Raw genomic sequence first — 57,076 nt, 5'->3', positions numbered from 1 at the left:
GACCTTTCACTGCCTCTTGATGACAGCGATGAAACACTGAATGACAACGCGAAAAGCCGTATGGATAACGCTATTCCTTGGCGAAGCTATCTCGCGCTGACACTTGCAAACAAAGATAACTGAAACACGCATTCTATCCATATACCTATTTCGGCCAGGGTACGCTCTGACCAACGGAAGAGAAGAAGGAATTGACCATGACAAATTATCGCTACGAATACGACTCTCCACTTGGCGTGATTATTCTGACTGCATCCGAGAAAGGTCTAACGTCGCTCACGTTACCAAACTATAAATATGACATTCCAACATCAGAGGATGACGTTATTGCTCGCGAGCCCTTTGAAACCGTCATTGCCCAGCTCGATCGCTACTTTGCAGGAGAAGCGATTGAATTTGATGTGCCGCTTGATTTGTTAGGTACGGATTTCCAATGCACTGTGTGGGAAGCGCTACAAACCATCCCTGCTGGTGAAACATTGAGTTACGGCGAATTGGCACAACGTATTGAGCGCCCAACCGCTTCTCGCGCTGTTGGCGCTGCCAATGGACAAAACCCCGTGTCCATTATCGTGCCTTGTCATCGTGTGATTGGTAAAAATGGCACATTAACAGGGTATGCGAGCGGCCTAGATGCAAAGCAATGGTTGCTAAAACATGAGCAAAAAATGGCCGCCGATACCTTTAGCTTATCGCCACTAACGTCCGTTGAGCCAACAGCTTAATAAAACGCATGGGTGTAATGCGATAACCCAAGTGAAGATAAAAGCCATGTGCCTCTTCACGACTAATGTGGCTGGTGACTTCAACGCGCAGGCATTGTCTCGCGTTGAAGTAGGTTTCCGCGTAATCGAGTAATTGACGACCCACAGAAAGCGCCCGAAAATTCTCATCGACCACCAGCGCAGAAATCCGCCCCCATGGCATGTCATCATGCACCACATCGACGATGTGAACCGTAATAAAACCAACGACCACACCGCACAATTCAGCAACGAAGATATCGCCGTTTTCGCTGTCCAGCACTCGCGTTAGGCGCGCTTCCGTTTGAGAGAGCGACGCTGGGTAGCCCAGCGTCTCGCAGAGCGCGCACATGCGCTCTGCGTCGTGACGGGTTGCTTGTCGAATATCCATATCAAACCGCCCTGCTTAGTTGTTGGCTGTTTTGGTTGATTGCGGTGATGCTTTTAGGCTGACACGGCGGTCAAAGAAATAGCCTTCGCGGTCGCCTTCCGTTTCAATCGCCAACTGTGCGCCGAATGCTGTTTGAATCAACTGCTCTGGCTCGACACCTTGAGAAACGAGGTAGTTATAAACAGATTCAACACGTTTTTGAGAAAGCTGCAGGTTATAGTCTTGATTGCCGCGCACATCCGCATGTCCTTCAAGATCCCAGAACATGTCTGGTTGCTGGCGCATCAAAAATGCAATTTCATCAAGTTGGTACTGGAAGTGCGGTTCAATCTCCGCCGAGTTGGTGCGAAATTGAATGTCCATGGCCAACTCTAGCTCGATGTTTTTCTGATTTAACGCGGTTTTAAGATTGGCAATTTCAACTTGGTTTTGCGCATACAGTTCGCTCACTTCCTCTAACTCAAGGTTACGTTGGCTCATGTTAGCAATGACGTCATCTTGCTCTTTGCTGTAGTCCTCAAAGCTCACTAGCTGTCCAATTAAGCCACCGACAACTGCCCCAGCCACAGCGCCAACAGGGCCACCAACCACTGCGCCCAGTGCCGCACCACCACCGAAACCAATCGCGCCGATGTTTTCATCTCGGTCAGTCGAGGTTGTGTTACCAGACGCGAATGCCGTTGATGTTGCCATCGGAATAGTAAGCGCCAGTGCGATCAAAGTTTTGTTCATCTTTTTCATGGTGAATTCCTCATCCGTTTAGGTGTTAACGTTTTTTGCTTGGGTTCGGTATGAACCGGTTACTGCGTTAATGTGTGTTTCGATGAGTTCATTAAACCAAGGTAAAATGGCAAGCTTTGGGAACAAATCGGGCAATGTGCCGATCAAATGTGGCAAAAAAATGGCTTTTCACTTATGACGCATTTTCCCCCCTTTTTCATGGCATGATTTCGGGTATAGTCAAACCAACTACTGATTGATTACCAGAGAAAAAATGAAACGTATTGCTATCGTAGAAGATGAACCCGCTATCCGAGAAAACTATGCGGATGTGCTCCGCAAGCAAGGTTATGCGGTATCACCTTATGCCAACCGACAAGATGCGGAAGATGGCTTTAAGCAACGCATGCCCGATTTGGCGATCATTGATATTGGCCTTGCTGATGAAATCGATGGTGGGTTTCACCTCTGCCAATCTCTACGTGCAATGTCAGCCACCATTCCCATTATTTTCCTAACCGCGCGTGACAGTGATATTGATACCGTTGTGGGCCTTCGCATGGGCGCGGATGACTACTTAACGAAAGACATTAGCCTGCCACACTTGATGGCGCGTATTGCTGCACTCTTTCGTCGCAGTGAATTACTGAGCCAAGCCGCGACAGACACAGAGTCTCTGCTTGAACGAGAAAAACTGACACTCGATCTCAACCGTATGCAGGTTAAATGGGATGATCAGACGGTTGATCTCACCGTCACGGAGTTTTGGCTGGTGCATGCCTTAGCTAAACGGCCTGGTCACGTAAGAAGTCGTCAAGATTTGATGCAAGAGGCACATGTTGTTGTCGACGACAGCACCATCACTTCACACGTAAAACGTATTCGTAAAAAATTTATCGCATTGGATAGCAACTTTGACCATATCGATACGGTGTATGGCATGGGCTACCGCTGGGATAGCAACAAATGACATCGCTGATTGAGCGCGTGCTTCGCTGGGCATCAGGCATTCGCACCAAAGTCGTTTTGCTCTCAGGTTTACTGCTTTTGTTGCCGTTTATTGGTTACAAGTACGTGTGGGAACTTGAGAATGTGCTTCGCCAGGGCCAAGAACAAACCGTGATGGGGTCAGCGCGAGCATTCTCAATGGCGCTTAATCAGCAACCTCGCTTATTTGAACGCCAACGCTTTACGAAACCACGTTTAGACGATGGCAAAGACCTGTATGCCTTTGACCTCAATTCGCATATCGATATAGATGGCAGCCCCCTTGATTGGGAGCGCTACCGCGAGCATTTTAAACCCTACACATCAAAGCACGTGGTCTTCAGCAAGAACACCTACAGGCCTGACAACATTAAGTTTGATTTGGTCATGGGGAGTGACGGTGACGATGTGTATGCCCTACTTGATGTGACCGATGCGAACCCAGTATTAAAACGCAAAGGGACCAGTCGCATTGACAGAAACGACCACCTAATAGTGGCATTAACCACCCCAGAAGGCGACTTAAAACGTTACGCCGTCACCGCAACACAAAGCGGACGTGCACACGTTGATTTAATTGAAGATTCTATTCTTTCAGAGAACGGCGTTTTTCCTTCAAATGCAATAAACGCGTGGTGGCAGGAAACCTCGACAGGTCATGTCATTGAATTGGCGATTCCCAACTGGCTCGTGGGCGAGAAATTGGGGTTAGCGTTTTATAACGTTAACGACCCATTCAATCGAGAAATAGAAACCATCATTGCAACATCCAATCCCAAGAACGCCGAAACCCTAGGCACGTTACTCACGCCATCACCTGCACTGGAAAGCGTACTCAATACCATCAACGATGACGGTTCACGGGTGTGGGTGGTCGATCGTCATGCCCGCGTATTGGCCAAAAGTGGCGACCTGCAAACCGCCAATGGCGTATGGGAAACCACCGTTGAATATCAAGAGCCGCCGAACGGTATCATGGGCTGGCTGCAAACCCACATACTCAACCCACTTTACTACCAATGGCTTGAGCGCCCTCCAGAATCTATCGTTGATACGATGCAAAATGCAGCGGTGTTTCGCGGCATCGAAGTGCAACAAGCATTATTAGGTCGCCCTTACGCCAATTGGCGATTAACGCCAGACCAAGGGTCGCTGATCTTATCCGCCGCTTACCCCATCAAGATCAATAACCACGTGGTGGGTGCGGTGGTTGTTGAAGAGAACACCAAGGGCATCAAGACACTGCGCAACAAAGCTTTAGAGCAGTTGTTTAATGTGTTGCTGGCGGTAATTTGTATTGGGGTTGTGGTCTTGCTGTTGTTCGGTTCACACATTTCTCGCCGCGTGAGAAAACTCAGAGATGACGCAGAGAGTGCCATTGACCCTCAAGGCCGCGTTCGCCACCAGCTTTCTCCTGCGCAAAGTAAAGACGAAATTGGCGACCTCTCTCGTACGCTGTCTAACATGGTTAATCGACAATCCGAGTACAACAGCTACCTAGAAAAAATGTCGTCCAGCCTGTCTCACGAACTTCGAACGCCAGTTGCGGTTGTGCGCTCTTCTTTGGAGAACCTTTCCTTCGTCACCACGGATGATGATCAGCAACGCTATATTGATCGCGCTCAAGAAGGTGTTTCTCGATTGGCGACCATCTTATCCAGCATGACGGAAGCGACACGTTTAGAACAAAGCTTTAACCACGCAGATACGCAGGCGTTTCCGCTTGATGAAGTGATCAAAGGCTGCGTTCAGGGCTATGAATATGCGTATCCGGAACAAGTGTTCACGATTGAGGTTTCCTCACAATCAAACGGTTACGTAATGCTTGGTGTGCCTGAGTACATTGCTCAATTGCTCGATAAATTGGTTGCCAATGCCGCTGAATTTCGCACACCAGAGACAGCAATTACGGTTCAGCTCAACCGTGTTGATAGCCGCGCCTGCATCACAGTTTCAAATTTTGGGCCGACACTGCCTAAAAATATGGGAAATCAATTGCTCAATTCCATGGTCTCTGTTCGGGAGGAAAAACAAAAGTCCGATAAACCGCATTTAGGTTTAGGCCTTTATATCGCCCGTTTAGTGTCGGAGTTCCATGGTGGAGAGCTCTCTATCCAAAACTTGCAGACACAGAACGGTGTAAGCGTGTCGGTGTGGCTTCCTCTTTCACCCAAGTAACCAGAAATTCACCCAAATAGAGAAACCAGTCGCCCATGAAAACGGCAAGGAGAAACGATGAAGATCTACGAAAAAGGCCCTGCGCCCAGCGCTCGACGTGTCAGTCTGTTTCTTGCAGAGAAGAACATTGAAATTCCACGTGTCAATGTGGACATAGGTGGCGGTGAAAACCTTTCCGACGAATTTGCTGCGCTGAGCCTGAATAAAAAGATCCCGGTATTAGCATTGGATGACGGCACGAGCCTGTGTGAGTCCATGGCGATTTGCCGCTACATTGATGCCGCCTTCCCCACAGATAATCACCTTTTTGGTGATACGCCTATAGCGATCGGACAAGTCGAAATGTGGAACCGCATTGTAGAGCTGGATGGTTTGTTTCCCGCGTTTCAGGCATTTCGAAACATCACCGGCATTTACAACGACAGAGAGCGTTGCGTACCCGCGTGGGGCGAAGAGTCAAAACAACGTGTGATTGAGTTCCTGCCGCGGTTGGAAGCCCGTTTGCAGCACTCGACGTTTGTCGCCGGTGACACGTTTACCGTTGCAGATATCACTGCGTTTGTCATGTGTGGTTTTATAAAAAATCTCGACATACACATTGATGAAAACGTGCCGGCGCTTCAAAAGTGGCAACAAACTGTGGCTAACCGCCCTGCAATTGCCAACGCCTCATAGCCACGTTCACTGCCTCTTTCAGGACTGAAAACCCAAAAAGCCATCTAACGATGGCTTTCTTTATGGCAGCGTTTCAAATTCTATGAAGACTTGATTGCCTTGGTATTCCACTTTTGAAATGGTGCCATCAACGGTGAGTGATGTTCTTACTGTGACAGGACCAGAAGGTGCAGATACGTTTCGAAGGGCTTTTAAGCTTGGAAGAGATTGGTCTGGTTCAATGCCAATTTCCTTACAGAAACGGTAAACAAAGCCTTGCTCCAAAGGTACGTCACCTCGCAGCACGCGAGAAAAATCCAATTGATTGATCCCTAAGCGCTTTGCCATTTCAATTTGAGTGATTCTCAGTTTAGCTTTGTAAGACATCCAAGCATCGTAGAGTGTTTGTCTGTCTTGATAAGTGAATTCCATATATCCGCCTTCTTACTACTTAACGCGATGTAGCGCCAATAGTAATCAGGATCGGCCAAAACTGTGTCAGATTCCCGTAAGGGGACGGTAAGCGCTTGTCGTTAATGCGAGTCTCAGCTATGTTATGCACGTTTTTGAGGTTTAAATTCTACAGAGAGTCAGCATGAGCCAAAACTTAGCCCTATTGCCACCCGATGAAAAACAGATGATCGAGCTTGATAAGCAAGCCTCATACGCCGTATGGCAGGTAAAAAACGGGGTGGCAGAACGCGGTATTCTATTGCAGCAAGCACAGGCGCAAACTGAAGATAGCATGCGCGAACATTTTGAACACTGTGTGGAAAAATATTCAAAAATCATGGGGCTATAATTGCCCCACTTTTATTTATTTCATAAATATCTGACAGTTACACTGACACATTCACCACTCGTGAAATTGTGACAGTGTCACTCAATCAACGCTTTGTTAGTAACGCCACGTACTTGTTGCTGTCATCACAATAGACAATTCGGCAGTTAAAGTTCTTACTTTCCGCTACACGCCTTAGCGTTGACATACCAATGTCAAACCACGGCATTTCTTCACTCACCCTTCCATCAAACTCAAACGTCAAATGACGAGTACGGTAACCTTCATAGCGAAGGTTTTCTGAGCTTAGGATCAATCGCCCGCCCGGGTACAAATTACGATGGGCAAGATCCAGAAAATGGAAGAAATTGCGAATGTTCCCGAGTTGACCCACGACGCCACGTAAAGCGAGCCATGTGAAGGTGCGATCGAACATAGGATGTTGATCAAAAAGATGACCGCAGATAACGGACGGGACGCCTCGCTGATGCATGATGGCACACGCAATAGGAGAACTGTCTATTGACGTTACTTTTATACCTTTTGCCACGAGGTACAGCGAATGCTCTCCGCTGCTTGCTCCGATGTTCAGAACACTTCGTCGGCAGTAAGACAACGCGATGCGATCTGTCGCCACATCTTCTGGTCGTCGAAAGAAATCAGATGTTGGGATCACTGATGTACCATTGTTTTCCCTAACAATGAGTTTCCCTGATTTATTACCGTTGTAATAGCTGGCTAGCGCAGTACCGAAAACTTCCACAACACTCTGCATGGTAAATCCCTCTGTTATACAACTAAGAGAATACTCTGATGCAATACAAAGAACCGTCTCAATAAAAATACAACTGCACTATATCAGCAGAAAGTTCTAATACTCGCTTAGAGCAATAAGAGTCACTGTGTTTTTAGTTGCGATTTACGAGCACGTTTTCGTGCCCTTTTATTGTGATACATGGTTTTATCAGCGTCGTTAAGCCACTGTTCTGCCGTAATAACTTCGTCACTAAGATCATAAGCACCGAGACTCAAGGACACCTTCATGTCTCCGGGTAAACTTATGTCATGTATCTCACTGCACAATCGCTCAAGGATTTGCGCGACATCTTCTTGTGAAGTATGACGAAGCAAAACGATGAATTCGTCGCCGCCAATACGTCCCGCTACATCGGTGTCACGAATATGGCTGGTTAGGTGTTTTGCGATAGCACAGAGCACTTTGTCACCAACATCATGCCCCAATGTATCGTTGATACCTTTAAATCCATCCGCATCAATGTACACAAGAACCGAAGGATCATTGGTTTGTTTAAAGTGCTGAAAACTCTCTTGAATATCCGTCATGATCGCATGGCGTGACTTCAAGCCCGTGAGGGAATCATAATCAACAAGCTCTTTCAGCTTCTTCGCCATAACAACCATATTGTCGCGCTGGCTAATTTCAGCAGTGATGTCGGTTGATGTACCCACGCGGTAGATCAATTCGCCATTGCTATCAAAAACGCAATGGCCGCTGTCGCGCAAATGTTTGACGCGTCCGTCATCAAACAGCAAACGATAATTAATACTCCAGGAGTCACCGGATGTATTAAAACGAATGGATTCAGCAATTTCCCTGTCTGCAGGGTGTACTTTATCGAGAAAAGAACGCGCATCACTGTATAGTTTGTCGACCGATTCTTCCCACACACTGCGATAGCATTTATTCGCGTAAAGCACGCGTTGCGGATCAGCGCCCGACATCCACACAACAGAACTGATGTTTTCCGCGATGGCACGGAAACGACGTTCAGACGTGGCAATGACATTTTGCAATTGCTTTTCTTCGTGAATATCAATAACCGCAATGACATAACGAACGTTGTCATTGGCAGAATCACATTCTGAATCAGTGGTGAGCGAGACAAAAACGCGCACCCAGATCTGATGACCATCTTTGTGTATGTAACGCTTATCAACGCTATATTGTTTGTCTATGTGACACTTAAGGTTGTTACGAAGCGGTGTTTCACTGTTGGCGTCTGGCGCAAACGTCACATCCGCTTCCATGCGATCCACTAGCGACGCTTCGTCGTAACCCAATAAATCACAGAAAGCACGGTTAGCCCCAACAAAGATTCCGTATTCGTCCAGCATTGCCATGCTGACTGGCAGCTGCTCAAGGAACGCTTTCCCTTGTTCGAGTGCTCGACGTTTAGGCTCCGCTGTATTTTGCGATAGCGGTGAAAGCACAACGACAAAACTGGGGGATGGAAATGTGGTGGCAACATTTGCTTTGAAACGATACCGCCTCTTTGTTTGATGCAATGTAATGTCAAATGAAAAGGGTTCATTAGGGATCGAGCTAGGAAGCTCTGAAAAATACGCGTTCAATGCAGACCAAACATCTTCAGCCACATAGTCGTTAAACACGGGTCGTGATGGATGGATATTAAAAAGCAGGTCGCACTCTGCATTTCGATGAACAATTTCACCGAAATCGTTGAGAAGGATCATGGGAACCGGTGCTATATCGAAATACGGCTGGTACGGCTGATTAGTTATCTGAAACATCCTCGTCCATCGCGTCCTATAAGTTTTGAGCCAAAAAAACTGAGCCATTGTCAAGAAACGACCGAATTCTCAAGCTATTCACTCAACCACCATACTAGCGGTGAAACGTATAGACATTTGTCTCTGTTTTGCGTCGAACGCATACTTTTCAAAGAGGCTTAGGATAAGGGAGGTGCCCTACTTTTACCCAAAGCAAGGTATCTTCCTCGGCATAAGGGTTATATTCAAACATGTGCGGGTTTCTGATCCAGGTGCCAGGTCGGTAATGACCAAACTCATCGCGATACTCCCCACTCAGCACGAATACCTCTTCACCACAAAAGTGTGAGATAGAAAAAAAGTGCTGACCAGCAGGCCAACGTATCAGCGCAACCTGCTCTCCATTGAATTCATGGAGCAACAGCATTTTCAATTTGCCCTGCCCGTCTACCCATTCCGCATCACGTGTATTTATTTGTACTTGATGCGTATCATTCGGAGAGAACTGATGAAGTTTTACCAATAAGGTGCACCCCAAACGGCTAAAAGGCGCGTGAGATGTTCCAGGCGGATTACGAAGATAGGTGCCCGTTGGATAGTCACCAAACTCGTCAGAAAATACGCCATCGAGCACAAATATCTCTTCACCCATGGGGTGCTGATGAAGGGAAAAGGCGCTGTTGGGGACGTACTTCACAATACTGGTGGCGTGTCCCCGCTCAGCATCTTCTCGTGCCAACGGTTTTCTAAACACACCTTCGGCGGGGGATGGTTGCCAACCGAGTGATTGGGTATCAATAATGACGCGTCTATCAAACTGCATGTTCAGCATAAGACAGTCCTCAAACTGAAGGAAACATGAACGTTTATTTGACACATTCCCACTCGCGAGCAGCGGATAGATGAAATATAGCAAGGAAGTGCATACGACTACGTAGCAAAAGTGGGAGAAACGTATGACCTGTGGATCAACATTCAAAAGCAGATTTGGGTTGTTCGCTGTGCCGCGTCGCCGTTGTACGCAAAAAATCACGGATGTGGATGGGGGTAAGCAGAAGCAGAAGCAGAAGCAGAAGCAGAAGCAGAAGCAGAAGTAGCTTAAGCATTTTTTGCACAAATAGGACTATCGATACATACAAAAAGAGCCAGCATAAGCTGGCTCTTTTTTATAACGAGGGTTCGTTATTATGCGTCAGCGTGACGACGCTCACCACGGAATGATGAACGGCTGTCGCTACCACGGTCACGGTTAAAGCGACGTTGTTCGCCTTCACCACGTGGAGCACGGTCACCGCGAGGAGCACGATCACCACGGTTGTTACCACCGCGTGGGCCATTGTTGTCAAAACGACGGCCGCCGTTACCACCATTGCTGTTGCGATCACGGTCACCACCGGTACGACGGCGTGGTGGATCCATGTTCACTGAACCTTCAACCAACTGAGCTTCAGTTGCTTTTTGGCGAATACGCAGTTGCTTAAGTTGACCCAATACTTCTTTTGGCATCTTCTTAGGAAGTTGCACGTAAGTGTGGCCAGTTGCTAGTTTGATAGAACCGATTGAGTTCTTATCAAGACCTAGTTCATTCGCAATTGCACCAACGATGTCTTTAACTTGAACGCCTTGGTCACGACCAACTTGAAGTTGGTAGATATCCCAATCTTCAGCGTTGTAGCTACGACGCTCGCCACGCTCAGGACGGCTACCGTCACGAGGGCGCTCATCACGACGTGATTCACGACGTTTGTTTTCACGCTCAATAGCTGCAACCATTGGGTCTGGACCGGTGTAGAACAACGGACGCTTACCTTGTTGGCGCTGAAGAAGCATTGCAGCAAGAGTTGCTGCATCAACGTCGATCTGCTCTTGAAGCTTCTCAATCAGACCAACGAATGCTTCGATGCTTTCTGATTCTTTTTGCTCTGCAAGGTCAGTAGCCAGTGCCGCTAGGCGACAAGCAGCAACTTTATCACGTGCAGGAAGCTCAAGCTCATCCATACGCGTTGAAGTTACACGTTCAATGGTGCGCAGCATGCGGATTTGGTTGGTACGAACCAACAGAATCGCTTTACCAGCACGACCAGCACGGCCAGTACGACCAATACGGTGAATGTATGACTCAACATCGAATGGGATGTCGTAGTTGAATACGTGTGTAATACGTGGAACGTCAAGACCACGAGCAACAACGTCAGTTGCTACTAGGATATCGATTACGCCACGTTTGATGTGGTCAACAGTGCGCTCACGCAGTGACTGTGGAATGTCACCGTGAAGTGCCGCAGCTTTAAAGCCACGTGCTTGCAACCAATCAGCCAGACGCTCGGTATCTTGACGAGTACGAACGAACACGATTGATGCGTCAGTTTCTTCAGTTTCAAGAAGACGAGCCATTGCTTCATCTTTCTCTACGCCTTTAACAACCCAGAATTGTTGCTCAACTTTCTCAACAGTACGGTTGCTACCTGCAACGTCAATGCGCGCTGGGTTACGTAGGAAACGATCAACGATTTCTTTAACGATTGGAGGCATGGTTGCAGAGAAAAGTACGCGCTGCGCAGTTTCTGGTGCTTGTTCCATGATCCAAGTTACGTCGTCAACGAAACCCATTTTCAGCATTTCATCGGCTTCATCTAGTACGAAAGTTTTCACTTCGTCTAGCTGTAGGCGTTCGCGGTTGATAAGGTCTTTAACACGACCAGGAGTACCAACAACAACGTGAGCGCCTGAACGCAGAGCACGCATTTGATCGACGATAGATGCACCACCGTAGATCTCTAGCACTTTCAAGCCAGCGATGTTTTTACCCAGAAGTTTAACTTCTGCAGCAACCTGAATAGCCAATTCACGAGTAGGCGCCATAACAATAGCTTGTGGCTTGTGTTGGTTCAGATCGATTTTGTTCAGAACTGGCAGTGAAAACGCTGCGGTTTTACCCGTACCGGTTTGTGCCTTGCCCAGTGCATCAGCACCAGTCAATAGAAGAGGAATCGAAGCCGCTTGAATTGGCGTTGGTGATACGAAGCCAATTGAATCTAAAGCGGAAAGAAGGTTTTCAGACAGATCTAACTGACGAAATTCAGTAACAGTATCTTGCATTGGGATCCCAATATATAGACTAAAGTAACGGGGCCCCTGTTAGCGGTTTTGCACTGTTATCCTTACTGATGCAGGGTCAATATGAATTAAATCAAATGACTTCCTACTCACTGCAACAGCATCCAACGCTACGGGCCTCGACAAATGAGGCGAGAATTCTGCGCTAATAAACCAAAAAAAGCCAGAAAAAATTGAACAAGTTCACAATTCTTTCTACGACTGATGGCTTTTTGACTGCAAACGTCTAATTACGTAGCAATTTGCTGTTAAATCAGGCAATCAAACTTCTAGGCACCGTTTTTTCTAGTCTACGCAATAGCGATTTTTCCCTAACTTCTCCGCCATCAAACACGCTTTTTCTGCTTTCTTTAACACTTTGCTTTGCAAACTGAACAAAGAAACACAATTTGTCGACAGCCCAACACTCAGTGTCACGCGTTGATAAAAGGGTGACGCCTTGTTTTCAATATTTAGCGTATACGCTGTTTTTACAATTTTATCTGCAATCTCTTTCAACAGGACTTCATCATTGCAATGAACCAATAGAGAGAGCTTTCCTGGTTGGGTTGTGAAGAGCATGTTCAGTCCCACCGGTTTAATGATGGATTTCACTTCCCTTGCAATGGTTTGGAAAACCCGAATGGTTGCTTCTTCCCCATAGGCTTTCTGAAATGCTTTATAGAAGTCCATGCAAATAGAGAAGCTGGCAATATTCCGTCGCCTGTCTCTGGCACATGCAACAAAAGAGGCGAAACTCAAGTCGAAGTAACGCGTCCCCAATAATCCCGTTGACGCATCATGAATACCTAGCCATTGATTTTGTGCATTGACCACGTCCACACGAGACTGCAGATACTCTAGGTCTTGAGTCTGACGACGGCAGTGTTCTTGTAACTGATAGAAGCGCTCATCCGCTTCTTCTGTTTCTCTGAGCTTTATGATTTTTTGACACACAGACGCCGCAAGCAATTTGATGGCTTCTTTTTTAGGCTCATCCAATGGCGATTTATAGATAAGGTTATCTGCCGCAATCCACCCTATGCATTCATCATTGTTCCACATCGCCATCATGATATTCCAACCGATCCCGACTTGTTCCTGACCGAAGTACAATGGCACGTTCTCTTTCACGATGAGCTCATTCTTTCGAGCCAAGGCTTCTTCCATGAACGGGTTGTTGGGTAAATCTTGGTTTACATCCGATCTGTCTATCGTATTACCGTATTTATCGGTGCCCCATGTCCCCCACATCATGCAGGTTTCCATGTCACAAAGAAAAATCGCCATACGGTCAATTTGAAGCCGGCTCTTTCCTAGCTCTACTGCAATACGGCATAACGAACTGATGGATGTTGCCTTAGTAAAGCGAAGGGAAATCTCATGCAGACTTTTTAAATGAGAGAGCTGAGAAGCAAGCGTATGGTTATTCAATGCCAGATCGAGTTCATTTTTCTTACTGGATAAATGGAATTGATTAAGGTTGTGAGAAAGGATTCGACATTTTAATTGTCGTTCAGCGCGATCTTTTAGCCACAGTAAGCTGGATTCGGAAAATTTCTTCTCTTCATTAAACAATTCCACTTCCAGTAGCATGTAGCCAAGAATTTCTTCATTTTCATAAAGAGGAATAACTGCATGTTCCCACTGCATTGAACTTTGTCGCCATGCCGCATTGATAGGAAGTTCTGAAATGTATGAGCCGTCGTTTTCCTTAACGCTTTCAGCGAGCTTTTCCCAATCAATACGATAACCGCTGTATTCTTCTGCAGGGCGAAATTGTTGAAAGAAGCAAAACTCGCGCTGGGTTTGACTGGCAACGAGTTTCAAACCTTCTTCATGCCAAATGAACAGAGCGATATTTTGCGCTTCGTTCCTCTGTCTAAGGCGATCAAAGACTTCTTCACACCATCCTTCTAACGAGTCGGCTTTCTTAACAATTCTTGTAGGGCTGCTTAACTGCGCATTTTCCATCTATGCCTTCTCATACTTGGGACATTTCTCAAGTCATTCTGTCATTTCAAGAACATTAGGCATACTGATTACATCCAGTTTGGGAGGCTCCACTAAGTTTTTGCACTATTCATCGTCGGAAATTCTAACGTGGTACACCTTGGTTTTAGCGTCCCGAATACGTATAGTGTGGCGGTTCACATTCTGAGACCAGGCTAATGTTTCAAGACAATCCGCTACTTGCACAACTAAAACAACAAATCAAAGAAAGCATTCCAAAGAAAGAAGGCACGATCAAAGCCACAGAAAAAGGTTTTGGCTTTTTGGAAGCTGACGATAAAAACAGCTACTTCATCCCACCTCCGTACATGAAAAAAGTCATGCACGGTGACAAGGTTGTGGCTCTAATTCGTACTGAAAAAGACAAAGAAGTCGCTGAACCCGATGAGTTGCTTGAGCAATCAGTGGAGCGTTTTATCGGTCGCGTTAAGCTTATTCGCGACAAATTGAACGTTGTTCCAGATCATCCTCAGTTAAAAGATGCTATTCGCGCGAAAACACGCAAAGGCATTAGCCACAGTGAATTGGCAGAAGGCGATTGGGTTGTTGCTAATTTAACGCAGCACCCTCTTAAAGGCGGTAACGGTTTCTTCTGTGAAATCAGCGAAAAAATCACCGACGCCAATGACAAAATCGCACCTTGGTGGGTAACGTTAGCAAAGCATAACTTGCCGAACCAAGAACCTGCGCCACAAGCGCAATGGGACATGTTGGATGAATCACTCGTACGCGAAGATCTCACCCACGTTCCTTTTATTACGATTGACAGTGAATCAACCAAAGACATGGATGATGCACTCCACACCGTAGCGAACAACGATGGCACGTTTACACTGACCATCGCAATTGCAGACCCAACCGGTTACGTTGCTGAAAACACCGATCTAGATCGTCAAGCACGCGAGCGTGGCTATACCATCTATTTGCCTGGTCGCAATATCCCAATGCTTCCGCGTGAACTAAGCGATGACTTGTGTTCACTGCGTGAAAATGAAGTACGTCCATCTCTTTGCTGCCGAGTCACCGTCGATACTGACGGCACCATCAAAGACGACGCACAGTTCTTCTCAGCGTGGGTTAAATCACAGGGCCGTCTGGCTTACGACAATGTGTCGGATTTCATCGAAACAGGTCACTGCGAGAAATGGCAGCCATCTGAAGTCATTGCAGAACAAGTCACTGCCCTTCATGCACTTGCAAAAGCACGTATGAACTGGCGTGAAACTAACGCAGTCACCTTCCCTGACCGTCCAGACTACCGTTTCGAACTGAGCGAAGATAACGATGTTGTTGCTATCCATGTGGATGCACGACGCATTGCTAACCGCATGGTTGAAGAATCCATGATCACCGCCAACATCTGTGCGGGTCGTGCGCTTCGCGAACACTTTGGTTTCGGCGTGTTTAATACACACGCGGGCTTCAACCCTGAGAAAATCGCAGAGGCGGTTGAACTACTCAATAGCCATGGCGGCGAAACAGACGTAGAAACCCTAGCAACGCTAGAAGGCTTCAGCGCGCTACGCCGTTGGTTGAATGAACAAGACACGAGCTTCTTGGACAACCGCATTCGTAAGTTCCAATCTTACAGTGAAGTAGGCAACACCCCAGCGCCGCACTTCGCAATGGGCCTCGATGTTTACGCGACATGGACTTCTCCAATCCGTAAATACGGTGACATGCTGAACCACCGCTTATTGAAAGCGATTGTGCGCGGTGAAACTGCTGCACAAACACCAGATGAGCTCATTGGTGATGAATTGGCTTTGCATCGTAAGCACCACCGCATGGCGGAACGTGATGTTGCTGATTGGTTGTACGTTCGCCTGTTGAAAGACAGCGTGGCAGCCAAAACAACCTTCACCGCTGAGATTTTCGACATCAACCGTGCTGGCATGCGTACCCGCCTACTTGAAAATGGCGCAATGGCCTTCATTCCAGGCTCATTGATTGTTGATAACAAGAAGCGTGTTGAATGTAATGGCGATCAAGGCACCATCTCTGTAGATGGCAACAAAGCATTCCAACTGGGTGACCAAATAGAAATCGTATTGGCAGACATCAAAGAAACTACGCGTTCTATCGTAGGTAAGCCAACACGTGAATTTGCTGTCGTTGCTGAGAAGCTAGAAACAGAAGAAGCCGCTAAAAGCGAATAAGCGTTAGTGCATTAACTTCGCGGTTAAATTCAGAAAGCCAGACAACAGTCTGGCTTTTTTGTATCTGTCGTTTGAGAAACGAGAAGCGAGAAGCGAGAAGCGAGAAGCGAGAAAATATCGAACGAATGCGAGTGAATCACAAACGTCAGGCAATAAAAAACCCGGTCCATGTGCCGGGTTGGTTACTCATTTTAACTTTTCAATGCCGAAGCAACGTAAAGTCCAGCTATGCAGTAACGCCAAAATTGGACCAATCACTAGGCAGTCGGCGACCAAACCAAAACCTGATGACTGTATGTGTCCATAAATGATCCACTCAAGGCAGATCTTTTTGTTATTAACTTGTTCTCAATGGGACAAACTATCTGGGCAGCAATAACAGCGTGTGAAGATTCGCGTTCTAACCTTTATTGCTGACCTAAATCTCTTTTTACAGACCAACTTACTGTATCGACTCAATCTCTATGCGACCAGCATCTCACATTTGAATCATCATTGCAAAAGCCATGTGCCCTGTCGCACATTAATGCTGGGCTAAACAATATCTTTAAACTCAGTGTCTTAATAAAAGAATAGTCAGGATTCTTTCCTTAAGCAAAACACAACAAAAGAAATTTTTACACATTGATGTGTCTGCGTTATTTAACGAGAAGGAACCAATCACACCGAATATCAATGGCATGTATATTAACTAAACAGAGGCCACGCCGCTGTCTCATTGCCTAGAATTTAGTGCGAGAAATGATTCATACACTGATGTAAAGCGTGTTTGTAGACGTCAGTTAAAGCGCTTTGGGTAAATAAAAGAAAACCGCAAATGACAAATCATTGCGGTTATATGTGCAGAAATCACCTGCTAATGGACTCGAACTCGGTAGTATTGAACCTAAACTAAAATGGCTTCTGCGCTCTCAGTTTCTCGATCTCTCGCTCAACATCCTTTTGCGTTAAGCCAATATCATTCAAAAAATGCGGATCGTTTTTTCTTCGCTCAAGAGAAGAAATTAACTCGTGCTTTCGCCATAACAACCAAGCGGCATGAACCATACGTGCTAACACATTGCGCTTGAATTGCTCAAACGGTGTTTTGCTCTCAGACTCAGTTGCATGTGAATTTTTTGCGCTATTGATTTTCATGCTTCACCCCGCTTAATCGCTTTTAGACCTCTTGCTTGACAGATGCAGTTTTAACCAATTTAATAATTCAGAAAAGCCAATAGTTTTTGCCCAATACTTCAAAGGAGTTGAAGTAATGACAAATTTCGATTTAGACCAACTCAGAACCCTCGTTGCCATTGTTGATTGCGGAAACTTCGCCGCGGCCGCCAATAGCGTTCACCGAACACAGTCTGCGGTAAGTATGCAGATGAAAAAATTAGAAGAAGTTTCCGGTGTGTCACTTTTTCAAAAAAAGGGAAGACGACATGAGCTCACCACACACGGTTTAACCTTGGTGAGTTATGCCCGACAAATGCTCCAACTCAATGACGAAGCACTGGCCCACTTTCACTGTCCGGACATGAATGGCTTGGTTAAACTAGGGGTCTGTGACGACTACGTAAACCTCGTATTTCGACGTATTCTTAACGGATTTACCGAGAGATACCCAAACCTTCAACTTTCGGTTCAAAGCAACAGCAGCCAACGTTTACTGAGACAAGTCGTGGATGGCAGGTTGGACTTGGCATTGATCAATATTCACGACAACACATACCCAGCGACGCCTTTGTTCACAGAAAAACTGGTGTGGGCAAAAAGTAAGCATGTCACTTTCTGTAAAGATCGCCCTATTCCTATCGCGATTGAAAGTGATTGCCGTTGGGGAAGGCTTGCATTGGAGTTACTTGATCGTGCAGGTGTGCCCTACCAGGTTGTGCTGTCTGCTGCTGATTTCCATGGGCTGAATGCCGCAATTGAGTCAGGCATGGTGGTTTCTCTTATTGCTGCTTGCTCTGTGACAGACAAGATGGATCTACTCGACTGGCTAAATAACGATAACCTTGAAACATCTATAGCCAGTGGATTGTGCCTCAAGCCTGGCGCGAGTGAGCCCGCCGTTTTAGCGCTTTCAGACTATATTACTGAGTGGTATCTGCGTAGAAATCAGACCGCGGCATAAAAAGTTGTAAAAACACGGTTCAAGGGTGAGACATTGAGCCTACCGCTGAATGCAGGCTCTTGCGCATCGTCATTTGCACTTTTAGACTTTTCACATCATTTGGACTAGCCAGTCGATATTTCTATGCGTTTCTCACCGAATTATCAACGCCGATTGTTCACTGCCATTATCGCAATGGCAGGCTTGGCGCTTTCTGGCTGTGAATCAACACCATCGAATGAGCAAGCTTCCGCTTCCCACCATTACACAACGCCACGGCCCGACACGCTTGCAGCGTTCGGAAACATGGAATCCCCTACAAATGTGGCACTCAGTGCTTACTATGAGGAGTGGCAAGGCACGCCTTACCAATGGGGTGGCGCAAATAAGAAAGGCATTGATTGTTCCGCTTTCACACAGATTGCGTATCGAACCGTTTTTCAACATGCATTGCCAAGAACCACACGTCAGCAAGTCAAATTAGGTGACAAAATAACGTTGAATGCGGCGAAGCACGGCGATTTGGTGTTTTTCAAAACAGGCGCTCAACGCTTTCATGTGGGAATATATGTAGGTGAGAAACAGTTCATGCATGCCTCGTCGTCAAAGGGCGTCATTATCTCGCGACTCGACAACCCGTATTGGGCGTCTAAATTCTGGCAAGTAAGAAGGTACTCAACACCCTCGCTGCTCGTTAAGAACTAAACACGCTGACAGCAACCTCATGCTATAGCACACCCCCTACCAAGGGATTGATGAATGATCATGGTGGTATAGCTGTCCACTGTCAGTGGGGGTCATGGATGTAACCATACTGACAATGCGCGACGCCGTCATCTCTGGAGAATACAGCTTTTCTTTGGGCCAGTTTTTCGTGAACGGTTCAGATAAATCACTGGAGGTTGTTCCAGGGTGCATGGCAATAACACTGCTTTCCGGTGACTTTCGCCCCCACTCAATGGCTAGATTTTTGATAAACATATTCAACGCCGCTTTTGACATTCGATAGCTGTACCAACCACCCAGCCCATTGTCTTCGATGCTCCCTACTTTTGCGCTTAATGATATCCAACGTACCGAGGACTTACGATTTAGCAAAGGTGACAACGCTTGAGCAAGAACCACTGACGGAAGCACATTGATACGCATGGATTCATGCAGCCACGCTTCATTCAACTGCATAAGATTCTTCTCAGGTTGATACGTCTGATTGTGGAGCACGCCTGCACATTGAATAACCCCGTGTAATGTCGAGATATGCGGCGTGAGAAAGCGGGTAATCCTCTCAACGTTGCCTTGGTCTGTCATATCAACACAAAGGTGCTCGTCCGATGGATCACCATGACGGCTTATGCTGATGACGTGATAACCCTGACACCTAAGTGTATCAATAATTGCACGACCAATCGTTCCATGTGAGCCAGCCACCAATACTGTTTTCTGCATCCTCACCCCTTAATTCGTTCTGCTAATATCTTCTAAACGTATGATTTTCATTCAAACACAGCAAGAAAATGATCTTTCTCCACGCCCATGCGTATTTTTTCCTGCTGTTTATCATCGGAATTCTTTTATATGGCTCAAGAGACCATTTTGATCACAGGTGCAGGACAACGCGTCGGCTTAGCCCTTGCCCAACATTTTTCAGAACGCAATTATCACGTTATTGTGTCCTACCGTACGGAACACAAAGCAATTTCTGATTTAAGAGAACGTGGCGTGGAGTGCATCCATGCGGACTTCTCCACCAATGAAGGCATCACATCTTTTGCAAATCACATTGCCGGTTTAGGCGTTCAAGTCCGTGCATTGATACACAACGCATCAGACTGGAATGCGGAAAGCCAAACCGATGACTACCCCGCGTTGCTTGATCAAATGATGCAAATTCATGTTAAAACACCTTATTTACTCAATTTAGCGTTACATCCGTTCTTAAAAGGATCAACCACAGGCAATGAAACTGGGAGCGCCGACATCATTCACTTTACGGACTACGTAGTGCGCAAAGGAAGTGCCAAGCACATTGCCTATGCAGCAAGTAAAGCTGCGCTGGAAAACCTCACCCTTTCATTTGCCCAGAAGCTGGCGCCTAGAGTGAAAGTGAATAGCATCGCCCCTGCCCTTATCATGTTTAATGCGGGCGATTCTGAGAGCTATAAAAAGAAAGCCCTTTCTAAGTCATTGATGGGTATAGCACCTGGCGAACGTGAAGCAGTAAACGCCGTAGACTTCATATTAAAAAGCGCATACATGACGGGTCAAAGTGTCAACTTAGACGGCGGTCGCGCGCTCAAGTAATTCACCAAAATAACGGATACCGACTATGCAAAACGCCATCATTACTATCACGAACCTACGTCTTCGCACCTATATTGGTTTCAATGATGAAGAGCAACAGAAGAAGCAAGACGTCGTCCTCAACATAGAAATTCATTACCCCGGCGAAAAAGCCTGTATGAACGACAACGTTGAGGACGCACTGAATTACAAGGTGATCACAAAAACCATAATCGATCACGTGGAAAATGGACGATTCCTGTTGCTCGAAAAATTAGTTTCTAGTGTTCTAGACATTACGACGGAGCATCATTGGGTAACTTACTCGCGCGTAACCATAGACAAGCCCCATGCTTTAAGGTTTGCGGACTCTGTATCACTCAGCCTGAGTTGGCAGAAAACGTAATAGAACTCTGGTTTGTTCGGCATAATTGGACAACTGGCGGTGAGTTCCTTCTATTTTTTCGAACAAGTTGTTCAATCGTGGCTGGTTAAACTCTGGCCACGATTAATTATAATTCTCATTAACAACAATACATCGGAAACAAAAAGGAATGGATAACCCTTCACACTACAATTTGACGCTACGCGTCATTCATTGGTTAACAGCACTTGTCGTTGTCGGACTTTTTGCCGTAGGTTGGTGGATGGTTGATCTGACGTATTACAGCAGTTGGTATAAAACAGCCCCTTTCTGGCATAAATCTATCGGTATTTGCCTCGCTGCTTTAACGGTATTCAGATTGGTTTGGCGCGTCGTTAAAGGCACGCCAGCAATCGAAGGAAAACCGTTGGAAAGAAAAGCAGCACACGCTGCACACCATACGATTTATCTTCTGCTGTTCGTGATTTTTGTTTCAGGTTATCTCATCTCTACCTCTGATGGTCGAGCAATTGAAGTCTTCAATGTCTTCTCTGTGCCATCAATGGGTGAGTTATTTCCAAATCAATCTGACATCGCGGGTGCAGTTCACTATTACGCTGCATTCACGCTAATTGGCTTAGCCATTTTACATGCTGCCGCTGCCATAAAGCACCATGTCATCAATAAAGACAATACATTACGGAAAATGATCGGAGACAAAACATCATGAAAAAAACACTTCTAGCTCTAGGACTTGCAGCTGCAACTTTGTCACCAACTTTTGCGATGGCTGCTGACTACGTTATCGATACAAAAGGTGCGCATGCGTCGGTAAACTTCAAAGTTCCGCATTTGGGGTACAGCTTTATCAAAGGTCGTTTTAATGACTTTGGTGGCGAATTTTCATACGACCCTGCCAATGTATCAGCCTCAGAAATCCTAGTGACTATCGATACAACAAGCCTTGATTCTAACCACGCTGAGCGTGACAAGCACTTGCGCAGTGACGATTTCATCAACGCATCGAAGTTTTCTTCAGCAACCTTTAAGAGCTCTTCTGTTGCAGAAAATGCAGACGGTACGCTCACAATCAATGGCGATTTGACACTGCACGGCAAAACAAAGCCGATTGTTATCGCGGCTAACTTCATTGGCGCAGGCGATGACCCATGGGGCGGCTACCGTGCAGGCTTTGAAGGCACAACACGCGTAGAGCTGGCAGATTTTGATATTCCAGTTGTTGGCGCATCAAGCTTTGTCGATCTTGAGCTTCACGTTGAAGGTGTGCGTAAATAATCACAACGTAACCTGCTCACTTTATTAGTTTTATTTAAGGCGGATATGACATCCGCCTTTTTTCTTTTCCTTTTTCATCCGTCAATTTCCTTCTAAAATCACACCCTAAAATGCCCTCTCCCCGCCACAACTGTTACAGTTTTTAAACCCTCTACGCTTTCACGTTTTAGATAAGATCTATGTCACAAAATCTCATTAACTGCGCGCGTATGGTAGTGGGCTAATTTTCATAATCACGAGGGTTGCTATGTTTAATCCGATTCTATTTCGCCACCAACTTCATCGCTCCCCCGAACTTTCTGGTTCTGAAAAAAGAACGCATGAGCTCCTTGTGAAAACCTTACGAACATTTGGTTATTCACCCATTGAAGATGTAGGTGGGCACGGTGTCGTGGTAAAAATAGACAGCGGATTACCGGGACCACACTTACTTTTTCGAGCAGACACGGATGCGCTTCCCATTAACGAAGTCGCTGTTCACCAGCATAGTTCAGAACATGACGGCATCATGCATGCATGCGGCCATGACGGGCACTCTGCGAGCCTCATGGCGTTGGCATATCGATTGTCATTGTTCACCTTGCAGCGTGGCACCGTGACGATGATTTTCCAGCCATCAGAAGAAAATGGCCAGGGTGCACTCGCGATGCTAAGTGATGAGAAATGGGATAAGGGTAAAATTGACTATGCCTTTGGATACCACAACGTTCCAGGTTATCCATTAGGGCAAATACTGTGTCGAGAAAATACATTTGCTTGCGCTTCTACGGGGCTGTCCATCACCTTTAAAGGCAAGACAGCACATGCGGCATACCCAGAAAGTGCAATTAACCCAACATTTGCTATTCGGGAGCTCATGCAAGACATCGAAGCTCTCCCTATCACATTGGGTAGTCTAACGATGGCAACCCTTGTCCACGTAAACCTAGGACAACCTGCATTTGGCACAACACCAGAATCTGGGCAACTCATGGTTACACTGCGAAGTGATAGTAATAAATGCTTCCAACAGTTGTGTGACGGACTTGAGGAAAAAGCAAAGGCATATGCAGATCGCGATGGATTAACACTTGATATTGATTGGGACGATAATTTCAACGCAACCATCAATCACAGTGAAGCCAACATGTTGCTCAAGCAAGCCTGTAAGGACATTGGTTTTCATTTTGCCGATCTCAATGAACCCATGCGTTGGTCAGAAGACTTTTCAGCTTACTCCGCACAATGGCCATCGGCTTTCTTTGGCCTAGGTAGTGGCACAGAGCACCCACCATTGCATGACCCACATTATGATTTCCCTGATACCCTCATCGATATCTCTAGCAAAATATTCGAGCAAATCATCAGAGACATGAACGGACTTAGATAGCGTTTATTCTCTCGTTCTCCTTTGTATCGCTTGTTTTTTCTGAAGACCTTTATGCTTAACACCTTTTGTTTAGTGCAAAAAAAACGGCTCACCGAAGTGAACCGTTTTCTCGCTTAGTCCTGTGTTAGGACTCATCGATACTCGTGCTTACAACTCACCACGAAGTGAAACCAGCTTCGCTTTAATCGCGCGGGCTTTCTCTTCCGTAAGGTCGTAGTTCCACATAACGAGGATAGCGAGTGCAGCCGTTGATGCTGGAATGATGATGTCTGCAAGACGCAAATTAATCATCGTTTCAGCAGATTGACTTGCTGCGCCAGGATCAAAGCCGACCAGCTTAATCACTAGACCACCTAGGATTAGAGCAAGCGCCTGACCGAGTTTAACCATCAACCAGTAGATCGCGCCGAATGTACCTTCGCGACGTGGCATACCGTTATCCAGCTCATCCATGTCACACACATCCGCCGTCATACTCATCATCAATGTGAACAGACCACCAATACCAAATGACATCAGCGGGATAGGCATGAAGATCATCCAAGGGTTTGAAGGATCGAAACCCCACCATTTCAGCGCATAACCGACAATAGAGATCATGGTTGAGATGACGAAAGCGTTACGTTTGCCCCACTTGTTTGCCATCCAAGTAATGATCGGGATAACCAAAAACGCGGTCGTGATTGCACTGATGGTAGAGAACCATGCTGGCCAGCTACCTGTTGCACCATAATCGCCGTCAAACATGTGGAATACGATGATAAAGAAGCTAAACGAAGCAACAAGCTGGAAGCCATTAAAGACAAGGAACGTCGCGCCACACAATCTAACGAATGGACCGTTTTTGAACACTTTCTTAATGCCAGAGAATACCGCGGCTAAGTTTGTCCAAATGGTTGCAAACGAAATTTCAGCACGGTTTTCCATTTTGTTCGAATCAATACCCTTACAGAACAAGCCCGGAAGAATACCCAATACGATACAGGCACCAGCCACATACAACGAGAGCGTGCGAACACCTTCAGCTTGGGAGTCAAACAGCTCAGGGTCTGCAATCATAACCCAGAACCAAGGTACGATCATCCAAGCGATTTGACCCATGGTTTGAGCAAACGCCATCAGACGCGTACGTTCGTTGTAATCAGAAGTCATCTCGTAACCCAAGGCAACAAACGGTGTTGCGAACATGGTGTTACCAATGGTGAAGATCAGCGAGAAAATGAGGAAATACCAAAAGTTATACGCTTGAGATGCTTCAGGGTCGAGTTGCCAAAGTAACGCAAAGAATACGCCACTCAAGATTGCACCAACCACGATATAAGGTCTTCTGCGCCCCCATCGTGATTTGGTGTTATCCGTGATAAAGCCCATGATTGGATCGGTCAAGGCATCGAATAATCGAGGAAGACCACCCAGTAGACCGGCTAAAAACGGGTCAATACCAAACGCGGTGATCAAAAAGAACGAAAATACACCAAGCGCTCCAGGCAGGAGGTTTAGTGTGAGTGTACCAGCACCGTATGCTCCTTTTTGCTTTATAGGAACATCGGCTCTGACTACGTTGCTAGGATTGGCTGTTGCTTCAGTTTGCGACATAACTCATTTGTTAACCATATGTGAATACGTGTACTGATAGTAACGGTCTAGTGCGAGTGACTTCAAACCGGAACCAAACAACAGATACCTCTAAAAACACAAAAAGAAAGCGCTTTCTTTGGCCTCTTCATTTGAGAACAAACAAATATCCCAACATGGCCACCCAGAATGGGCAAGTTACATAACAATCCACCAAATATTAAGATATTTTCGGCATCTTTCATTTCAGTGACACAGGTTACACTTATTTTTACGGGTTATTGGCGCTCCCGTCATTTTATTGTCACTCGTGTTAATCAAGCTTTTCTATCATGTGTTAATTTATCGTTAACCAATCACCGTATTTCATGCGCTAACGTGTCTGAGAAACCCAAACTCTGACCCTGAAAATTTGACTAATACGTACTTATACCGCTTTCCCTACCCTCTTCGTAAAGAAAGGGCTTTCATTGAATTTCACGCATAAAAAAAGCCCGCAGCATCATGCTGCGGGCCTCGAATTCAATCTATTGTCTGTTGCGCATTATTTAGCAGCGCGACGCTCTTCTACAGCATCAGCGAGACGTTGAAGAACCTGCTCAGTCATTTCCCAGCCAATACAAGCATCAGTGATACTCTGGCCGTATACTGCAGCTTTGCCATCAACCAGATCCTGACGACCTTCAACGAGATGGCTTTCAATCATCACACCGAAGATAGCATCATTGCCACCAGCCACTTGGTTTGCTACGTCATCAGCAACAACCGCTTGACGTTTGTAGTCTTTGCTGCTGTTTGCATGGCTGAAATCAATCATCAGTTTGTTACGTAGTTTTGCAGAATCAAGCTGCTCTTGAATCGCAGAAACATGCTCCGCGGAATAGTTAGGCTCTTTACCGCCACGCAAAATGATGTGGCAATCTTCATTACCTGCAGTTTCTACAATCGCCGAATGGCCGTATTTGGTCACAGACAAGAAGTGGTGCGGTGACTCTGCTGAGCGAATCGCGTCTGTTGCGATCTTGATGTTGCCGTCGGTACCGTTTTTGAAGCCGACAGGACAAGAAAGGCCTGACGCCAGTTCACGGTGAACCTGAGATTCGGTCGTACGCGCGCCGATTGCACCCCAGCTGATCAAATCACCCATGTACTGAGGTGTGATCATATCGAGGAACTCACCTGCCGTTGGAAGGCCCATATCAGTAATGTCCAACAACAGTTTACGACCAATACGAAGACCATCGTTCAATTTGAAGCTGTTATCCATGTATGGGTCGTTGATAAGACCTTTCCAACCTACTGTTGTACGCGGCTTTTCAAAATACACACGCATAACAATTTCAAGCTGACCTTTCAGTTTTTCGCGCAAAGGTTTTAGTTTCTTTGCGTACTCAACAGCCGCTTCTGGATCATGGATTGAACATGGGCCGATAACAATCAGCAAACGATCATCTTGGTCGTTAAGAATGTTATGGATGGATTGGCGAGCATTAAACACGGTTTCTGACGCGTTATCTGTTGCCGGGAATTTTTCTAGGATCGCTACTGGCGGCAAAAGTTCTTTGATTTTGCTGATGCGAACGTCGTCTGTTTGATAAATGCTCATATTTCACCCTTTTTCATTTCTTGCCGTCATTTTGTTTGTTCAAAACAACGTATGCTTCCTTCATATGTCGTTAACTTATCGCCAATCCAACGTGAGTGCAAACCTATTTTTACAGGATTTTAAAAATATTTATTACCACGCGGTATTGACTGGCGATAATTATGTGCTAGCAATAAATAAAAGGCATGAATTCCGATACTTTTATTCTCACACTATCAGACAGTTAATCGCCGTTTATCGCTCTTCCTTTGAAAGCAGTTTCAGCTTAGGAAAAAGCAAATCAAGATCTAAATTCGCCTCCAAAGCATCAGCCAACACATCAATACTCTTCTCTCGAAGCGCATCTAGGTTTGATTGTTTCGCTTTTTCCAACCCCGCCCACTGAAGGATCAATGCACAAGCATCTGGCGAATCAAACACACCATGCCAATAGGTTCCTAACACCACATCATCCTCACTCACCAAACCATCGAACAAGACGTTGTCACTGTCTTCGTTTTTATATGATATGGGTGATTTACCATGGACTGTCGACACACCCATGTGGATCTCATAGCCTTTGACGGGTGCTTCACGCCCCAGCAGTGCCAATGTGCCTGTTTTCTGTGTAAGTACCTTTTCTTTTTCTATTGTGGTTTCACACTGCAAGTAGCCCAACCCCTCTACCGATGCAGGTTCACCTTCAATGCCATACGGATCGGCAATACGTCGTCCCAGCATTTGATACCCACCACAAATACCCGCAATCTTGCCCCCATAGCGAAGGTGTTTGGCGATTTGCTTGTCCCAGCCATACGCACGTAACGATGCCAAATCGCTGATCACACTCTTACTTCCAGGAAGCACGATCAAATCTGCAGCAGGCAATGGGTCTCCCGGACGGACAAATTGAAGATTCACCTGAGGGTGCATTCTTAGTGCATCGAGATCAGTATGGTTACTGACACGTGGATACACAGGAACAACAATATTGAATAACTCCGATTCTTTATCGTCTGACTGTGCAGTATCAATGGCATCTTCCGCATCCAGCATCAAACCTTGCAGATAAGGAATAACCCCAATCACAGGCTTGCCCGTCTTTTCTTCCAGCCAATCTAAACCGGGCTCTAGTAACTTAATGTCGCCGCGAAATCGGTTGATCACAAAGCCAATAACGCGGTCTTGTTCTGATTGAGACAAGCAATTCAACGTGCCTGTTAGGTGTGCAAACACCCCTCCACGATCGATATCAGCAACGATGATAACGGGCACATCGGCTTCTTCAGCAAACCCCATGTTTGCAATATCATTTGCGCGCAAATTCACTTCTGCGGGGCTACCCGCACCTTCAATCAAGATGGTATCGAACTGGCTTTTAAGAATCTCGAACGACGCCATCACAGGCGGCATCGCAAATGTTTTATAGGATTGAAAACCAATTGCGTCCATCGACGCCGTCGCTTTGCCTTGTACGATGACTTGTGCTGCACAATCAGAGTTTGGTTTAAGCAAAATGGGATTCATATGAACCGTCGGCTCAACACCACAAGCGAAGGCTTGAAAAGCTTGTGCCCGCCCTATCTCGCCACCGTCTTTTGTCACAGCACTGTTTAACGCCATATTTTGAGATTTAAACGGGGCAACAGAAATGCCTCGACGCGCGAGTACACGCCCCAAACCAGCGACCAAAACACTTTTACCAGCGTCTGACGTTGTACCTTGAACCATGAGGGCTTTGTGAGTAGAAAGCATGTAATAAACCTGAATATTCTGAGGGGTGTGCGTGTCTGTGAGGTTCAGTGAAGTACTGAGATCGTCAACGTAATGCGTGAACCCCTTGTCCGCAAAGCGAAATCCCGCTTCTTTGACCTAGTGATTAAATGCAAAGATACCACACCGTTTGCATAAAAATGTTACCGAAATCCTCGCACAAGAAATTGTTTGTAATCTTCATCAAATTTATGTGCTTCACACCTGCAAATTTCGTCCAGCTACCCATACACTCAAACGGTTGTAATACTTTATAGATAAGGCATGGAAAGCTGTGAATACTAGAAAAAGAACACGCGTTATTCGAACTATTGCACTCTCACTTGGCCTGTTTTCCGCTGCTGCCTCGGCAACAAATTTTAATTACACCAACCTTGAGGTTGGTTTTACCTCTAATCCGTCAGGGTTAGCAGCGAAAGCAAGATTGGCCTTTATGGACGGTGCGCATTTCATTGTGAATGGCAGTAGCCAATTCGAGGGAGATTGGATTGCGTCTGGTGGCGCGGGATTTCACGCACCGATCAATGGTTTTGTCGATGTGCATGGTGACGCGCAAGTCTATTCGGTCAAATTCCCTCAAGATGATAAGCATGACTGGGGCGAACTTGCCTACGGCGTCAATGTCGGCGTCCGCGCTTGGGTGCTTCCGCAAATGGAGGCAAACATTTTGGTTGGCCAAGTGGCGTTTGATTCAGATGACACACGAAGTGTGGTTGAAATTGGTGGGCGCTTTCACTCCACTGACGCACTCTCTCTTGGCGGGGTTTATCGTTTCAATGGCTTGTACAAAGAGCAGTTCTATCTCAATGTGAGATTCGAACTCTAGTCTTCCATAGTAAGGTTCGAGACGAAAACTCGAACCTCGTTTCCTGTTTTTATCTGCCTATCTTCTAGCCAATCGCAATCACCGCAGACTTGGCTTCACTCGGCGTAATCCCAAAATACCGTTTAAATTCACGACTGAATTGGGACGGACTGCTATAACCCACGGCATAACACACCTCCGCGACTTGAGAACCCAAAGACAACATCGAACGCGCTTTATGCAATCGCAACGATTTCACATATTGCATCGGCGATACCGAGGTCACTTGTTTAAAGTGTTCGTGCAATGTTGACGCGCTCATCCCCGCCACATCGGATATTTCATCAATCCCCAGATTTCGCTCAAAGTGCTGCTCGATATAATGCACAACAGGTGTAATTCGGTTTGCACCCGCATGGTTGTTCACACTGTTGCGCAATAGCCCACCTGATGGCCCTTTCAATACCTGATAGTAAAGTTCGCGGCACAAGGATGCAGACAATACCTGCCTGTCCATTGGATCATCCGCAGTGCGAATCAGCCGCGCGAGATTTCCCATTATCTCTGGCGTGATTGCTGTGGATTGCGTGAGTTCCATTTGCTGTTCAAGCGCATCATCACTTTGCCATTGACTCATTTCCATCATCAACTGGCCGACCATCTGCCGATCAATGCGTAAACTCGCACCTACATATGGCCTATTGGGGTCAACACGCGACACGCTGGCATCCACAGGTCGTGTGACAGAGTTGATCAAGTAGGTGGATGGGTCATATTGATAAACACTTTTCCCCGAGCTCAATTGCTTGCTGCCTTGCAGCACAAAACAAATAGAAGGCTGCAGAACAATCGGCATCACAGGAATATTTTGTGTCGAGGAAAACAGTGTCAGCCCTTCAATGTCAGTGGGGTGAACACAATCGCCGCCCACATGTTGGAAGACATGTTCAGCCAATACAGAATTGAATTCCATGCAAACTCTCTTTCAAATTAGATCGTAGGATTATGACACCAATCGCGCACCCAAGCCTGTTAATGACATTAACTTCGGAGTAATAGGCAAGAATACAGGAACATCTCGATAACATGTCCCCAAAATTCTAGCCATAGTTACTAGGAGAATACCCCGTAGACCACTATTGCCTGAAATCAGCACCCAACACCTTGCAGTGCTTCCTATCAACTACGCTAAAAGTGAATGCGTGGCTTGTAGCAAGTGCGGTTTGGGATTGAATGCGTTGTGCATTCTCAAGGGGTGATATCGCCACCCTGCTGAACACCGAGCAACCTCGTCATTCGGGAATAATAAAAGCCCTATCGAAGGAGAAAAACATGACCGTTTCTATCAATATTAACGGGCAAGATCATGAGCTGGATGTCCCACCTGAAACGCCACTTTTGTGGGTGCTTCGAGACAATGTCAAACTCACGGGCACTAAGTTCGGCTGTGGTCTTGCTCAGTGCGGCGCGTGCACCGTCCACATGGCAGGTCAACCGATTCGATCTTGTGTCACCCCTGTCTCTGCAGTCATTGGGCAACATATCACCACCATTGAGGGCATTGAAACAAAAGCCGCCAAAGCCATTCAAACTGCGTGGGAAGAACTTGCGGTACCGCAATGCGGGTATTGCCAGTCAGGCCAAATCATGGCGGCGAGCGCACTCCTTGCTAACAATCCTTCGCCCACAGATGACGATATCGACGCTGCAATGAACGGGAATATTTGCCGCTGTGCAACGTACGTTCGAATCCGTGAGGCCATTAAACAAGCCGCGAAAGAATCAGCACAGGGGTAATGACATGCAAGAGTTTATTCGTGCGTTTCAAGCGAAACGCAACGCCGATCTAGCGACACAATCCTCTGGCACATCACGTCGAAGCTTCATTAAACTCATGACCACGGCGGGTGCAGGTTTAACGTTGAGCGTTCATCTTCCTGCTTTTGCTACATCAGCAGCAGACGCCGAAGGAACACAGTTTGAGCCGAACGCGTTTATTCGCATTGGCAATGACAACACCGTCACCATTTTGATTAAGCACCTTGAAATGGGACAAGGCGTCACAACAGGGCTCGCGACCATTGCCGCTGACGAGCTAGATGCGGATTGGGCATTGGTTTCAACCGAAGCGGCCCCCGCGAATGCAAACCTCTACAACAACCTCTTGTTTGGCCCAGTGCAAGGTACAGGCGGCAGTACAGCCATCGCTAACTCCTTCATGCAGCTTCGTGTAGCAGGCGCAAAAGCCCGCACCATGCTGGTGAGCGCAGCAGCCAAGCTGTGGAAAGTACCAGCAAGTGATATTTATGTTAGCAAGAACATGGTTTCTCACCAAGCCTCAGGCAAATCTGCCTCTTTTGGTGAACTGGCTGAATTGGCCACAATGGAAGCTTTACCTGCTGATGATGCTGTCACGTTGAAAAAGCCTGATCAGTTTTCGCTGATTGGTAAGACGGGCACCACGCGCAAAGATCATGGAAAAAGCAACGGCACGGCAACCTTCACACAAGATGTCCAAATCGAGGGCATGTTGACGGCCGTTGTGGCTCACCCGCCTTCCTTCGGTGCCAAGCTCATCAGTGTCGATGCTACGGACGCTAAAAAATCCCCTGGTGTGGTCGATGTGGTTCAAATACCCGCAGGTGTCGCCGTAGTTGCGAAGGATTTTTGGAGTGCCAAAGTGGGACGCGACAAACTAAAACTGGTGTGGGATCGTTCCGCATTCACCAAAAGCACGGATGACCTCCTAAAAGAATACAAAACACTGGCCGATCAAAAAGGCTTACCCGCACGGGTTGAAGGCGACGCCAGTGGAAAACTTGCCACCGCTGATAAAGTGCTTGAAGCCACCTATTACTTCCCTTTTCTCGCCCATGCCGCCATGGAGCCGATGAACTGTGTGGTGTTGGCCGAAGATGACAAATGTGAGATGTGGTATGGCGCACAGCTACCGACCATCGATCAATTTGTTGCGGCGTCTATCTTGAACATCAAGCCAGAAAACATCGCCATCAACACCGTGTTTGCCGGCGGTAGCTTTGGTCGACGCGCCAACCCACAATCAGACTATGTTGCTGAAACTGTGATGATCGCGAACACACAACGCGGTGTGCCGATCAAACTGGTGTGGACGCGAGAAGATGACATGCATGCTGGTTATTATCGCCCTATGTATGTTCAAAAAATCCGAGCATCATTGGATAACCAAGGTAATGTCGATGCATGGGAACAGCGCGTTGTGGGCCAATCCATCGCAGCGGGCACCTCGTTTGAAGATTTCATGGTGAAAGATGGCATCGACAGCACGTCTGTTGAAGGCTCTTCGACACTGCCTTACCGCATTCCACACTTTGCTGTTGAACTGCACACTACACAAAGCCCGGTTCCCGTGCTGTGGTGGCGTTCGGTTGGCCATACTCATAACGCGTTTTCGACCGAAACCTTCATCGATCAACTCGCGCATACCGCAGGAAAAGACCCCGTGGCTTACAGGTTAAACATGCTAGAAGGCCACCCACGTCTTAAAGGCGTGTTAAAGCTTGCTGCAGAAAAAGCCGGTTGGGATAAGCCCTTACCTGAAGGGAAAGCGCGAGGCATCGCCGTGCATGAATCCTTCCGTACTTTCGTTGCGCAAGTGGCCGAAGTGTCGGTGAAAAACGGAGAGATCGTTGTCGAGCGCGTCGTGTGTGCCGTTGACTGTGGCGTTGCTATCAACCCCAGCAACATCGAAGCACAAATGCAAGGCGGCATAGGTTTTGGTCTTTCGCAGACACTGGAAAGCGAAATCACCCTCAAAGATGGCGCTGTCGTGCAATCTAACTTTCACGACTACAAGGTACTGCGATTTGCTCAGATGCCCACCGTAGACGTGCACATTATGCCTTCAGCCGAGCCGCCAACAGGCGTTGGTGAACCTGGTACGCCACCGATTGCACCTGCTGTCGCGAACGCGGTGTTTGCGTTGACGGGTCAGCGTTTAACCGACTTGCCGTTACGCTTGGCCAAAAGCTAACCGGTGAAACAAACGGAACGGATGTAAAGGACAGTCATGTCGAATCATTTACTCCATTTGCTTAGCCAATGGTACCCAGAAAAAGACAATGCCGAGTGGGTGCTCGGCACTGTCTTCAACACGCATGGCCCCTGCTATCGAAAAGCAGGTGCCATGATGTTCTTTAATGGCTTTGGTCAACAACTGGGCATGCTTAGCGGCGGATGTTTGGAATCAGATATCCAGCGCCATGCAAAGAAAGTGATGGCCACAGGTGACAGTGTCACGCTGATTTATGATAGTCAGGATGAAGATGATCTCTCTTTTCAACTTGGCATCGGGTGTGGCGGCACGGTTGAAGTCATGCTGCAATCTTTGTCGGCTGCTAACAATTATCTCGCATTAGAGGCGGTGTATACCCACCTAATGCAACGACAATCCGGCCACTTCTATCAGCGTATTCCAACTAAAAATGCTCACCGTTCTGGCTCGCTATCAGACGCGGCATCATTCATTCCGTCAGAGCAGGCGCACCACTATGTTAGTGACGGCGTCACGTTTGGGAAGCGCTTTAAAGAAGGTGAACAAGACTGGCTACGTACCTATGTTCAACCGCCTATCCATCTCTTGATTGCAGGCGGAGGGTTAGACGCAAAACCGCTCGTAACGTTAGCAAGTCAATTAGGTTGGCACGTTTCACTTTGGGATCCACGCCCTGCCAATGCAAGGCGTGAATATTTCCACACCGCAAATACCATTCTTAGAGGTTCTGCCGAATCACTCGCCACATATTGCCTCAACCACCGTGTCGATGCTGCCGTCACGATGACCCACAACGTGACCTTGGATGCACAGGTATTGTCATCCCTCCAGCATGCTGAATTACGCTACCTCGCGTTACTTGGGCCGACACATCGCCGTGATGACGTATTAACGGCTGCGGAAATTAAGATCGACGATCTTCCCTGTCACTTATCAGGCCCCGCGGGTTTACATCTCGGCGCAGCGTTACCAGAAGGCATTGCCATGTCGATATTGGCAGAATGTATGGCCAGATTAAATGATGCGTCTGGGGTATCGTTCAGTGGTTCTCTGTCATGATGACAAAAACCACGGTCGTCATTCTCGCGGCGGGAAAAGCATCTCGATTTGGATCGTGTAAGACGCTCGCTATCGCCAATGGAGAACCCCTCGTTGCACGCGCTATTAAGGCTGCAAAAGCCATCAGTGACGACATCTACCTTGTGACAGGATGTTGGCATAACGACATAAGCAAAGCCGCAAAACAACATGCGTGGCCAGTGCAATTATTGTATGCCAAAGAGTGGGAATCAGGCATTGGACGTGTGATTGCCAGTGTCACCGAACAGTTGGAACAGACATGTTCAAAAATGATGATTCTATTGGCTGACCAACCTGATGTTTCAGGGGCGGATACGAACGCGCTATTGACCGCCTTTCACGTCGAAGACGTGGATATTGCGTGTAGCCAATATGCGGATACCTTAGGTGTGCCTGCTGTTTTCAATCAAACGACGTTTGACCGCCTTAAATCACTTGAAGGAGACAAAGGCGCAAAGGTGTTGTTTTATGAAGATGGGTACACGATAACAGCGGTATCGCTTATACATGCCAGCGTTGACATCGATACGCCACAAGCGCTAACGGCGTGGGAAACCAAATAACAAAAAGGAGAACAATGACTGTTCTCCTTTTTTGTATATTTCGCTTATCTTGTTCAACTCGTAGTGACGAGCTTCCAACGCTTTTCTTGCTTCGATTGTTTGATCATCCAAAAAATCGTCACAGGCGCAGATATCAAGGTCGTCGCGATGAGAATCGACACAGGAACGGCAGTGATCACGATAAAGGATTGAAGCGCACTCAATCCGCCCTCACCCGCCGCCAGCAATACAGCGGCAACGACACCCAGCATGATCGCCCAAAACAGACGATGGTACTTTGAAGGCGTTGTATTTTCTGACGTGACGACTGCAATGGAATACGCCATTGAATCACCCGTGGTCGCCACGAATGTCGTCGTCAGTAACAAGAACGCAGGAACGAGAATGGCTTGAAGCGGTAACTGTTGAAGCATGGCAATCAAAACAGCGGGTAAACCAGCGTCTGATAACGGCCCAGAGATACTGCCAGGGTTCGTCATCTCAAAGAAGATACCCGTCCCGCCCAACGCACTGAACCAGAAATTGGTCGCGATAGGTGCGCAAACACTGATAGCCAGAATCAGCATTCTCACGCTTCGTCCTTCAGAGATCTTGGCAATGAAGATCGCCATCATCGGCGCAAAACCAATGAACCAGCCCCAAAAGAACCACGTCCACCCGCTCTGCCAGCCTTCATTTGCAGCATCAAGCCCCAATGAAGAAAAATGGCTGATATAGGTGCCGAAACCTGCGGCAAATTCACCGAAAATAAACTGTGTCGGCCCAAGGAAAAGTACAGCAACCAGCAATGCAAACGCCCCAATGACATTCATCTTACTCAACCACTGCAACCCTTTGTCCAATCCAGAAAATGCTGAAATTGAGTAGACCGCGACAACACCCAAAAGAATCGAGATCTGAAGCGTCAGCGTATTCTCCATACCCGTCAGAGACTCCACACTATAGCCGAGTTGGCTCGCCAAGAAGCCGATTGGGCCAATCGTGCCCGCAGCAACACCAATGATTGCACACGTATCGACAACCGCGCCTAACCAGTGGTTCTCTAAGCGATCACCACACAATGGGTACAGCAATGCGCGAGGACGCAGGCTCAAGCCTTTATGATGATGTGCATGCATCAGAACAATGGTCGCCAGTGTGCCAAGCACAGCCCATGCAAGAAAGCCCCAATGGAAGAAGCTTTGCCCCAATGCTGCAGAGGCTGCTGCTTCTGTGTAAGGTTCTGCCCCAGAAAAAACAGGCGGCGCTGACATGAAGTGATAGACGGGCTCAGCAGCAGACCAGAAGACACCGCCCCCTGCTAGCAAAGTACACATGATCATAGAAAGCCAGCGAAACGTGCTCATTTCAGGCTTGAGCTTCTTACCCAGCGTCATTCTACCCGCAGGTGAGATGGCGATGATCAATGCAATAGCAAAGTTAAGCACCATTAGCCACTGCCAAGCGTAGCCAAATATATTGGCTGACATCGCGTACAGAGAATTGATCGTGTTAGTAAAAGACTGCAGGTCAAACAATGCAGCAAAGAGGAAGCAAGAGAAAAACCCGATAGTCAGTGTTGAAACGAGTTTGTCGCTAGCAATTAGAGATTTAAAAGTCATTGTGCTCTCACATTATGCGTGAGGGACGGGACTTTATCAGCTTGTTGGAGTGATCGCCATCACTTTTATTTGAACACTAAACATTATCACTTCAAGATTTTGCGAACCAAGTTACTACACATGCTCTTATACACTACACGATTGGCAGCATATCGTGATAAATCCCCTTCTCTGAATTCGGAATTTCAAAGAGCTCTAAATATTGGGCGTAGTATGCGTGGCTATTGGTTGGTATCACTGCGTATCCATAGCCCGCGTCCTGCATAGCCCTTAACGTGACACAAAGGAGTGATTGACCGACACCGCAACCTCGCCACTCAGGACTCACACCCATTGGGCCAAAATAGCCTTTAGCAGTGCCGTCAAAACTCGCAAAACCACAAATGCGACCGCCTTTTAAGGCGATATAAAGGCCATTGCTATGGCAATACGCAGTCTCCGCTTCACATCGCCATCCCATTGAAAACGTCGCTTCAATCCATGACAACACGGTATCTTTTTCGGGACCAATCGGTTTTCGAATCGTGATCTCATTCGCGATGTATTCCTGAGAAATAAACGCGGTGTTATATAGCGGCACTAAATAATCCATCTCTAATCATTCCTGTTGTTTGTTGCGTATTTTTACCCAACGAAAATCAGCGAAACACTGTCGGAAAATCATTCCTAAACGAATGAATATCAGCATTAAAAACACATCCAAACAAACCGTTTCACATGGATATAGTCTCTTTATTTTCAGACAGTTATCCATAAAAAATCGCACTGTAAACTTTACTCAGAAAAACGCGAATTGGTACGCTGTTTTGTAATGACAGTTTCATCAAATCTGATACGCTGATGCGAAAATCATCCGATAAGAAAGGTGTTGTAAATGGCGTTTTGGAACAACAAAAAAGTCGCTCTTGATTTTGAACGTAGACTACGTGAACTAGAAGAAAATCACGCAGAAGAACGTTTAAATTTCGACCGACAATTGGAAGAAAGCAAGGCTGAGATAAATGAACTCGAAAACATCATTAGCAATCTTACAGAAACGAGCCAGTGTCAGCTAAAAGGGGCTGAAATGCTCACGTCCATTCGTGAAGGGCTCGTCACGAATGCAGAGAAACTCCTTTCTGAAAAACATGAACTTTCCGAACTCGATGGCATGTTTGCGCAGACACTCACTGCAATTGAGAACCTTTCGATTCGAGCAACGCGAATTTCTAAGGATGTGGAGCGCAATCAAAGCGCTGTTGCTGAACTCACAGAAACCACCACATCAATCAACCGCTTCGTTGCTGCCGTCAAAGAGATCTCTGAGCAAACGAACCTTCTCGCATTAAACGCCGCCATAGAAGCAGCCCGTGCAGGTGAAGCTGGCCGTGGCTTTGCTGTCGTCGCCGATGAGGTTCGTCAACTGGCACGAAAAGCCGGTGAAGCCAGCCAACAAATCGAAAGCCTAGTAAAGAAAGTGATCCTTCAAAATGCTGAGATCCAAGAGTTCGTAGAAGAAAGCCAACGCGGCGCAGAGGAAGTTGCAACCTCCTCCACGCAAATTGGTAGCGTCGTACATGATGTTATCGACAAATCCAAAGTCATGCAGAAAGTGATTCAAGACGCGGCAACCACAGCATTCTTAAACACGGTTAAGCTCGATCACGCTGTATGGAAATCCGTTGTTTATGGCTACATCAGCAACAGCGATTTTGGAAAGACAGTAAACAGCCATACCGAATGCCGATTGGGAGAATGGTACTTCAAAGGTGATGGTGCGAAATACTTCAGTCAGTTTTCGTCATTCAACAAGCTAGACAGGCCTCACAAGCTGGTTCACGAATCAGGAAAATTGGCATTAGAATCTGGCGCACGCGGTGACTATACATCGATGGTGAATCATCTAAATACGATGGAAAATGGCAGCTTAGAAGTGACGGAATCTCTCGATCACCTGATTCACGAAAGCTGTAGATCTCACTGAACGTCATTTTAGGTTCGACAGTACTTCTCGCTAACTCGCCCTATCATCCAACTTTTACGTCGAACATAAAAAAAGCCTGATTCATCAGGCTTTTTCTTTTCGCTTCTTCATTTTCGAATTCGCGTGTGTTTCGATAATTTGCTTATGCAGCGCGGTTGCAGCTCGCATCAAACGTGGGTGGATTTGAAGCTGCTTACTGTCGAGTAATCTTCTATTAAAGTTAATCACTGACGCTGTTACACATGCAGCCACTTTGATTTGCCCTAGCTTATGCGCATACATCGCGGTTTTAATCGCTAGAAATGCACGCTGATCATTCTTCTTATAAGTTTGATTCGCAAAGCGCTCAAATCGAACAAAGTCTGCGTGATACGTTTTGTGAATACGCACAACGTGTTTATCGTAGTATTCCTTGTACTTGCTGTAACTGCCCGTTTTATTGGCCTGCATGAGTTTTTTGACCCAATCTGTCGACTTGAGTTTTTCCTTGCCAAACAAGCCGGTTAGCCAACCAAACATTTAGTCCCCCTGTACTCACCTCGAGTAAGTTCTCTAAATAGAGTATCTAATTCGCTCACGATAATACTTCTTATACATATATTTCTAGGACGTTTGCGGCACACTACACACAGTGTACGGTAACGGGGATTCTACTGAAAACTCACGAAAAGTATGCAAGTAATTTGTTAGAAATTACTATGATGCTGTGCCAGATCGCTTTTCGCGATACTGATGCCTTTTAATTGAGCAAACACCTTGTCACCCGTCGATAATGCAAGTTCATCAGCTGCCCACTCAGTGATATTTGCAATCAATACCTCGTTACCCATTCTTAACATCACTTGGCAGTAACCTGTCGACATCTCACCCTGCTTCGCTCTCACCACTGACTCAATAAAACAAGGCAGCACGTTACGAATACTGGTGTCTGATGCAGGTGTTTTCACTATCGAAATGTCATTAGCAAAGACACGCAATCTCAGGCGAGAATCTAGCGCTGCCTCAACACTCGGAACCCACAATGTTTCACCTTCAAGATCGAGTTTCGACATTGCATAGCGCGGATGCGTCCCTACCACTGTGGCGGTGACCAAGGCACTTTGTTCTTTTACCGACAGCCACGGCTGCATGTGCTCTGAACTCCACACGTCATGCAGTGAACCATTGGCGATCACCCTGCCTTTGTTTAGCAGCAACATATGATCAGCCAATTGCAGGATTTCATCCAAACTGTGACTGACGTAAATCATTGGAATGGAGAGCGACTCCGTCAGGCGAAGCAAATAGGAAATCAGCTCCTGTCGGCGTGGACCATCGAGAGAAGCGGTGGGTTCATCCATGATCAACAGCTCAGGCTCAGAAAGCAATGCGCGCCCTATCGCTACACGTTGTTTTTCGCCCCCCGACAAATCACGAGGGTAGCGAGCAAGTAATTCTCCAATGCCAAGCAACTGGGTGATTTCTTCAAACATTGAAGGATTCGCACGTGATTGCCCGTACCGCAGGTTCTTCTCAACAGACATATGAGGAAACAAACGTGCATCTTGAAACACATACCCGATACGTCGTTTTTCGGGTGGCAGTTTGATGTTTTTTTCTGCATCAAACAGTGTTGATTCACCCACCGAAATCTTGCCTGTGTCTGGCACTGATAGCCCGCTGATCGCATTTATTAGCGATGTTTTTCCCGCGCCAGAACGGCCAAAGATCGCAGTAATCCCCGACGATGGAATAGTTTCGTCTAATGACAATGAAAAATTGTCGAGTGCTAACGAAAAATTCAAGGTGATCATGACAAGCCCATCCTTTTCTTCATTCGGCGACTCAGCCATTCCGAACCAAACAAGGAGAGCAATGCGATAACTATCGAAAGAATACAGAGTCTCGCGACACTTTCTTCAGCGCCTGGGGTTTCGAGAAATGCGAACATGGCCAATGGGATGGTTTGCGTTTCCCCGGGAATGTTCGAAACAAACGTAATGGTTGCGCCGAACTCGCCCAAACTTCGGGCAAACGCCAACACCAAACCTGACAAAATACCCGGGGCGATTAAGGGCAATGTTATCGAATAGAAAACGCGCCATGGCGGTGCACCTAAGGTTCTTGCTGCATCCTCAAGACGCTGATCAACCAACTCTAGCGACAAGCGAATCGCCCTTACCAGCAAAGGAAAAGCCACCACGGCAGACGCCAATGCTGCGCCTTTCCAGCTGAATGAAAATGACACACCAAACGTATTGTATAACCACTCCCCGACGGCACCACGACGTCCCATGACCACCAGCAATAGATAACCAATGACCACAGGTGGCAGCACCAAGGGCAAATGAATCACACCATCGAGAACAGATTTACCTGGGAATTGTTTACGCGCCAACAGCCAAGCGACAGCAATACCAAGTGGCAAACTTGCAGCAACGGCAACCGTGGATATTTTCAAGCTCAGCCCGAGGGCTTGCCATTCAAGAGGAGTTAACAACATGCGTTAAACATTACTCCATAGAAGGTTCATTTCGAGAGTTCCTGATCGGATGGCGAGGATGACACCACGTTGAAACCCTGCTCTGCCAGAATGCGGTGTGCGTCATCTGAAGACAGAAAATCAAAAAACTGCGCCGCAGCTTCAGACGCATCTTTAGTCATCGCTTTCGGAAAGATAATAGGTGCATGGGATGAATCAGGCACATCGGCAACAACATGTACTGCCTTTGATGCAATCGCATCTGAACGATAAACAATGCCAATGGGCGCTTCTTTACGCTCTACCAACGCCAACGCAGCGCGCACACTGTTTGAGTAAGCCAATTTATTCGCTAACACCGGCCATAGCTGAAGGTTTTCGAGCGACTCTTTTGCGTAAATACCTGCAGGCACGTGCGTTGGGTCTGCGATAGCCATACGCGCATTACCAATAGCATGAAGGAAAGACGCATCATCGAGGTTGACCTGAGAAATATCATCACGGGCACTGACAACAACCAATGCATTGCTGACCCACGGAGATAATGTATTGGTGTCAACCACCGCTTGGTCGACGGCGTAGTTCATCCACTTTTCGTTTGCGGAGACATAGATGTCTGCTGGTGCGCCATAAGCGAGTTGCCGAGCAAGTGCAGAAGAGGATGCATAAGACAAAACAACAGTACGTTCAGTTTGTTTCTGGTAGGCCTGAGCAATCTGGTCTAACGCCGTTGTCATCGAGGAAGCAGCAAAAACGAGCACCCTTTCTCTATCACTGGCATGAGAGAAAGGCGAAAGCAACAGTGAAAACAACAAGAAGAGTGTGCTGACAATGACGCGAAACGTGCGTTGCATGAATTCCCTATAAAAAGCGCGATTGAGAAGCACATCATACCAACGATCGATGCGACAAAGGTATCGAATCAAGCCTTTATTGATGTGTCTGATGATAATGCGAGCAGATAACCAGATAAATTCTTCTGTCACAGTTACACCGTTAACCTGACCATTTCCCAATCAGTTAAGCGAGACCAGAACTTAGCCCAAGACGCTCACGATACTGGGTGTAGCGACAAGGTAGCGAGGTGCTTATGCTTCCGTGTTCATCGTAATGGTGTAGTGATTGTTCTTTGCAGGGATCATGTACAAGATTTGCTGGCCCATGGAATGGTGAGAGATGAGATAGTTGCCTTGAGGAAACTCTGCATCCTCAGGACCAACGAGTACAATGGTGTAATGTTCGACGAGACGATCATCAATGGTGGTACCGTTCCCTTCCTCTTCGTTGACGGATTCAACAAGCACTTCGTACTCATTTTCTGCGCCATCGATCAGCTGGACAGATTGGCCCTCTAGTTTTGAAATATTCTCCCACGACAATACGTTCATCGACTATCTCCTGCGTCTTACTTTTTACGTCCACGCTCAACGAGCTGTATAGACTAAATTGTAGCCACTTTGTGCAGGATAATACGGATTTATAACGGTTTTTCTGACAGTTACCCCAATTTTTCGGGTTCAGTCTGAGATTCGGTAAAGAAGGTAAGTAAATGACGCTTGAAGGAAGGTATTACAACCAGAAACGCCGTAGCGACGTTTCTGGATTTGTTGCGACTAGCGCATTTTTAGTGGACGCGTGGTTTGTGGTCTATTTTGATGGTAGAACCACAGGCGTCTGCTTTTATTACTCATAAACACCTCTTTTTTTTATCAGGTTAAAATGCGCAATTTCGCGTTCACCTTGATGAATCACAAAACGACATTACATTCCTGAGTTGATAAACCTGCCTCCTAAAACACGGATGCCATTAGCTGGCTAACTTCCTCTTTTTTTGTAGAGGACCTCTTCTCCATGTGCTTTAAAGAAGCAGCACAAGCGACAGCGTTAATTAGATTGGTTTTTAATCAACTGTCACGTTATGACCATTTTTATTACATTAGGTTTCAACTTTCAAGTGATTCTCGCCGAATCTATGTTGTATAGATCACAGATAATATGCACCAACACACTTAATGGCTGAAATTTATACGATTTATTCAATTTCACCGTCTTTTGGCGAGCCCACACGCCACTATTCGTAGTGTCAAAATGCATGTTCAGTTACACTGCCTCGAAATAGTGATAGAGACATACAGACATGACACACGAAGAATTTGAAGTTGAAGCGATCGGCATCGAAGTAAGCTCTCAACCTGTCGAACTCTACAAAGTGCTTAAACTGGCCAATGTAGTCAGTGGCGGCGGCGAAGCAAAACATGCTATCGCTGAAGGCTACGTGATTGTGAATGGCGAACTAGAAACGCGTAAACGTTGCAAGATTTATGACGGCGATGTGATTGCTTTTAATGAAGAGTTCTACGTGCTGCTGTGTGATAGCCCACCAGCACCCACGGAGCCGCGTTTAGCGCGTGAGAATAAGCAAAGCCACGAAGCAGCGCCTCAACCTGCACCGGCCCCTGTTGCTAAAAAACAAAAACAACCAAAGAAAAACGGATTAAGTGCAACAGCAGCGAATAGCAAAGGCAAAAGCCAACAAAGCGAAAAGCCTGTAAAAGAATCAGATACCGACACCCACTCTCGTTCCACATCTGGTCGACGTTCTATTTCTTTCTGATGTTCTATTTCTTTCCAAAGAAAAAAGCCACCTCAGCGGGTGGCTTTTTGATTATTCTACATTGATTAAAAGAAATACTGTGAAATTGCTTTACGTCGATATTTCGTGCCCTGCATTGCTCATTTCGTTGAGCATCGTTACCTCGCGAGTTTAATAATCACGGGTTGTTAGAAAGCAAGGTCTTATCTCTATCTGTGGCGTATTCCTACGCTAATGTAACGCTCCAAATTGTTTTGCAACCCAAATCCACATCGGCTTTCTGTTGCCCGATGATGTGTAGCGTTGTCGCTCAGTCCTCTATTCGTCATAAGGTTCTCTTTGGGTGCATCTTGAGTATAGGCCGCCCTTTTACCCCTTCCACATCTCATTTCTATGAATGTGACCTAGTTTCCGTAAACAACAATTTGTTAACATCATCACATAATGTCGGCAGGGATTATGCTTTGCGTTCGTTGCATATTGTGGGTTTTACGCATCGCTCTTGTGTCTTCATCACACATACGGTTTAAAATCATTAATTAAGGTCGGATCGACATTCTTAATTGTTCATAACCGCACGTATAATGGCCGCTCGAAACACAGCATTAAAATAGTCATGGATACTGAACTTTCCGTTTTTCGCTCCCCTTTTCGATTTGTGCCAACCGCACAGTCTTCTCTCGCGATGGCATTTTTTGGCCTCGGCGTCGCATGGACGCTTTATCATCCTCCGACAGGGGAACTCACACGCCCGCTCTTATCGGTCATTGGCATTTTCTTAATCGCGCCTGTGTGGCTGAAATACGCCTTCGAACCTAAACGCTTTTTACAAGATCTTCGGGATCCTCTCTATGGCAGTCTCATGGCACCGATGACCATGTCATTGCTATTGATGGCCGATTTCCTTGCGGAATTTGATACCAAAGCCGCAGCCATGATTTGGTATCCCGCCATGACGATGCACGTCTTTATGGCTTGTTACTTCTTCTTTCACCAGTTCAAATCGTTTGAGAAGTGCAATATCTACCCAAGCTGGTTTTTATACCCTGTCGGCTTAATTAGCAGCACGCTGGCCGCCCCGAAGCTAGGGTTTACCGATGAATCGGCCTTGCTGGCGCACGTTTGTATTGGTGCATACTTCTTCATGCTGCCCTTTGTGCTTTACCGTCTGTGCTTTTTAGAAAGCTTGCCGAAAAACAGTCGTCCAGTACTCGCCATTATGGCTGCCCCCGTTAACCTTGCCCTCACTGCCTACTTGGTTAACTTGCCGAACCCTGATCCTGTTTTAGCCGGCGCACTTGCCGGTGTAGGGATCATGATGACGCTCTTTGTCTACCTGTGTTATTTCGACTTATTGAAAGAACCTTTTCAGCCGACGATCGCGGCACTGACCTTCCCTTCAGTGATCAGCGCCGTTGCAATGGAACGACTCACATTATGGCTTGAGAAAGATCATGCGCACTGGGCTTGGCTCGAACGGCTAGGATTAGCAGAGCTAACCGTTGCAACTCTGCTTGTCGCCTGGGTTAGCGTGGGTTACATACGACATTACGGTTTCGGCAAATAGCAAAAAGCGTTTAGCCATTAGAAAGCAAAAAAGCCCCTTCTTGGGGCTTTTTCTATTGATGTGTCCCGTCCTAAACAAGGAGCCGGCGCTAAGCGCTATACGACAAGGACCATTGGATCTATTCCTCGTCCATGGCGTCAATAAGAAAATCGATGAAACAGCGTACCTTCGAAGACATATGTTTACGACTCGGATAAACAATAAACACATCAATATTGGTTCGCGGAAAATCGGTGAACAATTCCACGAGCTCGCCAGAATCAATCTCACCATTCAAGTTGAACAGCGGCATACGCGTTATGCCTTCGCCAGAAAGGCACAACAAAAGCTCTAACTGCGAACTGTTACTCGCGACAAAGCTTTCAAGTTCCACATCAATCGCACTGCCATCATGATCTTTATAACGCCATGTGTTGTAAGACGGGATGTTGCTATAGCTGATAACTTTATGATTAACGAGCTCTTTAGGATGCGTCGGTATTCCATGCTTTTCGAGATAAGCCGGTGAAGCAATGGTGACCGCGTGTGACGAGTGAATTTTACGGCTAATCAAGCTTGAATCATCGAGTGCCTGTGAAGCGCGCACCGCGATATCAAACCCCTCCGCCGCCAAGTCAACTTTTCGATCATTGAGTTCAATGTTTAGTGTAATGTCAGGGTATGCATCGGCAAAGCCCCGCAAAAGAGGCGCTAAGCGCGTCAAACCAAAACTGGTTGGACAGCTTATTTTCAGGTTTCCCTTCGGCGTGACCTGACGTCCCAGCATGGCGTTTTCGAGCTCTTCTGCATCCTGAACAATCTGACGACACTGCTCGTAATACAACTCACCTTCCGGCGTTAGACTCAATGAACGTGTTGTTCGGTGCAACAAACGTACGCCTAAACGTTCTTCTAGCTTGTTGATTTCCTTACTGATGTAGGATGTTGAATGGCCAGTACGATCAGCCGCTTTGGTAAAGCTACCAACCTTCATGACCTCTCGAAATATCACCATTCCATCAAGCAATTGTGTGTTCATTTTTATCGCCTCACGCTCTCTCAGTGAGAGATCATAGTTAATTACATGTCATATGGAAACAATCCTTCTTCAAAAACATCATTAATCTTCATATGGCGCAGAGTTATAGTGAGCTCAAGACATAAGACGTCAACCAAACTCACAGGCTTATGACCTGACGCCACTCGGCGAGAAAAACACGAATTCTTAGAGGAAAACACAATGAAAGTACTAGCATTTGGCGCAACCAGCAGCTCTCAATCAATCAACAAACAATTGGCGGTTTATGCAGCAAACCTTGTTGAAGGTGCGGAAGTAGAAACGCTCGATTTGAACGATTTTGAAATGCCGATTTACAGCTCAGACCGCGAAGCAGAATTGGGTCAACCAGAACAAGCGAAAGCATTCTTTGCAAAAATCGGCGACGCGGATGCCATCATCATCTCTTTTGCTGAGCACAATGGTTCTTACACGGCAGCGTATAAAAACGTGTTCGACTGGACATCACGCATCGACATGAAAGTGTTCCAAGGCAAGCCTGTGGTATTCCTTGCAACATCACCAGGCCCTGGCGGTGCAAGCTCTGTGCTTCAAGGCGCTGTCGGTTCTGCACCTTATTTTGCCGCAGATGTTAAAGGGTCGCTTTCTGTGCCAAGTTTCTACGATAACTTCGACATGGAAACGCAAACGCTGCGCAATGAAGAACTAAAAGCACAGCTTCAAGATGCAGTAAATACACTGGCGAAATAAGCACGCGTTGCAAGGGTCTGTTCACCTCAAAAATCACCACTAAAGGTCAACAAACCCTCGCTAAGAAATCAATTAAACGCGGGTATTTAGCCCGCTTTCTTTAGCATCCCTGCTGTTTCGATAAAATCGATGATCTCGCTTAAACCTTGTTTCTCTTTTAAGTTGGTAAACACGTACGGTTTGTCTTTACGCATCCGTTTCGTGTCAGCTTCCATCACGTTAAGATCTGCGCCAACATAAGGGGCTAGATCGATTTTATTGATAACCAAGAGATCTGAACGCGTAATACCTGGACCACCTTTCCGCGGGATCTTCTCCCCTTCCGCCACATCAATTACATAGATAGTGAGGTCAGCGAGTTCTGGGCTAAACGTTGCACTCAAGTTGTCGCCACCACTTTCAACAAACACCACATCCAGATCTTTATGATGGCGCGCCAAGCTGTCCACGGCTTCCAGGTTCATAGAGGCATCTTCCCTGATAGCCGTGTGCGGACACCCGCCTGTTTCAACACCCACAATCCGGTCAGCATCTAAAGCTTGTGCTTCCGTCAAAATTCGTTGATCTTCGCGGGTATAAATATCATTCGTGACCACGGCAATGCTGTATGTGGTTCGAATGGCTTTACACAATACTTCAAGCAATGCGGTCTTCCCTGACCCAACCGGACCACCCACACCGACTCGTAAAGGTTGTTTGTAGCTCATCTTCGTTCTCCTTGTCGCCTTAACCTAAGTGCGCTAAGACCGAAATAATCGTGAATATTGTGTTTCATGCTGGCTAGACGCGATGGCTTGCGCAGGCGAAAAACCACCGACTTGATCATCCATCACATCATGTGATGCAGCCACCACATCATCGAGCACCGGCGTCATCGTCAACAGCACTTCTTGCCCTGCTTTTTGCCCTAGAGGGATAAGCTTTACACCTGCCATCACGGTATTTTCTAGCCAACTCCAGATATAGCCCTCACACAGGGTTTCTTCTTCAATGCCCCAACGAACGCCTGCAAGTGCAAAGCCCGCAATTTGGCTTTTTTGCGCAATGCTCGCCCAAACGTCTCCCTCATCCACCACTTTGAGTTGCTTGAGCAAGGTCAACATGGTTCTGCCGCGTTGGGTTTCTTCTTTCCTAAACTCCGCAGTTTCACGACTGGCATATAACCATTGGCACCAGTACTCCGCCGCTTCAACATCGTGTGATTCAAATGCACGATATAAACGACGCAACACAGGCAGTTCGAGGTATTGCATCGAATCAAACGCCAAGCTATTAAGCCAATCCGTTAAATCGGATTGGCTCCCTACCCAGCCACACTCAATCGCCCACTCAAGCCCTTGGGAGTAACTGAATGCACCGACAGGCAGAGACGGGCTAATGAGTTGAAACAGGCGATACTGTGCAGTCATCAGCAGAGGTCTCTTTTTCACTGTTTTTGCCCGCACAAGCGTTTGTCGTGACAACGCCGCCAGCATGATCATGCGTGACCGTATTAACAATAGAATCGCCGCTGGCTGACTCTTTATGAGGGTGTGCCGATGCTGGCAGCGCAATTAAACCAATAAACACTGCGCATACTGCAGCAAGTTGTGTTGTCTTTTTCATGCTTACGTTTCCTTGTTCATTATTTCTTTTTGCGAATGCTTTCTCTTGGTTCATTCAGTGATGATGGTGATGCCCAGAGGAATGACCGCCATATGCCCCTGCTTCTGGTTCAAACGGCGCCATTTCGACGACCACCTCTCCCCCCAACAAGCCCACCATTTCGTCGAGCACATGATCGTGTTGATAACGTACCCAGCCGTCACCGACTTGAAGCGGCACATGCCGGTTTCCAAGGTGATAACTCAATCTTGCTAACAGAAGCGGAGAATCGGCTTTCGCCGTTGACACTTTCTCTTCTGCTGCCACCACGCGGACATGTTCGCCCTCTGTGGAGACCAACACATCGCCATCGCGAAGCGTGATACCACGAGGAAGAAATAGCCCCGCATCTCGCCCATCGTCTAAAGCCACCTTGATGCGACTTTTGATTCGCGCATCAATGCCCAAACTAACCGTGCCAGTAACAGGAGATGCGTGGTTTTTGTCATGTTCAACGCTAATTCGCTGAGTGAATTCAATCATTCTCCCCTCCACTTAAAATAAGAAATAACGCTGCGCCATCGGCAACACATCTGCGGGTTCACACACTAACAATTGACCATCGGCGCGCACTTCATAGGTTTGTGGGTCAACTTCGATATTGGGCTGCCAATCATTGAGTTTCATGTCTTTTTTCCGAATGGTCCGACAGCCTTTTACTGCGCTAATACCGCTTTGTAGATCCAACATGTCATGCACGCCGTTCTCAATGGAAGATTGCGACATAAAGAGCAGTGAACTCGTCGCTGGGCCACGGCCATAGCTGCCAAACATCGGGCGATAATGCACAGGCTGAGGTGTAGGAATGGAGCCGTTCGGGTCACCCATCGGAGCGGTAACGATTAACCCGCCTTTGATGACCAAAGATGGCTTCACACCGAAGAACGCAGGTTTCCAAAGCACCAAGTCTGCAAGTTTCCCTGCTTCAATCGACCCGATTTCATGCGCCATACCGTGAGTGATGGCGGGGTTGATGGTGTATTTCGCGACATAACGCTTAATGCGTTGGTTATCGCTATGGCTTGGGTCGCCTTCTAGTGCGCCAAACTGCACCTTCATTTTGTGCGCGGTTTGCCAGGTTCGGATCACCACTTCCCCCACACGCCCCATGGCTTGCGAGTCAGAAGAAATCATCGAGAAGGCACCAAGATCGTGAAGAAGATCCTCGGCTGCGATGGTTTCACGGCGAATACGAGATTCCGCGAAGGCGATGTCTTCTGCAATGGCCGGTGACAAGTGGTGGCAGACCATCAGCATGTCTAAGTGTTCGTCAACCGTGTTGACCGTGTAGGGTCGGGTCGGGTTGGTTGAAGAGGGTAAGACATTTGGCAAACCCGCCGCTTTGATGATGTCTGGCGCATGACCACCGCCCGCCCCTTCTGTGTGGTAGGTATGAATAACACGATCACCGATCGCCGCTAAGGTTTCTTCTACAAAGCCACACTCGTTCAGGGTGTCCGTGTGAATCGCGACTTGTACATCAGTGGCCTCCGCGACGGACATGCAGTTGTCGATGGCTGCGGGTGTCGACCCCCAATCTTCGTGGAGTTTTAACCCACACGCGCCCGCGGCGACTTGTTCTTCAAGCGATTCAGGCAAACTGGCGTTGCCCTTCCCAAGCAAACCAAAGTTCATTGGGAATGCATCCAACGATTGCAGCATACGGTGAATGTTCCATGGTCCTGGTGTGCAGGTTGTCGCATTCGTGCCCGTGGCTGGGCCTGTGCCACCGCCAACCATGGTCGTGACGCCTGACGTGAGTGCTTCGTCTATCTGTTGCGGGCAAATATAATGAATATGGGTATCAATACCGCCAGCAGTGAGAATTTGACCTTCACCCGCGATCACCTCGGTACCCGGGCCAATCACAATGTCGATGCCATCTTGAATATCAGGGTTACCGGCTTTGCCAATGGCTTCGATACGCCCTGCTTTCACAGCGACATCGGCTTTTACAATGCCCCAATAATCCAGCACCACCACATTGGTGATCACCAAATCCGGCGTTTCCGCACTTGGGCGCTGGCTTTGTCCCATCCCATCACGGATGGTTTTACCGCCGCCAAACTTCACTTCATCACCATAGATGGTGAAGTCTTTTTCCACCTCCAACCAAAGCTCGGTATCCGCTAGACGTAAACAATCACCCGTTGTCGGGCCAAACATTTCGGCATATGCCTGACGTGAAATCTTCGCCATGTTAATCGTCCTTATCGTCGGTTGGGTTGCTATTCACCGCGCTGGATGTGCCATTCGCACCATCCAGAGCACCCATCACGCGACCTTGAAAGCCATACACAGTGCGTGTGCCGGCATACGCGACCAACTCAACAGTTCGGCTTTGACCTGGCTCAAAACGCACCGCGGTGCCGGATGCAATGTTTAAACGAAACCCTTTGGCGGACGCTCGGTCGAACATCAATGCATCGTTCACTTCATAAAAGTGATAGTGCGAACCAACCTGTATGGGGCGATCGCCTGTGTTTGCCACGTCTACCATCACCGTGGCGCGACCCGCGTTAAGTTCAATTTCGCCGTCTTTTGCACGCAGTTCACCGGGCACAAAGCCATGAACTGCGGTTTGAGAACCGTGTGACATATCAACACCTCACACTATGGGATCGTGAACGGTCACCAATTTGGTGCCATCAGGAAAAGTCACTTCAACTTGCACGTCGTGGATCATGCTCGGCACACCGTCCATCACATCATCCACCGTGAGGATCGTGCGTCCAAAATCCATCAATTCTGCAACGGTGCGACCGTCTCTCGCGCCCTCCATAATGGCGGCACTGATCAGGGCGACGGCTTCAGGGTAATTGAGCTTTAACCCTCGATCTTTTCGCCGCTCTGCCAGCAATGCCGCCGTAAAGAGCATGAGTTTGTCTTTTTCTCGTGGGGTTAGCTCCATCGTGCTCTCCTCGTTGTGTTGGTGATGCTTTCTGTTCTTCTCGCTGTTCTTGCTGATCTTGCTTGGCTTTTCTGTGGCTAGCTTCGCTCGTTTTTAGGTACGCCAAATACGCGGAATAGCCGGTGTTATACCCGTCCATTCATGCCGCACTTTTTGCCAAATGCGCGTGTACACCTCAAACAAGGCTTCGGTTTTTTCGCCTAGCCCACGCACGATCAGTAATCCATCGCAGTCGGTGAAACCGAAAACGATGCTTGGATCTTTTTGCTGGACGTTTTCGCGTTCGCTTTCCCACCATTCGACCAATTGCTCGCAAAGAGATTGTTCGCACAGGGATTGTTCGGTTTCGTCCGATGTCCTTTTTTGGCGATGGCCGTCGTACATGATGAGGGTGCTGCAAACAGGGTGATCACGCAGAGATGATGCGGAGAAACGTTGCGTTTCTGGGTTGACGCGAAGGCGCTCACAGAGGATCAAGGTGTCATCAATGAACACTCTTGTGAGGCCATTCAGATCGCCGTTTCCGAAAGGGGTTTCCGTTGCGGGTTGTCCCAGCGTCCAAATATCCCAGCCAATAAACTGGCTCGTAGTACTTAGACGAAAATCGGTTTGTGTGGTCAAAATCGCCCCTGGGAAGGCAATGTTTTCTAACGGCACCCACTCTAATCGTGCATGTTCGCCCACAGTAAAGTGCTGCTCTAGGTTGGCGACGCGTCCATCAGAACGATAAAAACGCGTGGCACCCGGCGTTGTCAGTAACACTTCAGCCCCCGCAGAAACACACACGTTTACGTCGAGCGAATCACCACCAACAACGCCCCCCGGCGGGTGCAATAAATGGCTATGGCAAACGCCGCCTTCTGGGTACAAAGCACGTTGAATCGCCAATGGCCCACGGTGCGAGCTGTGTCGAAGCACGGTTTTGTCTCGGCTGACTTCATAGCCAAGCACCAGTTCCGCTTCCCACCCTCTCGCGGGAACAGACGCCGCAGGCAAAGAAGTGACGGACGAGGTCGCCTCGTTGCTTTCTTCTCCAGCCATGTCGTTGCACAGGGTTATTTGTGTCATGCCGTTTCTATCATCCGTTCGTCCACCTGTTTGTCCTCGGTTATCCGCGTCTATACCGTCAAATAACGACGGATCAAATCGTCTGACAACGCATCCATTTCGCCACTTGCGACATTCTTGCCGCGATCAACCAAACAAAAATGGTCGCCAACCTTGCGGGCAAAAGGCAGTTTCTGCTCCACCAACAACACGGTTAATCCCATGTCGCGATTCAGGCGTGTAATGATGTCGCCAATTTCTTGCACAATGTTGGGCTGTATCCCTTCCGTCGGCTCATCCAGAAGCAATAAGCTAGGGTCGATGACCAAGGCGCGCGCAATGGCGAGCTGCTGCTGTTGACCACCTGACAAATCGCCGCCAAATCGGCGCTTCATGTCAGCAAGCACAGGAAAAAGCTCGTAGATAAACGCAGGGATTTTCCTGTCATGTTTTGGGCGAATAGGCAGTCCAATACGTAGGTTTTCTTCCACGGTTAACATGGGAAAAATCTGACGCCCTTGCGGCACATACCCAACACCGTCTCTCGGTCGCATCTCAGCGCGGGTTTTCGCAATGTCTTTGCCATCAACCACAATTTGCCCATCATCAATCGACAACAGCCCCATAATGCTTTCCATCAAGGTGGTTTTGCCGACGCCGTTTCGCCCCATCACCACCGTGCATTTGCCCTTTGGCGCAGTGAGGGATAAATCCCACAATGTTTGGCTGTCGCCGTAACGTTGATTCACGCCAATCACTTCCAGCATGTCTTTTCCTTATGATCTTTCGTCCATCAGTGGACTATTGCCCGAGGTACACTTCTCTCACACGCGCATCATCTTGAATCGCTTGCATTGAACCTTCCGCAAGCACATGCCCTTGGTGCAGCACCGTCACGGTTGATGCAATGCTTCTGACAAAATCCATGTCGTGTTCGACCACCATCACGGAATGTGAGCCGGCAAGAGAAAGCAGCAATTCCGCGGTGCGGTCCATTTCTTGGTGCGTCATCCCTGCCACGGGTTCATCCACCAGCAACAACGTCGGCTTTTGCATCAGTAACATGCCAATCTCTAGCCATTGCTTTTGCCCATGAGAGAGTTTTCCAGCGATCATTTTCGACAGCGTTTTTAAGCCTATTAGCTCTAACACTTGTTCGATGTCGCATTTTTGCTCACCGGATAACACGGCTCGAAACATTTGCCACGTACCCTTGTTTCCCGCCATGGCAAGCTCGAGGTTTTCCCAGATGGTGAGTGCTTCAAACACGGTAGGTTTTTGGAATTTTCGGCCAATACCTGCATTGGCAATGTCGGCTTCATCCATCTTGAGCAAATCGAGTCTCTGCCCTAGCCACACTTCCCCTACATCAGGACGCGTTTTCCCCGTGATAATGTCCATCATGGTGGTTTTCCCCGCGCCATTTGGGCCGATGATGCAGCGAAGCTCGCCCTTCTTGATGTAGAGGTTTAAATCGTTAATGGCTTTGAAGCCGTCAAACGATTTCGAGACACCTTCGACGTAGAGCAGCATGTCGTTTTTGATGTCGACCTTGGGGTTGTAAGGCGGTTTGAGGAAGTTGAAAACCTGATCGCGGCGCGTCAGATCTTTAAGAAATGCAGACCCGCTTTCTGTCGCATCCGAGAGGTTTTCTCGCTGCTGAGCAACGCTTTGCTGCACTACGGTGTTTGCATTCATTGGCTCGTCTCCTGTTTGGTCCAAAGCCCAGTGACACCTTTTGGTAAATACAAGGTGGCAGCCACGAAGAGCGCCCCCAATGCAAATAACCAAACCTCTGGGAATTCAACGGTGAACCAGCTTTTTGCATAGTTAACGATCACTGCACCGATGACAGCGCCATAAAGCGTGGCCCGCCCGCCAAGGGCGACCCAAACCACGATTTCAATGGACAAAAGTGGAGCGAATTCGCCAGGGTTGATGATCCCGACTTGTGGCACGTACAGCGCCCCCGCTATTCCTGCAATTGCGGCGGAAACAACAAACAACCAAAGCTTGCTGTTCTCTACAGCAAATCCGACGAAGCGTGCACGAGACTCTGCATCTCTCACTGCGATCGCCAATGCTCCAAGTCGGCTGCTGACAATGGCACGGCACAGCAAATAGGTAATGATCAGTCCAAGGGCTGTCGCCATAAACAAGCCGACGCGCGTGGTATCGCTTTGCAAGCTAAAACCAAGGAGGTCTTTAAAATCGGTCAGGCCGTTGTTACCACCAAACCCCATTTCGTTGCGGAAAAACGCCAGCATTAAGGCGAACGTCATCGCTTGGGTCATGATGGACAAGTACACACCTGACACCCGCGAACGAAACGCGAGCCAGCCGAACACAAACGCGAGTACACCCGGTACGACAACCGCCATCACGCAGGCAAACCAGAACTGGTCAAAACCATGCCAAAACCACGGCAATTCCGTCCAGTTCAGAAACACCATGAAATCCGGCAGAAACGGGTCGCCATATACACCACGGTCTCCCACTTGGCGCATCAAATACATCCCCATGGCGTAACCCCCAAGTGCAAAGAAAGCGCCATGCCCAAGACTCAATATCCCGAGATAGCCCCATACCAAATCGACGGAAAGCGCGAGAATGGCGTAGCAAAGGTATTTACCAAGCAAGGAGACGGTGTAGGTTTCTAGGTGGAACGGACTGTCCGCAGGTACCCATAGGTTCAAGACAGGCACGAGCACAATGCTTAGCCCCAATAAGGCAATCAATGTGGTGCTTGGCTTATCAAATAATCGACGATCCATGATTAGCCCTCCGCCATACGGCCACGTTGAGGAAAGAGTCCTTTCGGGCGTTTTTGAATAAACAGAATTATGAAGACGAGCACGAGAATTTTGGACAAGACCGCCCCCGCCCAAGGCTCAAGAATTTTGTTGAACACACCAAGGCTTAATCCCGCTGCCAACGTGCCCCACAAATTGCCCACGCCGCCAAACACCACCACCATGAAGGAATCAATGATGTAGGCTTGCCCCATGTTCGGGCCCACATTGGTGAGTTGTGAAAGCGCCACGCCCGCAATGCCTGCAACACCAGCGCCAAGGCCAAACGTCGCCATGTCTACCCACTCAGAACGCACCCCCATTGCGCGCGCCATAGGACGGTTTTGAGAAACAGCGCGCACCTGCAAACCCAACGGGGTTTTACGCAGAACAAACAAGAGCGCGAAGAAAACCATAAGGCAGAAGATGATGATGTAAGCGCGACTTGCCGTAAGTTGCAGCATCGGCGTCACGTCAATCATGCCAGACATGAATTCAGGCGTGCTGACGGAGCGGTTAAGCGGAGAGAAAATGGAGCGTACGGCTTGTTGCAAGATCAAACTGATGCCGAATGTCGCGAGCAAGGTTTCAAGTGGTCTGCCGTACAAGTGACGTATCACGGTACGTTCAATCAAAATCCCGACCAAGCCTGACACCACAAACGCACAAGGAATAGATAAAAGTAACGATATTCCTGTGTAGGCAGGCATGAGTTGCTGCAACACATACGTGGTGTATGCCCCAATCATGATCAGCTCACCGTGCGCCATGTTGATCACGCCCATGACACCAAACGTAATAGCAAGACCAATGCCCGCAAGTACCAACACCGACCCTAAGCTCAATCCAAAATACAGCGTTTGCGCGACGTTAACGACACGCTGCTTTTCTTCATAACGGGCTAGCGCACGTGTTATCGCTTCACCCAATTCACTGTCTTTTGGTTTGAGGTTATTGGCGCTTTGTAACGCTTCAAATGCCTCAGGTAACCCTGACTCTTCTAACGTTGATACCGCCTGTATTTTTTCGTTCGTTTTTGATGATTTATCGGCCAGTGTTGAGACGGCTAACGCCACAATTAGCGTGTTTTTTGTGACGGCGTCACTTTCACTTTCAATGAGTGTAGGCAGGCGTTCTGCCAACGCGGAATCAATTCCCCCGAGGAGACGTTTAGCCCCGTCGCGCTTGGCATCTAGGTCTTCGCCCTGCAATGACAAGGTGGCCAATTGCGTGCGTATTTCAGAGCGCATTTTGTTGTTGAGCGATACGGCGCGATAGTCTCTTTTCTTCATGACTTCTTGTTCGCGACCATCTGACAATGCGGCAAGTTGGCTGCCTTTTTTCAACGGTGTTTGACCGAGAAACCACAGCGATTTATCGCTTTTTTTATAGACGATTTTCTTGTTTAACAGCCCTTCTAATATCTGTTGCTTTTGCGCAAGTTCACTGTTGGCAACAAGCCCGACAGCACTGTATTTCTCTGAAAATTTCTTGCTGGTAAGCAGTGGCGAAATGTCCTCAAGGGTCACGACTGAAGAATGGGATATGTCAGCATTCGCAGAAACACTTTTTACAAACAGCAGTGCCGTTATCAGACACAAAAAACAGAATGCCGTGACGAGAGGGAGAGGTTTTATTGAAGCGAAAAACTGCATTTTTCAATCCTTTGAAAAGC

At 47.4% G+C, this 57,076-nt stretch carries 57 protein-coding genes (1 of these 57 running past the window's edge); 23 read left to right on the top strand and 34 right to left on the bottom strand.

All coding sequences use genetic code 11. The features are described from left to right. On the top strand, positions 1-123 hold the final stretch of the coding sequence (locus tag BCT27_RS23415) for a DNA-3-methyladenine glycosylase 2 family protein (RefSeq protein ID WP_102396949.1). Its footprint begins 1,299 nt before the window's first position; 123 of the gene's 1,422 nt are visible here — the last part of the coding sequence; its start codon lies off the left edge, out of view; it ends in the stop codon at positions 121-123. A gap of 74 nt (positions 124-197) precedes the next feature. Beyond that, a complete protein-coding gene (locus tag BCT27_RS23410) occupies positions 198-725 on the top strand; it encodes a methylated-DNA--[protein]-cysteine S-methyltransferase (RefSeq protein WP_102317915.1) in 528 nt (175 codons plus the stop codon). Here BCT27_RS23410 and BCT27_RS23405 read toward each other — a convergent pair. Both BCT27_RS23405 and pdsO read right to left on the bottom strand, forming a co-directional pair. Then, positions 685-1,134, bottom strand: coding sequence for a GNAT family N-acetyltransferase (locus tag BCT27_RS23405; protein WP_102317916.1), 450 nt, complete (start codon positions 1,132-1,134; stop codon positions 685-687). The genes BCT27_RS23410 and BCT27_RS23405 overlap by 41 nt on opposite strands. A 15-nt stretch (positions 1,135-1,149) precedes the next feature. Further along, positions 1,150-1,875, bottom strand: a complete 726-nt coding sequence (gene pdsO, locus BCT27_RS23400; protein WP_102317917.1) for a sortase-associated OmpA-like protein PdsO — start codon at positions 1,873-1,875, stop codon at positions 1,150-1,152. Between the two features lie 253 nt (positions 1,876-2,128). On the opposite strand from pdsO, the gene pdsR reads away from it, so the two are divergent. The 3 genes from pdsR to BCT27_RS23385 are packed head-to-tail and all read left to right on the top strand — an operon-like array spanning position 2,129 to position 5,694. Further along, the gene (gene pdsR, locus BCT27_RS23395; RefSeq protein ID WP_102396948.1) at positions 2,129-2,824 is read left to right on the top strand and encodes a proteobacterial dedicated sortase system response regulator; all 696 of its coding nucleotides are present in this window, start codon (positions 2,129-2,131) and stop codon (positions 2,822-2,824) included. Further along, complete coding sequence (gene pdsS, locus BCT27_RS23390; RefSeq protein WP_102396947.1) at positions 2,821-5,019, top strand: proteobacterial dedicated sortase system histidine kinase; 2,199 nt, start codon at positions 2,821-2,823, stop codon at positions 5,017-5,019. Before pdsR ends, pdsS begins: the two co-directional genes overlap by 4 nt. Before the next feature lie 57 nt (positions 5,020-5,076). Beyond that, positions 5,077-5,694: a glutathione S-transferase gene (locus BCT27_RS23385; protein WP_102396946.1), complete on the top strand. Its 618-nt coding sequence runs from the start codon at positions 5,077-5,079 to the stop codon at positions 5,692-5,694. Positions 5,695-5,754: 60 nt separating this feature from the next. Here the strand turns inward: BCT27_RS23385 and BCT27_RS23380 are convergent, their stop codons facing one another. Next, entirely contained in the window at positions 5,755-6,105 is a 351-nt protein-coding gene (locus tag BCT27_RS23380) for a helix-turn-helix domain-containing protein (RefSeq protein WP_102389895.1), read from the bottom strand. Positions 6,106-6,268: 163 nt separating this feature from the next. On the opposite strand from BCT27_RS23380, the gene BCT27_RS23375 reads away from it, so the two are divergent. Further along, positions 6,269-6,475 (top strand): DUF3283 family protein, encoded by a 207-nt coding sequence (locus tag BCT27_RS23375; RefSeq protein ID WP_017011128.1) that lies wholly within the window; start codon positions 6,269-6,271, stop codon positions 6,473-6,475. Positions 6,476-6,560: 85 nt separating this feature from the next. Here BCT27_RS23375 and BCT27_RS23370 read toward each other — a convergent pair whose 3' ends face one another. From BCT27_RS23370 to BCT27_RS23350, 5 genes are all read right to left on the bottom strand, one after another. After that, on the bottom strand, positions 6,561-7,229 hold the full coding sequence (locus BCT27_RS23370) for a methyltransferase domain-containing protein (protein ID WP_017011129.1): 669 nt from the start codon (positions 7,227-7,229) through the stop codon (positions 6,561-6,563). Between the two features lie 122 nt (positions 7,230-7,351). Further along, entirely contained in the window at positions 7,352-9,007 is a 1,656-nt protein-coding gene (locus BCT27_RS23365; protein WP_241908634.1) for a sensor domain-containing diguanylate cyclase, read from the bottom strand. 148 nt (positions 9,008-9,155) lie between these two features. After that, positions 9,156-9,818 (bottom strand): cupin domain-containing protein, encoded by a 663-nt coding sequence (locus BCT27_RS23360; protein WP_102396944.1) that lies wholly within the window; start codon positions 9,816-9,818, stop codon positions 9,156-9,158. 353 nt (positions 9,819-10,171) lie between these two features. Next, a complete protein-coding gene (locus tag BCT27_RS23355; protein ID WP_102317924.1) occupies positions 10,172-12,085 on the bottom strand; it encodes a DEAD/DEAH box helicase in 1,914 nt (637 codons plus the stop codon). A 303-nt stretch (positions 12,086-12,388) separates the two neighbouring features. After that, positions 12,389-14,056: a GGDEF domain-containing protein gene (locus BCT27_RS23350; RefSeq protein WP_102317925.1), complete on the bottom strand. Its 1,668-nt coding sequence runs from the start codon at positions 14,054-14,056 to the stop codon at positions 12,389-12,391. A gap of 197 nt (positions 14,057-14,253) precedes the next feature. Here BCT27_RS23350 and BCT27_RS23345 point away from each other — a divergent pair, with 197 nt between their 5' ends. After that, positions 14,254-16,254: an exoribonuclease II gene (locus BCT27_RS23345; RefSeq protein ID WP_102396943.1), complete on the top strand. Its 2,001-nt coding sequence runs from the start codon at positions 14,254-14,256 to the stop codon at positions 16,252-16,254. 891 nt (positions 16,255-17,145) lie between these two features. Here the strand turns inward: BCT27_RS23345 and BCT27_RS23340 are convergent. After that, entirely contained in the window at positions 17,146-17,391 is a 246-nt protein-coding gene (locus BCT27_RS23340) for a hypothetical protein (protein ID WP_102396942.1), read from the bottom strand. 115 nt (positions 17,392-17,506) lie between these two features. Here BCT27_RS23340 and BCT27_RS23335 point away from each other — a divergent pair, with 115 nt between their 5' ends. Both BCT27_RS23335 and BCT27_RS23330 read left to right on the top strand, forming a co-directional pair. Continuing rightward, on the top strand, positions 17,507-18,373 hold the full coding sequence (locus tag BCT27_RS23335) for a LysR substrate-binding domain-containing protein (protein WP_102317928.1): 867 nt from the start codon (positions 17,507-17,509) through the stop codon (positions 18,371-18,373). Between the two features lie 174 nt (positions 18,374-18,547). Beyond that, complete coding sequence (locus tag BCT27_RS23330) at positions 18,548-19,057, top strand: C40 family peptidase (RefSeq protein ID WP_422386147.1); 510 nt, start codon at positions 18,548-18,550, stop codon at positions 19,055-19,057. Between the two features lie 36 nt (positions 19,058-19,093). Here BCT27_RS23330 and BCT27_RS23325 read toward each other — a convergent pair whose 3' ends face one another. Next, positions 19,094-19,798 (bottom strand): SDR family NAD(P)-dependent oxidoreductase, encoded by a 705-nt coding sequence (locus BCT27_RS23325; protein WP_102396940.1) that lies wholly within the window; start codon positions 19,796-19,798, stop codon positions 19,094-19,096. A gap of 87 nt (positions 19,799-19,885) precedes the next feature. Between BCT27_RS23325 and folM the strand changes: the two genes are divergently transcribed. From folM to BCT27_RS23300, 5 genes are all read left to right on the top strand, one after another. Further along, positions 19,886-20,653, top strand: coding sequence for a dihydromonapterin reductase (gene folM, locus BCT27_RS23320; RefSeq protein WP_338418005.1), 768 nt, complete (start codon positions 19,886-19,888; stop codon positions 20,651-20,653). 25 nt (positions 20,654-20,678) lie between these two features. Continuing rightward, on the top strand, positions 20,679-21,038 hold the full coding sequence (gene folX, locus BCT27_RS23315) for a dihydroneopterin triphosphate 2'-epimerase (protein WP_102317932.1): 360 nt from the start codon (positions 20,679-20,681) through the stop codon (positions 21,036-21,038). Positions 21,039-21,186: 148 nt separating this feature from the next. Beyond that, complete coding sequence (locus BCT27_RS23310; RefSeq protein ID WP_102389876.1) at positions 21,187-21,726, top strand: cytochrome b; 540 nt, start codon at positions 21,187-21,189, stop codon at positions 21,724-21,726. Then, a complete protein-coding gene (locus tag BCT27_RS23305; protein WP_102317934.1) occupies positions 21,723-22,292 on the top strand; it encodes a YceI family protein in 570 nt (189 codons plus the stop codon). Before BCT27_RS23310 ends, BCT27_RS23305 begins: the two co-directional genes overlap by 4 nt. Before the next feature lie 247 nt (positions 22,293-22,539). Next, positions 22,540-23,661 (top strand): amidohydrolase, encoded by a 1,122-nt coding sequence (locus BCT27_RS23300; RefSeq protein WP_102396938.1) that lies wholly within the window; start codon positions 22,540-22,542, stop codon positions 23,659-23,661. A gap of 147 nt (positions 23,662-23,808) precedes the next feature. On the opposite strand, the gene BCT27_RS23295 is transcribed toward BCT27_RS23300, so the two are convergent. The 3 genes from BCT27_RS23295 to BCT27_RS23285 all read right to left on the bottom strand — a co-directional run bounded on the left by BCT27_RS23295 (position 23,809) and on the right by BCT27_RS23285 (position 28,576). Then, complete coding sequence (locus BCT27_RS23295) at positions 23,809-25,257, bottom strand: MFS transporter (protein ID WP_102310147.1); 1,449 nt, start codon at positions 25,255-25,257, stop codon at positions 23,809-23,811. A gap of 523 nt (positions 25,258-25,780) precedes the next feature. Further along, on the bottom strand, positions 25,781-26,836 hold the full coding sequence (gene aroG, locus BCT27_RS23290; protein ID WP_026025021.1) for a 3-deoxy-7-phosphoheptulonate synthase AroG: 1,056 nt from the start codon (positions 26,834-26,836) through the stop codon (positions 25,781-25,783). Between the two features lie 240 nt (positions 26,837-27,076). After that, positions 27,077-28,576: a cobyric acid synthase gene (locus tag BCT27_RS23285; protein WP_198597616.1), complete on the bottom strand. Its 1,500-nt coding sequence runs from the start codon at positions 28,574-28,576 to the stop codon at positions 27,077-27,079. Positions 28,577-28,868: 292 nt separating this feature from the next. Between BCT27_RS23285 and BCT27_RS23280 the strand changes: the two genes are divergently transcribed. Beyond that, positions 28,869-29,420, top strand: coding sequence for a hypothetical protein (locus BCT27_RS23280; protein WP_102389865.1), 552 nt, complete (start codon positions 28,869-28,871; stop codon positions 29,418-29,420). Between the two features lie 64 nt (positions 29,421-29,484). On the opposite strand, the gene BCT27_RS23275 is transcribed toward BCT27_RS23280, so the two are convergent. After that, a complete protein-coding gene (locus BCT27_RS23275; protein WP_102396937.1) occupies positions 29,485-30,372 on the bottom strand; it encodes an AraC family transcriptional regulator in 888 nt (295 codons plus the stop codon). Between the two features lie 359 nt (positions 30,373-30,731). Between BCT27_RS23275 and BCT27_RS23270 the strand changes: the two genes are divergently transcribed. Genes BCT27_RS23270 through BCT27_RS23255 form a run of 4 tightly spaced genes read left to right on the top strand, consistent with a single transcriptional unit; the run spans position 30,732 to position 35,075 of the window. Next, positions 30,732-31,196, top strand: coding sequence for a (2Fe-2S)-binding protein (locus tag BCT27_RS23270; protein ID WP_102396936.1), 465 nt, complete (start codon positions 30,732-30,734; stop codon positions 31,194-31,196). 4 nt (positions 31,197-31,200) lie between these two features. Further along, the gene (locus BCT27_RS23265; protein ID WP_102396935.1) at positions 31,201-33,411 is read left to right on the top strand and encodes a xanthine dehydrogenase family protein molybdopterin-binding subunit; all 2,211 of its coding nucleotides are present in this window, start codon (positions 31,201-31,203) and stop codon (positions 33,409-33,411) included. A gap of 36 nt (positions 33,412-33,447) precedes the next feature. After that, entirely contained in the window at positions 33,448-34,491 is a 1,044-nt protein-coding gene (locus tag BCT27_RS23260; RefSeq protein WP_102396934.1) for an XdhC family protein, read from the top strand. After that, positions 34,488-35,075, top strand: a complete 588-nt coding sequence (locus BCT27_RS23255; RefSeq protein WP_102396933.1) for a nucleotidyltransferase family protein — start codon at positions 34,488-34,490, stop codon at positions 35,073-35,075. The genes BCT27_RS23260 and BCT27_RS23255 overlap by 4 nt, the downstream gene beginning before the upstream one ends. A 53-nt stretch (positions 35,076-35,128) precedes the next feature. Here BCT27_RS23255 and BCT27_RS23250 read toward each other — a convergent pair whose 3' ends face one another. Together BCT27_RS23250 and BCT27_RS23245 are read right to left on the bottom strand one after the other, a co-directional pair. Beyond that, the gene (locus BCT27_RS23250; RefSeq protein ID WP_017009952.1) at positions 35,129-36,676 is read right to left on the bottom strand and encodes a BCCT family transporter; all 1,548 of its coding nucleotides are present in this window, start codon (positions 36,674-36,676) and stop codon (positions 35,129-35,131) included. A gap of 133 nt (positions 36,677-36,809) precedes the next feature. Beyond that, positions 36,810-37,268: a GNAT family N-acetyltransferase gene (locus BCT27_RS23245; RefSeq protein WP_102396932.1), complete on the bottom strand. Its 459-nt coding sequence runs from the start codon at positions 37,266-37,268 to the stop codon at positions 36,810-36,812. 282 nt (positions 37,269-37,550) lie between these two features. Here BCT27_RS23245 and BCT27_RS23240 point away from each other — a divergent pair, with 282 nt between their 5' ends. Further along, positions 37,551-38,639, top strand: a complete 1,089-nt coding sequence (locus BCT27_RS23240) for a methyl-accepting chemotaxis protein (protein WP_102396931.1) — start codon at positions 37,551-37,553, stop codon at positions 38,637-38,639. Positions 38,640-38,723: 84 nt separating this feature from the next. Here BCT27_RS23240 and BCT27_RS23235 read toward each other — a convergent pair whose 3' ends face one another. From BCT27_RS23235 to BCT27_RS23215, 5 genes are all read right to left on the bottom strand, one after another. Next, positions 38,724-39,158 (bottom strand): hypothetical protein, encoded by a 435-nt coding sequence (locus BCT27_RS23235; RefSeq protein WP_102317946.1) that lies wholly within the window; start codon positions 39,156-39,158, stop codon positions 38,724-38,726. Positions 39,159-39,325: 167 nt separating this feature from the next. Then, positions 39,326-40,432, bottom strand: coding sequence for a molybdenum ABC transporter ATP-binding protein ModC (modC, locus tag BCT27_RS23230; RefSeq protein WP_102396930.1), 1,107 nt, complete (start codon positions 40,430-40,432; stop codon positions 39,326-39,328). Beyond that, the gene (gene modB / locus BCT27_RS23225; RefSeq protein ID WP_102396929.1) at positions 40,429-41,121 is read right to left on the bottom strand and encodes a molybdate ABC transporter permease subunit; all 693 of its coding nucleotides are present in this window, start codon (positions 41,119-41,121) and stop codon (positions 40,429-40,431) included. Before modB ends, modC begins: the two co-directional genes overlap by 4 nt. Before the next feature lie 26 nt (positions 41,122-41,147). After that, positions 41,148-42,086 (bottom strand): molybdate ABC transporter substrate-binding protein, encoded by a 939-nt coding sequence (modA, locus tag BCT27_RS23220; protein WP_422386146.1) that lies wholly within the window; start codon positions 42,084-42,086, stop codon positions 41,148-41,150. Between the two features lie 102 nt (positions 42,087-42,188). After that, on the bottom strand, positions 42,189-42,488 hold the full coding sequence (locus BCT27_RS23215; protein WP_017009957.1) for a DUF6916 family protein: 300 nt from the start codon (positions 42,486-42,488) through the stop codon (positions 42,189-42,191). Between the two features lie 749 nt (positions 42,489-43,237). On the opposite strand from BCT27_RS23215, the gene BCT27_RS23210 reads away from it, so the two are divergent. Then, a complete protein-coding gene (locus tag BCT27_RS23210) occupies positions 43,238-43,714 on the top strand; it encodes an RNA-binding S4 domain-containing protein (protein WP_102396927.1) in 477 nt (158 codons plus the stop codon). Between the two features lie 595 nt (positions 43,715-44,309). After that, on the top strand, positions 44,310-45,260 hold the full coding sequence (locus tag BCT27_RS23205; protein WP_102317951.1) for a TDT family transporter: 951 nt from the start codon (positions 44,310-44,312) through the stop codon (positions 45,258-45,260). A 118-nt stretch (positions 45,261-45,378) separates the two neighbouring features. Here BCT27_RS23205 and BCT27_RS23200 read toward each other — a convergent pair whose 3' ends face one another. Next, positions 45,379-46,278, bottom strand: a complete 900-nt coding sequence (locus BCT27_RS23200) for a LysR family transcriptional regulator (protein WP_102396926.1) — start codon at positions 46,276-46,278, stop codon at positions 45,379-45,381. A 201-nt stretch (positions 46,279-46,479) separates the two neighbouring features. Between BCT27_RS23200 and BCT27_RS23195 the strand changes: the two genes are divergently transcribed. After that, positions 46,480-47,007: an NADPH-dependent FMN reductase gene (locus BCT27_RS23195; RefSeq protein WP_102396925.1), complete on the top strand. Its 528-nt coding sequence runs from the start codon at positions 46,480-46,482 to the stop codon at positions 47,005-47,007. Positions 47,008-47,093: 86 nt separating this feature from the next. On the opposite strand, the gene ureG is transcribed toward BCT27_RS23195, so the two are convergent. The 12 genes from ureG to urtB all read right to left on the bottom strand — a co-directional run bounded on the left by ureG (position 47,094) and on the right by urtB (position 57,056). Continuing rightward, on the bottom strand, positions 47,094-47,714 hold the full coding sequence (gene ureG, locus BCT27_RS23190) for an urease accessory protein UreG (RefSeq protein ID WP_102317954.1): 621 nt from the start codon (positions 47,712-47,714) through the stop codon (positions 47,094-47,096). 33 nt (positions 47,715-47,747) lie between these two features. Further along, positions 47,748-48,416, bottom strand: coding sequence for an urease accessory protein UreF (locus BCT27_RS23185; RefSeq protein WP_102396924.1), 669 nt, complete (start codon positions 48,414-48,416; stop codon positions 47,748-47,750). Further along, positions 48,382-48,612: a hypothetical protein gene (locus BCT27_RS23180; protein ID WP_102397027.1), complete on the bottom strand. Its 231-nt coding sequence runs from the start codon at positions 48,610-48,612 to the stop codon at positions 48,382-48,384. The genes BCT27_RS23185 and BCT27_RS23180 overlap by 35 nt, the downstream gene beginning before the upstream one ends. A 54-nt stretch (positions 48,613-48,666) precedes the next feature. Continuing rightward, complete coding sequence (ureE, locus tag BCT27_RS23175; protein WP_102396923.1) at positions 48,667-49,134, bottom strand: urease accessory protein UreE; 468 nt, start codon at positions 49,132-49,134, stop codon at positions 48,667-48,669. A 12-nt stretch (positions 49,135-49,146) separates the two neighbouring features. After that, positions 49,147-50,850, bottom strand: a complete 1,704-nt coding sequence (gene ureC / locus BCT27_RS23170) for an urease subunit alpha (RefSeq protein ID WP_102396922.1) — start codon at positions 50,848-50,850, stop codon at positions 49,147-49,149. Position 50,851: 1 nt separating this feature from the next. Next, positions 50,852-51,250, bottom strand: a complete 399-nt coding sequence (locus BCT27_RS23165; protein WP_102389839.1) for an urease subunit beta — start codon at positions 51,248-51,250, stop codon at positions 50,852-50,854. Between the two features lie 9 nt (positions 51,251-51,259). After that, entirely contained in the window at positions 51,260-51,562 is a 303-nt protein-coding gene (gene ureA, locus BCT27_RS23160) for an urease subunit gamma (protein ID WP_017011572.1), read from the bottom strand. Between the two features lie 93 nt (positions 51,563-51,655). Further along, positions 51,656-52,630, bottom strand: a complete 975-nt coding sequence (locus BCT27_RS23155) for an urease accessory protein UreD (RefSeq protein WP_102396921.1) — start codon at positions 52,628-52,630, stop codon at positions 51,656-51,658. Between the two features lie 50 nt (positions 52,631-52,680). After that, entirely contained in the window at positions 52,681-53,376 is a 696-nt protein-coding gene (gene urtE / locus BCT27_RS23150) for an urea ABC transporter ATP-binding subunit UrtE (protein WP_102317960.1), read from the bottom strand. A gap of 34 nt (positions 53,377-53,410) precedes the next feature. Beyond that, positions 53,411-54,307 carry an urea ABC transporter ATP-binding protein UrtD gene (gene urtD / locus BCT27_RS23145; RefSeq protein ID WP_102396920.1) on the bottom strand — a complete coding sequence of 299 codons (897 nt, stop codon included), beginning with the start codon at positions 54,305-54,307 and terminating at the stop codon, positions 53,411-53,413. After that, entirely contained in the window at positions 54,304-55,383 is a 1,080-nt protein-coding gene (gene urtC, locus BCT27_RS23140; RefSeq protein ID WP_102396919.1) for an urea ABC transporter permease subunit UrtC, read from the bottom strand. Before urtC ends, urtD begins: the two co-directional genes overlap by 4 nt. Before the next feature lie 2 nt (positions 55,384-55,385). Beyond that, the gene (urtB, locus tag BCT27_RS23135) at positions 55,386-57,056 is read right to left on the bottom strand and encodes an urea ABC transporter permease subunit UrtB (RefSeq protein ID WP_102396918.1); all 1,671 of its coding nucleotides are present in this window, start codon (positions 57,054-57,056) and stop codon (positions 55,386-55,388) included. Between the last annotated feature and the right edge of the window lie 20 nt (positions 57,057-57,076).

The sequence above is a fragment of the Enterovibrio norvegicus genome (assembly GCF_002876705.1).
In the GTDB taxonomy this organism is placed as follows: Bacteria; Pseudomonadota; Gammaproteobacteria; order Enterobacterales; family Vibrionaceae; genus Enterovibrio; species Enterovibrio norvegicus_B.
Note: the sequence above shows the minus strand (reverse complement) of the source record. Positions and strands in the feature narration are given on the sequence as shown.

Excerpts from the sequence above, each read along its gene's own strand:
- BCT27_RS23410 (WP_102317915.1), top strand. The coding sequence starts at position 198 with ATGACAAATTATCGCTACGAATACGACTCTCCACTTGGCGTGATTATT.
- BCT27_RS23405 (WP_102317916.1), bottom strand. The coding sequence starts at position 1,134 with ATGGATATTCGACAAGCAACCCGTCACGACGCAGAGCGCATGTGCGCG.
- pdsO (WP_102317917.1), bottom strand. The coding sequence starts at position 1,875 with ATGAAAAAGATGAACAAAACTTTGATCGCACTGGCGCTTACTATTCCG.
- pdsR (WP_102396948.1), top strand. The coding sequence starts at position 2,129 with ATGAAACGTATTGCTATCGTAGAAGATGAACCCGCTATCCGAGAAAAC.
- pdsS (WP_102396947.1), top strand. The coding sequence starts at position 2,821 with ATGACATCGCTGATTGAGCGCGTGCTTCGCTGGGCATCAGGCATTCGC.
- BCT27_RS23385 (WP_102396946.1), top strand. The coding sequence starts at position 5,077 with ATGAAGATCTACGAAAAAGGCCCTGCGCCCAGCGCTCGACGTGTCAGT.
- BCT27_RS23380 (WP_102389895.1), bottom strand. The coding sequence starts at position 6,105 with ATGGAATTCACTTATCAAGACAGACAAACACTCTACGATGCTTGGATG.
- BCT27_RS23375 (WP_017011128.1), top strand. The coding sequence starts at position 6,269 with ATGAGCCAAAACTTAGCCCTATTGCCACCCGATGAAAAACAGATGATC.
- BCT27_RS23370 (WP_017011129.1), bottom strand. The coding sequence starts at position 7,229 with ATGCAGAGTGTTGTGGAAGTTTTCGGTACTGCGCTAGCCAGCTATTAC.
- BCT27_RS23365 (WP_241908634.1), bottom strand. The coding sequence starts at position 9,007 with ATGTTTCAGATAACTAATCAGCCGTACCAGCCGTATTTCGATATAGCA.
- BCT27_RS23360 (WP_102396944.1), bottom strand. The coding sequence starts at position 9,818 with ATGCTGAACATGCAGTTTGATAGACGCGTCATTATTGATACCCAATCA.
- BCT27_RS23355 (WP_102317924.1), bottom strand. The coding sequence starts at position 12,085 with ATGCAAGATACTGTTACTGAATTTCGTCAGTTAGATCTGTCTGAAAAC.
- BCT27_RS23350 (WP_102317925.1), bottom strand. The coding sequence starts at position 14,056 with ATGGAAAATGCGCAGTTAAGCAGCCCTACAAGAATTGTTAAGAAAGCC.
- BCT27_RS23345 (WP_102396943.1), top strand. The coding sequence starts at position 14,254 with ATGTTTCAAGACAATCCGCTACTTGCACAACTAAAACAACAAATCAAA.
- BCT27_RS23340 (WP_102396942.1), bottom strand. The coding sequence starts at position 17,391 with ATGAAAATCAATAGCGCAAAAAATTCACATGCAACTGAGTCTGAGAGC.
- BCT27_RS23335 (WP_102317928.1), top strand. The coding sequence starts at position 17,507 with ATGACAAATTTCGATTTAGACCAACTCAGAACCCTCGTTGCCATTGTT.
- BCT27_RS23330 (WP_422386147.1), top strand. The coding sequence starts at position 18,548 with ATGGCAGGCTTGGCGCTTTCTGGCTGTGAATCAACACCATCGAATGAG.
- BCT27_RS23325 (WP_102396940.1), bottom strand. The coding sequence starts at position 19,798 with ATGCAGAAAACAGTATTGGTGGCTGGCTCACATGGAACGATTGGTCGT.
- folM (WP_338418005.1), top strand. The coding sequence starts at position 19,886 with ATGCGTATTTTTTCCTGCTGTTTATCATCGGAATTCTTTTATATGGCT.
- folX (WP_102317932.1), top strand. The coding sequence starts at position 20,679 with ATGCAAAACGCCATCATTACTATCACGAACCTACGTCTTCGCACCTAT.
- BCT27_RS23310 (WP_102389876.1), top strand. The coding sequence starts at position 21,187 with ATGGATAACCCTTCACACTACAATTTGACGCTACGCGTCATTCATTGG.
- BCT27_RS23305 (WP_102317934.1), top strand. The coding sequence starts at position 21,723 with ATGAAAAAAACACTTCTAGCTCTAGGACTTGCAGCTGCAACTTTGTCA.
- BCT27_RS23300 (WP_102396938.1), top strand. The coding sequence starts at position 22,540 with ATGTTTAATCCGATTCTATTTCGCCACCAACTTCATCGCTCCCCCGAA.
- BCT27_RS23295 (WP_102310147.1), bottom strand. The coding sequence starts at position 25,257 with ATGTCGCAAACTGAAGCAACAGCCAATCCTAGCAACGTAGTCAGAGCC.
- BCT27_RS23285 (WP_198597616.1), bottom strand. The coding sequence starts at position 28,576 with ATGCTTTCTACTCACAAAGCCCTCATGGTTCAAGGTACAACGTCAGAC.
- BCT27_RS23275 (WP_102396937.1), bottom strand. The coding sequence starts at position 30,372 with ATGGAATTCAATTCTGTATTGGCTGAACATGTCTTCCAACATGTGGGC.
- BCT27_RS23270 (WP_102396936.1), top strand. The coding sequence starts at position 30,732 with ATGACCGTTTCTATCAATATTAACGGGCAAGATCATGAGCTGGATGTC.
- BCT27_RS23265 (WP_102396935.1), top strand. The coding sequence starts at position 31,201 with ATGCAAGAGTTTATTCGTGCGTTTCAAGCGAAACGCAACGCCGATCTA.
- BCT27_RS23260 (WP_102396934.1), top strand. The coding sequence starts at position 33,448 with ATGTCGAATCATTTACTCCATTTGCTTAGCCAATGGTACCCAGAAAAA.
- BCT27_RS23255 (WP_102396933.1), top strand. The coding sequence starts at position 34,488 with ATGATGACAAAAACCACGGTCGTCATTCTCGCGGCGGGAAAAGCATCT.
- BCT27_RS23250 (WP_017009952.1), bottom strand. The coding sequence starts at position 36,676 with ATGACTTTTAAATCTCTAATTGCTAGCGACAAACTCGTTTCAACACTG.
- BCT27_RS23245 (WP_102396932.1), bottom strand. The coding sequence starts at position 37,268 with ATGGATTATTTAGTGCCGCTATATAACACCGCGTTTATTTCTCAGGAA.
- BCT27_RS23240 (WP_102396931.1), top strand. The coding sequence starts at position 37,551 with ATGGCGTTTTGGAACAACAAAAAAGTCGCTCTTGATTTTGAACGTAGA.
- BCT27_RS23235 (WP_102317946.1), bottom strand. The coding sequence starts at position 39,158 with ATGTTTGGTTGGCTAACCGGCTTGTTTGGCAAGGAAAAACTCAAGTCG.
- modC (WP_102396930.1), bottom strand. The coding sequence starts at position 40,432 with ATGATCACCTTGAATTTTTCGTTAGCACTCGACAATTTTTCATTGTCA.
- modB (WP_102396929.1), bottom strand. The coding sequence starts at position 41,121 with ATGTTGTTAACTCCTCTTGAATGGCAAGCCCTCGGGCTGAGCTTGAAA.
- BCT27_RS23215 (WP_017009957.1), bottom strand. The coding sequence starts at position 42,488 with ATGAACGTATTGTCGTGGGAGAATATTTCAAAACTAGAGGGCCAATCT.
- BCT27_RS23210 (WP_102396927.1), top strand. The coding sequence starts at position 43,238 with ATGACACACGAAGAATTTGAAGTTGAAGCGATCGGCATCGAAGTAAGC.
- BCT27_RS23205 (WP_102317951.1), top strand. The coding sequence starts at position 44,310 with ATGGATACTGAACTTTCCGTTTTTCGCTCCCCTTTTCGATTTGTGCCA.
- BCT27_RS23200 (WP_102396926.1), bottom strand. The coding sequence starts at position 46,278 with ATGAACACACAATTGCTTGATGGAATGGTGATATTTCGAGAGGTCATG.
- BCT27_RS23195 (WP_102396925.1), top strand. The coding sequence starts at position 46,480 with ATGAAAGTACTAGCATTTGGCGCAACCAGCAGCTCTCAATCAATCAAC.
- ureG (WP_102317954.1), bottom strand. The coding sequence starts at position 47,714 with ATGAGCTACAAACAACCTTTACGAGTCGGTGTGGGTGGTCCGGTTGGG.
- BCT27_RS23185 (WP_102396924.1), bottom strand. The coding sequence starts at position 48,416 with ATGACTGCACAGTATCGCCTGTTTCAACTCATTAGCCCGTCTCTGCCT.
- BCT27_RS23180 (WP_102397027.1), bottom strand. The coding sequence starts at position 48,612 with ATGAAAAAGACAACACAACTTGCTGCAGTATGCGCAGTGTTTATTGGT.
- ureE (WP_102396923.1), bottom strand. The coding sequence starts at position 49,134 with ATGATTGAATTCACTCAGCGAATTAGCGTTGAACATGACAAAAACCAC.
- ureC (WP_102396922.1), bottom strand. The coding sequence starts at position 50,850 with ATGGCGAAGATTTCACGTCAGGCATATGCCGAAATGTTTGGCCCGACA.
- BCT27_RS23165 (WP_102389839.1), bottom strand. The coding sequence starts at position 51,250 with ATGTCACACGGTTCTCAAACCGCAGTTCATGGCTTTGTGCCCGGTGAA.
- ureA (WP_017011572.1), bottom strand. The coding sequence starts at position 51,562 with ATGGAGCTAACCCCACGAGAAAAAGACAAACTCATGCTCTTTACGGCG.
- BCT27_RS23155 (WP_102396921.1), bottom strand. The coding sequence starts at position 52,630 with ATGACACAAATAACCCTGTGCAACGACATGGCTGGAGAAGAAAGCAAC.
- urtE (WP_102317960.1), bottom strand. The coding sequence starts at position 53,376 with ATGCTGGAAGTGATTGGCGTGAATCAACGTTACGGCGACAGCCAAACA.
- urtD (WP_102396920.1), bottom strand. The coding sequence starts at position 54,307 with ATGAATGCAAACACCGTAGTGCAGCAAAGCGTTGCTCAGCAGCGAGAA.
- urtC (WP_102396919.1), bottom strand. The coding sequence starts at position 55,383 with ATGGATCGTCGATTATTTGATAAGCCAAGCACCACATTGATTGCCTTA.
- urtB (WP_102396918.1), bottom strand. The coding sequence starts at position 57,056 with ATGCAGTTTTTCGCTTCAATAAAACCTCTCCCTCTCGTCACGGCATTC.